Origin of the sequence: Mucilaginibacter panaciglaebae (genome assembly GCF_039539265.1) — a bacterium.
GTDB lineage: Bacteria > Bacteroidota > Bacteroidia > Sphingobacteriales > Sphingobacteriaceae > Mucilaginibacter > Mucilaginibacter panaciglaebae.
In genome coordinates this window covers 115,051-172,721 of the sequence record NZ_BAABCV010000008.1, presented here as the reverse complement: position 1 = coordinate 172,721, position 57,671 = coordinate 115,051, and the positions used below count along the sequence as shown (strand labels likewise).

45 protein-coding genes and 1 tRNA gene (2 of these 46 only partly in view) are annotated in these 57,671 nt (G+C 43.6%); 21 read left to right on the top strand and 25 right to left on the bottom strand.

Annotated features, from left to right (window positions below; all coding sequences use genetic code 11):
• From ABD772_RS12445 to ABD772_RS12435, 3 genes are all read left to right on the top strand, one after another.
• A protein-coding gene (locus ABD772_RS12445; RefSeq protein ID WP_345104794.1) for an outer membrane beta-barrel protein crosses the window boundary here: on the top strand, window positions 1–727 show its end. It extends 2,099 nt beyond the left edge of the window; 727 of the gene's 2,826 nt are visible here — the last part of the coding sequence; the start codon falls outside the window, past its left edge; it ends in the stop codon at window positions 725–727.
• A 352-nt stretch (window positions 728–1,079) separates the two neighbouring features.
• The gene (locus ABD772_RS12440; RefSeq protein ID WP_345104791.1) at window positions 1,080–3,614 is read left to right on the top strand and encodes an ATP-dependent Clp protease ATP-binding subunit; all 2,535 of its coding nucleotides are present in this window, start codon (window positions 1,080–1,082) and stop codon (window positions 3,612–3,614) included.
• Window positions 3,615–3,776: 162 nt separating this feature from the next.
• Window positions 3,777–4,184, top strand: coding sequence for a hypothetical protein (locus tag ABD772_RS12435; protein WP_345104788.1), 408 nt, complete (start codon window positions 3,777–3,779; stop codon window positions 4,182–4,184).
• Window positions 4,185–4,272: 88 nt separating this feature from the next.
• On the opposite strand, the gene ABD772_RS12430 is transcribed toward ABD772_RS12435, so the two are convergent.
• From ABD772_RS12430 to ABD772_RS12410, 5 genes are all read right to left on the bottom strand, one after another.
• Window positions 4,273–5,058 carry a DUF4249 domain-containing protein gene (locus ABD772_RS12430; protein ID WP_345104785.1) on the bottom strand — a complete coding sequence of 262 codons (786 nt, stop codon included), beginning with the start codon at window positions 5,056–5,058 and terminating at the stop codon, window positions 4,273–4,275.
• A gap of 8 nt (window positions 5,059–5,066) precedes the next feature.
• Window positions 5,067–7,400 carry a TonB-dependent receptor gene (locus ABD772_RS12425; RefSeq protein WP_345104782.1) on the bottom strand — a complete coding sequence of 778 codons (2,334 nt, stop codon included), beginning with the start codon at window positions 7,398–7,400 and terminating at the stop codon, window positions 5,067–5,069.
• Window positions 7,401–7,576: 176 nt separating this feature from the next.
• Entirely contained in the window at window positions 7,577–8,146 is a 570-nt protein-coding gene (locus ABD772_RS12420; RefSeq protein ID WP_345104779.1) for a dihydrofolate reductase family protein, read from the bottom strand.
• Window positions 8,147–8,167: 21 nt separating this feature from the next.
• Window positions 8,168–8,731: a dihydrofolate reductase family protein gene (locus ABD772_RS12415; RefSeq protein WP_345104776.1), complete on the bottom strand. Its 564-nt coding sequence runs from the start codon at window positions 8,729–8,731 to the stop codon at window positions 8,168–8,170.
• 23 nt (window positions 8,732–8,754) lie between these two features.
• On the bottom strand, window positions 8,755–9,138 hold the full coding sequence (locus ABD772_RS12410; protein WP_345104774.1) for a DoxX family protein: 384 nt from the start codon (window positions 9,136–9,138) through the stop codon (window positions 8,755–8,757).
• Between the two features lie 186 nt (window positions 9,139–9,324).
• Here ABD772_RS12410 and ABD772_RS12405 point away from each other — a divergent pair, with 186 nt between their 5' ends.
• A complete protein-coding gene (locus ABD772_RS12405) occupies window positions 9,325–10,302 on the top strand; it encodes a GlxA family transcriptional regulator (RefSeq protein ID WP_345104771.1) in 978 nt (325 codons plus the stop codon).
• A gap of 48 nt (window positions 10,303–10,350) precedes the next feature.
• On the opposite strand, the gene ABD772_RS12400 is transcribed toward ABD772_RS12405, so the two are convergent.
• From ABD772_RS12400 to ABD772_RS12390, 3 genes are all read right to left on the bottom strand, one after another.
• Window positions 10,351–11,016 (bottom strand): tetratricopeptide repeat protein, encoded by a 666-nt coding sequence (locus tag ABD772_RS12400; RefSeq protein WP_345104768.1) that lies wholly within the window; start codon window positions 11,014–11,016, stop codon window positions 10,351–10,353.
• Window positions 10,955–11,155: a hypothetical protein gene (locus ABD772_RS12395; protein WP_345104765.1), complete on the bottom strand. Its 201-nt coding sequence runs from the start codon at window positions 11,153–11,155 to the stop codon at window positions 10,955–10,957. The genes ABD772_RS12400 and ABD772_RS12395 overlap by 62 nt, the downstream gene beginning before the upstream one ends.
• An 88-nt stretch (window positions 11,156–11,243) precedes the next feature.
• On the bottom strand, window positions 11,244–12,083 hold the full coding sequence (locus ABD772_RS12390) for a tetratricopeptide repeat protein (protein WP_345104762.1): 840 nt from the start codon (window positions 12,081–12,083) through the stop codon (window positions 11,244–11,246).
• 136 nt (window positions 12,084–12,219) lie between these two features.
• Between ABD772_RS12390 and ABD772_RS12385 the strand changes: the two genes are divergently transcribed.
• The 3 genes from ABD772_RS12385 (at window position 12,220) to ABD772_RS12375 (ending at window position 17,863) form a co-directional block, all read left to right on the top strand.
• Window positions 12,220–12,681: a GNAT family N-acetyltransferase gene (locus ABD772_RS12385; RefSeq protein WP_345104759.1), complete on the top strand. Its 462-nt coding sequence runs from the start codon at window positions 12,220–12,222 to the stop codon at window positions 12,679–12,681.
• Between the two features lie 280 nt (window positions 12,682–12,961).
• Window positions 12,962–16,162 (top strand): glycoside hydrolase family 2 TIM barrel-domain containing protein, encoded by a 3,201-nt coding sequence (locus tag ABD772_RS12380; RefSeq protein ID WP_345104757.1) that lies wholly within the window; start codon window positions 12,962–12,964, stop codon window positions 16,160–16,162.
• 165 nt (window positions 16,163–16,327) lie between these two features.
• Complete coding sequence (locus ABD772_RS12375; protein ID WP_345104754.1) at window positions 16,328–17,863, top strand: glycoside hydrolase family 32 protein; 1,536 nt, start codon at window positions 16,328–16,330, stop codon at window positions 17,861–17,863.
• 48 nt (window positions 17,864–17,911) lie between these two features.
• On the opposite strand, the gene ABD772_RS12370 is transcribed toward ABD772_RS12375, so the two are convergent.
• Window positions 17,912–19,582 carry a hypothetical protein gene (locus ABD772_RS12370; RefSeq protein ID WP_345104752.1) on the bottom strand — a complete coding sequence of 557 codons (1,671 nt, stop codon included), beginning with the start codon at window positions 19,580–19,582 and terminating at the stop codon, window positions 17,912–17,914.
• Window positions 19,583–19,753: 171 nt separating this feature from the next.
• Between ABD772_RS12370 and ABD772_RS12365 the strand changes: the two genes are divergently transcribed.
• Window positions 19,754–20,839 carry a glycoside hydrolase 5 family protein gene (locus ABD772_RS12365; protein ID WP_345104749.1) on the top strand — a complete coding sequence of 362 codons (1,086 nt, stop codon included), beginning with the start codon at window positions 19,754–19,756 and terminating at the stop codon, window positions 20,837–20,839.
• 254 nt (window positions 20,840–21,093) lie between these two features.
• Here the strand turns inward: ABD772_RS12365 and ABD772_RS12360 are convergent, their stop codons facing one another.
• The 5 genes from ABD772_RS12360 to ABD772_RS12340 all read right to left on the bottom strand — a co-directional run bounded on the left by ABD772_RS12360 (window position 21,094) and on the right by ABD772_RS12340 (window position 29,986).
• Window positions 21,094–21,534 carry an SRPBCC family protein gene (locus tag ABD772_RS12360; protein WP_345104746.1) on the bottom strand — a complete coding sequence of 147 codons (441 nt, stop codon included), beginning with the start codon at window positions 21,532–21,534 and terminating at the stop codon, window positions 21,094–21,096.
• Between the two features lie 95 nt (window positions 21,535–21,629).
• Window positions 21,630–23,180, bottom strand: coding sequence for a sulfatase family protein (locus ABD772_RS12355; RefSeq protein WP_345104743.1), 1,551 nt, complete (start codon window positions 23,178–23,180; stop codon window positions 21,630–21,632).
• A gap of 15 nt (window positions 23,181–23,195) precedes the next feature.
• Window positions 23,196–24,845, bottom strand: a complete 1,650-nt coding sequence (locus ABD772_RS12350) for a DUF5060 domain-containing protein (RefSeq protein WP_345104740.1) — start codon at window positions 24,843–24,845, stop codon at window positions 23,196–23,198.
• A complete protein-coding gene (locus tag ABD772_RS12345; RefSeq protein ID WP_345104737.1) occupies window positions 24,842–26,524 on the bottom strand; it encodes a carboxylesterase/lipase family protein in 1,683 nt (560 codons plus the stop codon). Before ABD772_RS12345 ends, ABD772_RS12350 begins: the two co-directional genes overlap by 4 nt.
• A gap of 216 nt (window positions 26,525–26,740) precedes the next feature.
• On the bottom strand, window positions 26,741–29,986 hold the full coding sequence (locus ABD772_RS12340) for a glycosyl hydrolase (protein WP_345104734.1): 3,246 nt from the start codon (window positions 29,984–29,986) through the stop codon (window positions 26,741–26,743).
• A 584-nt stretch (window positions 29,987–30,570) separates the two neighbouring features.
• Between ABD772_RS12340 and ABD772_RS12335 the strand changes: the two genes are divergently transcribed.
• From ABD772_RS12335 to ABD772_RS12300, 8 genes are all read left to right on the top strand, one after another.
• Entirely contained in the window at window positions 30,571–31,038 is a 468-nt protein-coding gene (locus tag ABD772_RS12335; protein ID WP_345104731.1) for a RidA family protein, read from the top strand.
• Between the two features lie 3 nt (window positions 31,039–31,041).
• Entirely contained in the window at window positions 31,042–32,145 is a 1,104-nt protein-coding gene (locus ABD772_RS12330; RefSeq protein ID WP_345104728.1) for a D-TA family PLP-dependent enzyme, read from the top strand.
• A 3-nt stretch (window positions 32,146–32,148) separates the two neighbouring features.
• Complete coding sequence (locus tag ABD772_RS12325) at window positions 32,149–33,219, top strand: dipeptidase (RefSeq protein ID WP_345104725.1); 1,071 nt, start codon at window positions 32,149–32,151, stop codon at window positions 33,217–33,219.
• Window positions 33,220–33,504: 285 nt separating this feature from the next.
• The gene (locus tag ABD772_RS12320) at window positions 33,505–35,151 is read left to right on the top strand and encodes a PKD-like domain-containing protein (protein ID WP_345104722.1); all 1,647 of its coding nucleotides are present in this window, start codon (window positions 33,505–33,507) and stop codon (window positions 35,149–35,151) included.
• A 107-nt stretch (window positions 35,152–35,258) separates the two neighbouring features.
• Window positions 35,259–36,257 carry a T9SS type B sorting domain-containing protein gene (locus ABD772_RS12315; protein ID WP_345104720.1) on the top strand — a complete coding sequence of 333 codons (999 nt, stop codon included), beginning with the start codon at window positions 35,259–35,261 and terminating at the stop codon, window positions 36,255–36,257.
• Window positions 36,258–36,449: 192 nt separating this feature from the next.
• Window positions 36,450–38,726, top strand: a complete 2,277-nt coding sequence (katG, locus tag ABD772_RS12310) for a catalase/peroxidase HPI (protein ID WP_345104717.1) — start codon at window positions 36,450–36,452, stop codon at window positions 38,724–38,726.
• Between the two features lie 233 nt (window positions 38,727–38,959).
• Window positions 38,960–39,259 carry a hypothetical protein gene (locus ABD772_RS12305; protein WP_345104715.1) on the top strand — a complete coding sequence of 100 codons (300 nt, stop codon included), beginning with the start codon at window positions 38,960–38,962 and terminating at the stop codon, window positions 39,257–39,259.
• A gap of 42 nt (window positions 39,260–39,301) precedes the next feature.
• A complete protein-coding gene (locus ABD772_RS12300; protein WP_345104713.1) occupies window positions 39,302–39,820 on the top strand; it encodes a DUF4142 domain-containing protein in 519 nt (172 codons plus the stop codon).
• Here the strand turns inward: ABD772_RS12300 and ABD772_RS12295 are convergent.
• The 5 genes from ABD772_RS12295 to ABD772_RS12275 form a co-directional block, all read right to left on the bottom strand.
• Complete coding sequence (locus ABD772_RS12295) at window positions 39,817–40,284, bottom strand: hypothetical protein (protein ID WP_345104710.1); 468 nt, start codon at window positions 40,282–40,284, stop codon at window positions 39,817–39,819. The two genes, ABD772_RS12300 and ABD772_RS12295, sit on opposite strands and share 4 nt — an antisense overlap.
• 33 nt (window positions 40,285–40,317) lie before the next feature.
• Window positions 40,318–40,476 (bottom strand): hypothetical protein, encoded by a 159-nt coding sequence (locus ABD772_RS12290; protein WP_345104707.1) that lies wholly within the window; start codon window positions 40,474–40,476, stop codon window positions 40,318–40,320.
• Window positions 40,477–40,495: 19 nt separating this feature from the next.
• Window positions 40,496–42,709: a hypothetical protein gene (locus ABD772_RS12285; RefSeq protein ID WP_345104705.1), complete on the bottom strand. Its 2,214-nt coding sequence runs from the start codon at window positions 42,707–42,709 to the stop codon at window positions 40,496–40,498.
• 89 nt (window positions 42,710–42,798) lie between these two features.
• Window positions 42,799–43,278: a CinA family protein gene (locus ABD772_RS12280; protein ID WP_345104702.1), complete on the bottom strand. Its 480-nt coding sequence runs from the start codon at window positions 43,276–43,278 to the stop codon at window positions 42,799–42,801.
• A 332-nt stretch (window positions 43,279–43,610) separates the two neighbouring features.
• Window positions 43,611–43,826: a hypothetical protein gene (locus ABD772_RS12275; protein WP_345104699.1), complete on the bottom strand. Its 216-nt coding sequence runs from the start codon at window positions 43,824–43,826 to the stop codon at window positions 43,611–43,613.
• 81 nt (window positions 43,827–43,907) lie between these two features.
• Here ABD772_RS12275 and ABD772_RS12270 point away from each other — a divergent pair, with 81 nt between their 5' ends.
• The gene (locus ABD772_RS12270) at window positions 43,908–44,156 is read left to right on the top strand and encodes a hypothetical protein (RefSeq protein WP_345104697.1); all 249 of its coding nucleotides are present in this window, start codon (window positions 43,908–43,910) and stop codon (window positions 44,154–44,156) included.
• 65 nt (window positions 44,157–44,221) lie between these two features.
• Here ABD772_RS12270 and ABD772_RS12265 read toward each other — a convergent pair whose 3' ends face one another.
• The 5 genes from ABD772_RS12265 to ABD772_RS12245 all read right to left on the bottom strand — a co-directional run bounded on the left by ABD772_RS12265 (window position 44,222) and on the right by ABD772_RS12245 (window position 48,411).
• Entirely contained in the window at window positions 44,222–44,776 is a 555-nt protein-coding gene (locus ABD772_RS12265; protein WP_345104695.1) for a YciE/YciF ferroxidase family protein, read from the bottom strand.
• A 14-nt stretch (window positions 44,777–44,790) separates the two neighbouring features.
• A complete protein-coding gene (locus ABD772_RS12260) occupies window positions 44,791–46,323 on the bottom strand; it encodes an FAD-dependent oxidoreductase (RefSeq protein WP_345104693.1) in 1,533 nt (510 codons plus the stop codon).
• Between the two features lie 144 nt (window positions 46,324–46,467).
• On the bottom strand, window positions 46,468–47,634 hold the full coding sequence (locus tag ABD772_RS12255; protein ID WP_345104690.1) for an MFS transporter: 1,167 nt from the start codon (window positions 47,632–47,634) through the stop codon (window positions 46,468–46,470).
• A gap of 17 nt (window positions 47,635–47,651) precedes the next feature.
• Window positions 47,652–48,095, bottom strand: a complete 444-nt coding sequence (locus tag ABD772_RS12250) for a hypothetical protein (RefSeq protein WP_345104688.1) — start codon at window positions 48,093–48,095, stop codon at window positions 47,652–47,654.
• Between the two features lie 242 nt (window positions 48,096–48,337).
• A tRNA-Met gene (locus tag ABD772_RS12245) sits at window positions 48,338–48,411 on the bottom strand.
• Between the two features lie 98 nt (window positions 48,412–48,509).
• Here ABD772_RS12245 and ABD772_RS12240 point away from each other — a divergent pair.
• The 4 genes from ABD772_RS12240 to ABD772_RS12225 all read left to right on the top strand — a co-directional run bounded on the left by ABD772_RS12240 (window position 48,510) and on the right by ABD772_RS12225 (window position 53,334).
• A complete protein-coding gene (locus tag ABD772_RS12240) occupies window positions 48,510–48,890 on the top strand; it encodes an START-like domain-containing protein (RefSeq protein WP_345104685.1) in 381 nt (126 codons plus the stop codon).
• Between the two features lie 29 nt (window positions 48,891–48,919).
• The gene (locus ABD772_RS12235; protein WP_345104682.1) at window positions 48,920–50,359 is read left to right on the top strand and encodes an LptF/LptG family permease; all 1,440 of its coding nucleotides are present in this window, start codon (window positions 48,920–48,922) and stop codon (window positions 50,357–50,359) included.
• Window positions 50,360–50,373: 14 nt separating this feature from the next.
• Window positions 50,374–52,041, top strand: a complete 1,668-nt coding sequence (locus ABD772_RS12230; protein WP_345104679.1) for an ArnT family glycosyltransferase — start codon at window positions 50,374–50,376, stop codon at window positions 52,039–52,041.
• 90 nt (window positions 52,042–52,131) lie between these two features.
• Complete coding sequence (locus ABD772_RS12225; protein ID WP_345104675.1) at window positions 52,132–53,334, top strand: bifunctional 3,4-dihydroxy-2-butanone-4-phosphate synthase/GTP cyclohydrolase II; 1,203 nt, start codon at window positions 52,132–52,134, stop codon at window positions 53,332–53,334.
• Here ABD772_RS12225 and ABD772_RS12220 read toward each other — a convergent pair.
• Window positions 53,331–57,671, bottom strand: partial view of a translocation/assembly module TamB domain-containing protein gene (locus ABD772_RS12220; protein ID WP_345104672.1) — the 3' portion only. 132 nt of this gene lie beyond the right edge of the window; the window shows 4,341 of its 4,473 coding nt (coding positions 133–4,473); its start codon lies beyond the right edge, outside the window — the gene reads right to left on this strand; the stop codon is at window positions 53,331–53,333. The genes ABD772_RS12225 and ABD772_RS12220 overlap by 4 nt on opposite strands.

The following is a 57,671-nucleotide window of genomic DNA, read 5'->3' as shown; positions in this document are numbered from 1 at the left end:
CGATCAGAAAAAGAAAAATCCGATAAATTACAGAATAGAGCTTTCTGCAAATCTGATCAGAAACAATATAGCTGAGAGCACAAGATATGATGAGCTGGGCCGGTCGGTTCATCAATTCATTAATTTGGCCGAGAGTAAATCTGCCAACTATAATGGCTGGGTAAATAAGGCTTTCAATTTTAAAGATCATCAGTTCCAGCTTTCAGGAAACTCTGACTATAGATATTCAGAATACACCACCAATGTAAATGGTCGAGACTATCTGACCCGGGCAAATTCGTTTAGTGCATCTGCATCGTTGGTTTATACTTTCAAATCAATTTGGCGGGCCGATGTTGGAGAGGGTTTTGAAGGCTCAAAAACCAACCAGATAGGTTTGAGCCGGTATACTAACTATAACTGGGCAACTAATTTGGGTTTGAGCTTTGCATTCCCGAAAAGCTTGTTCTTTGACACCCGGGCAAACATCAACAATAATAAAACCTCGGCGTCAGACCATAATATTTATTACACTATCTGGAATGCTGATGTTGGTTACCGTTTCCTGAAAGGCTCAAATGGGGAGATCAAGTTTTCGGTGCTTGACATTCTGCATCAAAACAAATCGCTGGAGAACTATATTGGAGCAAACACCCTTACTACAACTACAGCCAACGTGCTGCAGCAATATTTCATGCTGACGCTGGCTTACTACCCGCGTCATTTCGGATTACATAAAAAGAAATAAAGCGTTTAGCACACTATACAATCTTGGCATGCCGTAATGTCACAGTTACCGGCAGCGGCTGCCTTTTTTTCCACAGTTGGACGGTTTACTCCTATATCGACTAAACTATTCTGGTTTTACTGTATCAAACCGGTAAATAAAGGCGTTATAACACGCAACCAGAGCTAAGTGCCATTTATTTTGGTAATAAACATTGCATAAAGTTTAACTTTTGATAGATTGCGCATCATAATATTGTCTGATTATTTATCCGAGTAAAATTTGGCAGTAATATTGTTGATAAATTACGAAAAACGAAGCGTCCTAACTATAGCAACTAATTGATATATTAGGACGTATAATAGGAGTATATATGGAAGCAAAATTTTCGCCACGGGTTAAGGATGTGATACAATATAGTAGGGAAGAGGCATTGCGCCTTGGACATGACTATATTGGTACCGAACATCTTTTGCTTGGCCTTATCCGTGATGGAGACGGCGTAGCTATAAAACTGCTGAGAGAATTGGCAGTAGATACAGCAAGGCTTCGCCGGTCTGTTGAAGACGCTGTTAAAGGAACTATAGGAACTAACGTACATATTGGCAGCATTCCGCTAACTAAACAAGCCGAAAAAGTATTGAAGATAACTTACCTTGAAGCAAAAATATTTAAAAGCGATGTAATAGGCACAGAACATTTACTGTTATCTATTTTGCGCGATGAAGATAATATTGCATCACAAATACTGATGCAATACAATGTTAATTATGAAGTGTTTAAGGGCGAAGTTGAAGCTCATAAAAACAACATAACTGACGAAATGCCGGGTTCGTCAACAGGTGGTGATGACGACTTTAAAGAAGAGGACGCCTTTAACCAGCCTAAGAAAGTATCTGACATCAAATCAAAAACGCCGGTATTAGACAATTTTGGCCGCGATTTAACCCGCGCTGCCGAAGATGGTAAACTTGACCCCATTGTTGGCCGTGAGAAAGAAATTGAACGAGTATCGCAAATTCTGTCACGTCGTAAAAAGAACAACCCAATTTTGATTGGTGAGCCGGGTGTTGGTAAATCTGCCATTGCCGAGGGTTTGGCATTGCGCATTGTCCAGCGAAAAGTATCGCGTGTCTTGTTTAACAAACGTGTAGTTACATTGGATCTGGCTTCGCTGGTTGCAGGTACAAAATACCGCGGCCAGTTTGAAGAGCGTATGAAAGCCGTAATGAACGAATTGGAGAAATCTCCGGATGTGATTCTGTTTATTGATGAGATCCATACTATTGTTGGTGCTGGTGGCGCCTCAGGTTCGTTAGATGCCTCGAACATGTTTAAACCTGCATTGGCTCGTGGAGAGATACAGTGCATTGGTGCAACTACATTAGATGAATATCGCCAGTTTATTGAGAAAGACGGCGCTTTAGACCGTCGTTTTCAAAAAGTAATGGTTGAGCCGGCTACGCCTGACGAAACCGTTGAGATATTAAATAGAATTAAAGAGAAATACGAAGAGCACCACGGTGTAACTTATACCGACGAAGCTATTGAGGCTTGTGTTACTTTAACTACAAGATACATTACAGATCGGTTCTTACCGGACAAAGCTATCGATGCTTTGGACGAATCGGGCTCGCGTGTTCACTTAACTAATATCCATGTCCCTCAGGATATTTTGGATATAGAGAATAAGATAGAACAGATAAAAGTTGAGAAAAACAAGGTTGTTCGAAGCCAGAAATACGAAGAGGCAGCCAAATTGCGCGATACTGAAAAGCATCTGCTTGAAGAACTGGAGCAAGCTAAATCTGCGTGGGAAGCTGAAACAAAATCAAAACGATATACTGTAACTGAAGATAATGTTGCCGAAGTAGTATCGATGATGACCGGTATACCGGTACAAAAAGTAGGGCAGACCGACAGCCAGAAACTGTTGAATATGTCTGGCACCATCGGTAACAAAATTATAGGCCAGGAGGATGCTATTAAGAAGCTGACCCGCGCTATACAACGTACCCGCGCAGGTTTGAAAGATCCTAAAAAACCAATTGGTTCTTTCATATTCTTAGGCCCTACCGGTGTTGGTAAAACCGAGTTGGCTAAAGAGCTGGCCCGCTTTATGTTTGATACCGAAGATGCGTTGATTCAGATAGACATGAGCGAGTATATGGAGAAATTTGCCGTATCGCGCTTAGTGGGGGCGCCTCCGGGCTATGTAGGTTATGAAGAAGGCGGACAGTTAACAGAAAAAGTGCGTCGCAAGCCATATGCTGTGATATTGTTGGATGAGATCGAGAAAGCACACCCTGATGTATTTAACATACTGTTACAGGTTTTAGATGAAGGTCAACTTACCGACTCATTGGGCCGCAAAGTTGATTTCAGAAATGCAATCATCATCATGACCTCAAACATTGGCGCACGCCAATTGAAAGACTTTGGTCAGGGTGTAGGCTTTAGCACCAACGCTAAAACTACGCAGGCCGAGCAACACTCAAGAGGTGTAATTGAGAACGCTTTGAAACGCGCTTTCGCTCCTGAGTTCCTGAACCGTATTGATGATGTAATTGTGTTTAACTCACTTGGTGAGGAAGAAATATTCAAGATCATCGATATCGAGTTAGCAGCTTTGTTTGGTCGCGTTAACAGCCTGGGATTCAAAATTGACCTTACGCAAGAAGCCAAAAAGTTCATTGCCGACAAAGGATATGATTCTCAGTTTGGTGCGCGTCCGTTAAAACGTGCCATCCAGAAATACCTGGAAGACCCAATTGCCGAAGAAATATTAAAAGGCGAGCTAAATGAAGGCGATACTATGATAGTCGATTACGATAAAGAAGCCGACGAGATCAAAATATCCCCCAAAAAAGCTTCGAATAAAAAACCTAAGCAGGAAGAACAGAATTAATATATTTTAATATATAAAAATACCCGTCCATTAAGGCGGGTATTTTTTTTGTATTATTGTGATATCTACCTGATTGTAAAATAAATCAAAAAAAAGTAAACTAAGCATTAAACCTTTGCGTTGTACAATTATCTTACTGTTGAAAACAAAAATATTATCGCTATGAGAAAACTCTTATCTATTGCTTGTGTGGCCCTTGTTGTGGCGGCTTTAGCTTCATGTAAAAAAACATATGTAACAAACACCCCTAATCAAACCTGGAGTGTTAAAATTCAACCTGCCGACTGGTCACAAACCACAGACGGTAAATCAGATTCTGTTGATAGAGTTGTACCAGGCGTGGGTAGCTTTTTTAATGATAATGGCGCTACTTTAGTTTATTTCTCCTTTGTATCAGGAGTCTACGAGCAAGTGCCTGAAGTTTATAACGGAACATCTTACAGTTATTTCCATTATACAGCAAATGATGGGCTGCATTTGGTGCTATATTCGCAACCGATTAATGGCAGTACACCGGTGAAACCAACCAGTGATATTAACGTAAAATTAGTCTTGCTTCCGTCTGAATAGGTATTAATTTGTTAGGTAAATGGCTTGCTATTTGGCAGGCCATTTTTGTTTAAAACTTAATCGTTCCAGCAGGATAAATTTTACTTGCCTACGGTATAATGATATTGCGATGCTCTGTAGTGTGTACGCTAAAATATCCTAATGGCTTGCTGCCAATAAAATTATTAGGAGGATTGGTGGGCGTAGCTGTTGTAAACCCGTTAGATTGTAATGAAAATGTATACCAATAGGTATAAATATCTTGTTCAATGCATTGCATTTCGATATCTACCCGGTCGCCACTTTTTAACTTAATGTCATCCTGGTATAAGTAAGCCTGCACCAAATGGCCGTCGTTAAACTGGTCATCGCGGGTAAATATGCGTTTTACCTGTGTCCCGTTTACAGATAATATAAAGCGGTAGTAATTAGCTAAGTTAGGTGTGTCCTGGTAAAAAATAATTATAGTTTTTTCGGCAGTGGTGCCAAATGTTTGTACAGACAGGGCAATAGAGTCAATAGGTACCTTAGGGGGCATAGTGGCTGCAGCCAAATAGGTTTTGCCATCAACCTGAACCCTTAACTGGTAAGTTTGATTGTAGCGCCCGGCAAATGAGGTTGAATAATAAGCACCGGGTGTACGTTGAATCAGACTGAACTCCTGCCCTTTAGCGTTAATCAGCTTAACTGCAGCGTTTGTTACCGGTGCGTATCTGTTAGGGCTGTCAAGCGAGGCCGAGCGGGTGATGATAATGCGCTGAGGCACCGTTTCGTCAGTTATATTACCTTCAATAACCAATTGGGGCTCGGTACTGCGCAGGTTAAGATCAATCACGTTTTTACATGCAACCCAGATCAGGCTAAATAACATTAAGAATATTAATCTGTACTTCATTGCCATTGCTAATACGTAAAGTTATAAGTTACAGACGGTATTCGGCCAAATAAACTGGTTTTTACAGCCTGTGTGCGCGAATGGTCGTGAGGGTCGTCCTGGAAGGTTATTGTATAAGCGTTTTTGCGGTTATAAGCATTGTACAGGCCAAAAGTCCAGCTTGAGTGAAAGCGTTTATGAGGTTTGCCCTCAAGTGTAGCACCTATATCCAGGCGGCTATACGCGGGCATACGGTCGGCATTACGGTCGGCGTAATAAAATGTTGTTAAGCCGCCTACCTGATATTTAGCGTGCGGATACGTTACCGCATTGCCGGTTGCATAAACAAATGTGCCTGAAAGCGTCCAGCGTTTGCTCAATTGATAAATGCCGACTATAGATATATCATGTGTCCTATCGTGCGTTGCAGCAAAATAATGGCCATCGTTCACATCGTCAAATCTGTTTTCGGTTTTTGACAGCGTGTAACCTATCCAGCCGTTTAATTTGCCATAATGTTTCTTAAAAAATAATTCCAATCCATAAGCCCGGCCATTACCATAAATCAGCTGCGATTCGACGTCCTGATTGGCTATAAGCTGCGCCCCATTTTTATAGTCGATTTGATTTTGCATGGCTTTATAATAAACTTCAGACGAAAACTCGTACTGGTTATTAGCCAGGTTTTTAAAATATCCCAATGCTACCTGGTCTGATAGGCCTGGTTTAATATTGTTACTGCTCATTACATACAGATCGCTGGGCGAAGCTGATGTTGAGTTAGATATTAAATGGATATTTTGTGTATTACGGTTATATGATGCCTTTACGGAGTTTTGATCATTCAACTTATAACTTACTGAAAAACGCGGTTCGAGATTTAGGTAGGTCTTTACAATATCGCCATGGCCATAGTTTTGGTAGTATAAGGGTACATCGGCAGGGCTGTACGTAGTAAATTTGCCGGGCCCCAGTAAAGAGAATGTCGAAAAGCGCATACCGTATAGTAACTCAACTTTATCGGTTACTTTCCAATCATCAGACAGATAAGCAGACGACTCCAGCCCATACCGTTGCTGTATTGTCTGCGGATTAACTTCGGATGTGGTGGATGAGGTTATATCTCCCGGTGAAATAGAATGGTATGTGCCGTTAACTCCAAAATAAAACGTATTGTTATCCGACAGGAAATATTGAAAGTCTTCCTTCAAACTAAAGTCACGTATTTTTGAGCGTACCTTAAAATCATTATCAGATAAAAAACTTTGGATCAGGAAATTGTAATTGCTATAGATAAACGACGAGTTCAGGAATAACTTGTTGTTGAAAATATGGGTAAAGCGTAATGTAGTGGTTTGGTTGCCCCAATTAGTGCCAAAGTTGTCTTTTAAACCCAGAACGTCTTTGCCAAAATATCCTGAAAGATAAATAGTGTTTTTATCATCAAAACGGTAATGGAATTTAGCATTCAGGTCATAAAAGTAAAGGCTCGCCCCCCGGGTGTTAGAGTCGGGCGATAGTTTCAGGAAGAGGTCGGCATAGGTACGTCTGGCACTGATCATAAATGAGCTTTTATTAGCTACGATAGGCCCTTCAACCTTGATGCGTGAAGCTATTAAACCAATACCGCCCTGTACATTAAGTCTCTTATCGTTACCATCAAGCATTTTGATGTCTAAAACCGATGACAGCCTGCCTCCGTACTGAGCAGGCATTCCACCTTTATAGAGGCTTACGTCTTTAATAGCGTCAGAATTGAAGGTTGAGAAGAAGCCAAAAAGATGGGACGCATTGTACACCACAGCTTCGTCAAGCAATACCAGGTTTTGATCTGAATTACCACCCCGCACATAAAAACCAGTATTGCCATCGCCGGTTGATTTTACTCCGGGCAGTAACTGTATAGTTTTGATAACATCCTTCTCGCCAAATATTACCGGTACGTTATTTATCTGGCTTAAATCCAGTCGGTTAACACCCATTTGTGGGTTGTCGATATTATCGCTTTTATGAGTTTTTCCGCTTATAGACACTTCTTGTAAAGTGTTATTGCTAATTAACCGAATATCGAGCTGCGAATTTTTATCAAGTTTAATGCGTTGTGTAATAGTCTCATAGCCAATATAGCTGACATTTAATAGGTAGTCGCCCTCGACGGCAGTTAATGAGAAAAAGCCATAACCGTTGGTTGTGGCGCCGCTATGTTTTAACTCTTGTAATCTAACAGTCGCGCCTATCAAAGTCTCACCGGTTGCGGCGTCTTTAACCGTGCCGTCAATGGTGTATTTTTTTTGTGCCTGTGCGGCAGTGACCAGGCAAAAAAGTATCAGCAAAAAAAATATATAACGAAAACGTTTATGCATATACGATCATCCGGCTATATAAATTGGTAATTATTTGATTGGTGTAGCCGGTTATATTGGTATAAACCCAAAGATATTATTCTTGGCGACATTTATAACGCAGAAAATCAGCAATTAGCATAAGTACGTTTAACTTTACTATGATACGGCTAAGTGTGCTGAGAAGTTGCCATAGGCTAATCCGGATGTATACTGTACTTAAGTACCGCTACTCCCGATGATAATATATGCGAGCCGACGAATCTTAATTTCTGTGGTTGATGAAAAAGCGCTATCCCACGCCCAATACTTACCGGATATAGCCAAAGCAGATATTCATCAATTAAGTTAAATTTACTAAGATAGCGCACCAGTTTATGGCTGCCATAAATAATGATATCCTTGCCGGGTTGTTGTTTAAGTTTTGAAATTTCGGTACGGATGTTAGAGGAAATAAGCCTGGAGTTGGCCCAGTACACACATTTTAAAGTAGTTGAACAAACTATTTTTTGATAGCTGTTGATCATAGTCGCATAAGCCAGATCGCTACGTGATAGCGAAAGGCCGGTACTTACAGCGGGCCAGTAACCGGCCATTGCGCTGTAAGTATTTCTGCCTAATAATATGGTGTCGGCGGTGCCGAGTTGTTGGGCAAGCAAATCGGCCATGTCAGTGGTCCAGTTTTGAAGGTGCCAGTCAAGCCCACCGTCAGGTGCGGCCATAAATCCGTCCACTGTGACATTCATGGATACTATTATTCGCCTCATTTCAACCCCGCTGTATATTAATTATGCCTGCATATAGTTCAGTGCTACTATGCCAACTTCAAACGGATGTGCTTTTACAAGTTTTAAACTGAGTTTGCCATCCAGCATTTTGAAGATCGGCATACCGTTGCCAATGGCTGCCGGATTGACAAACAAGTGGTAATCGTCAACCAAACCTGCCTTAATTAAGGCCGATGCAAAGCCTGCGCCACCATAGGTGACAATGTCACCGCCCCCGGCAGCCTTTAGCTTTTTAATCTCATTAACCAGGTCGCCGGTTGCAACAATTGTGTTATCCCACGTCGATTCGGTCAATGTTTTTGAAAATACTACTTTGGGCGTGTTTACCATTTTTTGGCTAAACTCGTCGTTGCCTTCGGGTGTTTGTACGGCAGCGGCCCAATGCGGTATAAAACCTTCGGCTAATTTTCGGCCCATAACTATGGTATCAACCCGCTCGTGTAAATCTTTAACATAAGCTTTTATATCGTCGCCCCATCCCCATGACATCCAATCCATTTCCCCATTGGGCCCTGCAACATATCCGTCAACAGATATCTGCATCTGTAACTTTAATTTTCTCATATTCTAATTGTTTTAAGCAGATATTATGCTTGTCTTTTTTGCAAATCCAATTTTTTGTGATAATAGATATAGGCTGCAGCTGCAAGGGCAATAAAAATTAGCATAAAGTACCATGGGCCGTCCGGATTTGGTATACTGTAAATAGAGTAAGTTGCACCTATCAGATCGAAAGTCAGGCCTGCGTAGGCCCATTCTTTCAGACGTGGAAAGCCCGGAACCAGGATGGCAATAACGCCCAGCATTTTTGCTACACCAATAAACGGAATAAAGTATAAAGGGTAGCCGAGTGCGCCATGCATTCCTTTCACAGCGTCAGGCGACGACATTACGTCCGGAATTGCAGAACCGAACATTACAAAGGCAAATAAAATGTTAAATACCCAGTATAAGATCTTTGTTGTTTTCATTGTGTTAAGTTTTGTTTTAAGTTTAGTGATTGTTTTAATTAACGATACAAATGTACACCACCATTTACACCTGCGTGACGTGAAGTTGAGACATTGTGAGGGGTGATTTGAGACATTAGGTTTTTTCTTTGATGGCTTTTATTAAATTTGATAAAGCACTTGTATTACAAGTTAATATAAAATAAGATGAAGCACGTATCTATTTTAGTCCCTTACGATTCTGTATTAGCCGCCATTTTTGATCCGCGGTATATACTGACTGCCGTAAACCAGTTTTTGATTGATGCCGGTAAAGACCCTGCATTTGATGTAAAGCTGGTAGGCATGGCGCCGCAGATACAATTAAGCGGTGGCGCTTTCTCTGTAAATACGGATAGCTTATGTGCAGATGTCGGGAAAACTGATCTGGTGATCATCCCTGCGTTAAGCGGTGATATGAAAACCAGTATTGAACGTAATAAAGACCTGGTGCCGTGGATAGTTGACCAATATAATAAAGGTGCGGAAGTAACATCATTATGTTTGGGTGCTTTTCTGCTTGCCGAAACCGGTTTGCTGGATGGTAAAGAATGCTCAACTCATTGGCTGTTTGCTAACGATTTCAGGGAGATGTTTCCGAATGTGATTTTGACGGATGGTAGCATTATTACCGAAACCGGTCATTTATATTCAAGCGGCGGCGCATCTTCTTATTGGAACTTGCTGCTTCACATTGTCGAGAAATATGTGGGCCGAGAAATGGCTATACGCGCGTCTAAATTTTTTGCTATCGAGATTGACCGCAAGAGCCAATCGCCGTTTATTATGTTTAACGGGCAGAAGAAACATGAAGACGAGCCTATTAAGAAAGCACAGGAATTTATTGAGCAAAACCTGACCGAAAGGATTTCGATTGAAGATCTGGCGACACGCTTTGCCATTGGTCGCCGGCATTTCATCCGCAGATTCAAAAAGGCCACCAACAATACACCTGCCGAATACATCCAACGGGTGAAGATAGAAGCCGCTAAAAAGCACCTGGAAAATACCCGGAAAAACATAAACGAGGTAATGTATGATGTTGGCTACACGGATGTTAAAGCTTTCAGAACCGTATTTAAAAAAATTACCGGCCTATCGCCTATAGATTATAAGCACCGTTACAATCGCGATAGCGCAGCCTGATAGCCTTAGATTATTTACCGATGGTTTGGCGCATGTTTTCAATTGCGTTTAAGCGTTGGTCGTTTGCTGGTATCCAGGTTTGTGCATTATCTGCCCAGTAGTTAAATTTTTCTTTATTTTTCTGCGTGAAATAGGAGGAATGATATTCATAATCATCTCGGTTTTGTCGCCAACGCTACACAAGAGAATTCCTTTTTTATAAGTTTCTTCTGCCTTATCCATTTTTCCTGACTTTATCTGCGCATACACCAATTCTTTGTATAAATGGCCGTTATTAGGGGTCTTTTTTAGCTCATCGTTGATTGCGACTTCGGCTTTATCAAATTGGTTAAGTGCATTGTAGGCGTAAATGAATTCAAACGCCAGACCACGATAATCGGGATTGGTGTTTTTTACGCGATTTAAATAATATAGCGCTTTGTCAATTTGGTTAGCGGCGTTGTAAGTGAAACCCAACCTGAATAAATAAGGTACAGAGGTGGTATCCGCTTTGTAAATTTTAAGCCAATCCGGTTCAACATCTTCCTGCATTTCTTTTATTTTATCATCAGGTATCCATGCAACCTTAACCCGTCCGTTATCTTGTAGCCTCTCGATACGTATTTGATTTGGCGGGTTTTTATGGCTGATAAATACACCATCCTTTTTAATTTTAAACAAACCACCCTGACGCACTGTCAAGCCCTGCGGTGACATCCATATAAATAAAGCCATAACCATATATGGTATCAACAGGGGTTTTAATGGCTACCCATTTGTCAAGACTTTCTATAAAGCCTTTGTTAAAATTTAGTTGAGTTTGCGCACTTACACGTAAAGAGAGACACGTCAATAAAATAAATAGGTATTTCATGGCAGATGCTTGTTTAGGTACTTGATCGGTCCGTTCTAAAATAGCAAAAGAAAGGCAATACCGCAAGCGCAGAAAAAATTGTTAATGATCAATTCATTGGGCTGCTCATCATACGCGTCAAAGTTTCCATCTGTTTTGTTCCCGGTACTACCCATTTTTTTGCTTCGGCGGCCCATTGGTTAAACTTAGGTTCGTTTTTTTGCTGAAAATAGATAAGACAAATATTGTACGACAGTTCAGCCTTTTGCTCTGTGTTGCTGTGTGGCAGCGCAAGTTGATATGTTTTTTCGGCCATAGCTAAGTTATTCGAAAATACCTCTTCATAAATAAGCTCCTTATAAACTCTGAAGTCATCCGGCCGTACCGCGAGCGACTTACGCAAAAGCGCTTCAGATTCATTAAACTGACGATTGGCATTGTAATAATACGCAAACTCGAAATCAAGCCCCGGATAGTTGGGGTCTATTTGTTTAACGCGCTCCAGATAAGGCAGGGCTTTGTTACTTTCATGCCCATCATTATAAGTGAAGGCCCATTTTAACAGATAAGCGGCTGATGCCGTGTCAATTTTCAAAGCGCTAAGCCAATCGGGGTTTGCTGTGATTTGCAGTTCAGGGAATCTATTTTCGGGTATCCAGGCTACTTTCGTTTTATTGTTTTGCAGCCTTAGCGTATTAATGGCGCCGAAAGGCCGCTTTGTTGGCACATAGGCGTTATTGCCTGTTATTTTAAAAGTGCCCTCGTTATGGACGGCAAGCCCCAGCTTTGGGTCCATATAAATATAGCCATAGTTATAAACGCTGTCTTTGCCCGTATAAAGAGCCGTCCAGTGGTTTACGCTTTCTACAAATCGTTTATCAAAGTTTAAGTCTTTTTGTGCAGTAGCTTGCAAGGCAATGCACGTAAAAATTACGAAGAAATATCTCATCACAGCGAAATACGCGGGTTATAAATTTGAGTTTTAACTTAACTAAGCAGGTAAAGATATACAAACCAGCCGTTAAAGCGCTATTTTTGGAGTTATGATTATCCGTCGGGCGGGTCTTGAAGACATTCCTCAAATAATGCAGTTAATTAACGAAGTGGTGCCGGTGATGAATGCAGCCGGCAACTACCAATGGGATAGCCTTTATCCTGATGCCAAAGTGTTTGAGGCCGATATTGCAAAAAAACAACTTTGGCTTGCGGAAAGTACCGAAAGTGTGGCTGGCGTTGTAGCCATTACCACAGATCAGGATCCTGAATATGCAGATGCAGGTTGGGATGTCAATGAAATTACTATCGTGGTGCATAGATTGGCTGTGAGCATACATTATCAGGGCAAGGGTATTGCCGCACAAATGATGCACCAGGCCGAAGTGGTAGCGCACCAACGCGGGTTAAGTAAAGTTAGGGTAGATACTAATGTAATAAACCAGGCAACCAATAAGCTGTTCCCCAGGCTTGGCTATATTTACGCCGGCGAAATATCCCTGGCCGGTCGCCCCGGTATGCGCTTTAACTGCTACGAAAAAGTATTGTCGTAATGTTCTCTTCTTTTTGTTTGGGGGCATACGGCTGGGCTTGCAAACGTTTGCGTAGAATATACCTGCCAATATTTGTCAAAATAAATACTTTAGCCCCGAAATGTCTGGTATAACCGATTATCAAACCATAATAAAATTATTACGAAACATACCCGATAAAAGGAGGCAAATTTCGTTGAAAAGCTATACTTTTAACACCGATACCATGAATAGGTTAAGTATGGTCGGTTTAGGTGGCCGTATAACAATTATACTCCCAAAACTAAAATTACACACAATTATGAATAGCAAAGTCTTACTTAAAAAAGAAGTTGTAATAATGTTGCTGATGCTTGTATTTGGCTTTAAAACAAGTAAAGCGCAGCAAGATGCAAGCAACTATTTGTCGGCCTCTGATACGGCGTCGGTTCCGAAAGAGATCGAGGATCCTGAAAATATCGGTATAAATAAAGAACCGTCCCATGCCACACTGATGCCTTACGCTAATTTGGCCGAAGCGTTAAAAGCGAATCGCCGCGCATCGTCGCTGGCTATAAACCTTAATGGCTTATGGAAGTTTAACTGGGTTGACTGGCCTCAAAAACGCCCGGTAAATTTCTATAAAACCAGTTATGATGTATCAAAATGGAAAGATATTAAAGTGCCCTCAAATTTCCAGGTTGAAGGTTACGGAACGCCATATTACAGCAACTTTACTTACATCTTCCAGAAAGATTTCCCGCATGTAATGACCGAGCCTAAAAATAAGAAATACACGGCTGTAAAAGAACGTAACCCGGTAGGCAGCTACCGCCGCGATTTTAACGTGCCTGCAAACTGGAGCGGCCGCCGTATATTTATCACTTTTGATGGAGTGGATGCCGGTTTCTTTATCTGGGTTAATGGCAAAAAAGTAGGTTACAGCGTAAACAGCCGTAACGCTGCCGAGTTTGATTTAACTAAATATGTCCATCCGGGTAAAAACATGCTGGCTGTTGAGGTATATCGATTTACTGTTGGCAGTTATTTGGAAGATCAGGATATGTGGCGCTTAAGCGGCATTTTCCGTAATGTAACTTTATGGAGCGCACCGCAGGAACACATCCGCGACTTTTTTATCCATACTAATCTGGATGCTCAATATAAGGACGCCGACCTGGTCGTATCGTCCAAAGTAAAAAACTATGGCAACGTTACTGTACCGGCACGCCAACTATTAGTAACCCTTTACAATGGTAACGTAAAAGTGCCTGGCGCTGCTGCTAAGAAAAATGTGCCTGCTTTAAAACCTGGTGAGGAAGTTATTGTTACAACCAGCTTTCACGTAAACAATCCGCAAAAATGGACTGCAGAGACACCAAAATTATATACCACGGTAATTAATCTAAATCAAGGTGCTAAAACTGTCGAGACCATATCTCAGCGTACAGGTTTCCGCTCAATTGAAATAAAAGGCCGCCTGTTCCTGGTTAACGGTGTGCCTATTAAATTAAAAGGCGTTAACCGCCACGAAAACTGGCCTGATGACGGTCATGCAATTACCGAGCAGCAAATGATCCGCGATATAGTGCTCATCAAACAAACCAATAGCAACCACGTACGTACCTGCCATTACTCTGACGACCCGCGCTGGTATGAGCTTTGCGACGAGTATGGTATCTACCTGGTAGCCGAAGCCAATTTAGAATGTCACGGCGCCTGGGATCAGTTTAATGAAGAGCCAAGAATAAAAGCGGCGTTGATTGATAGAAACGTTGCTAACGTAGAGAATTTTAAAAATCATCCCTCGGTAATTATTTGGTCGTTAGGAAACGAGTGCGGCAGTGGTGGAAGCAATTTCAGGGCCATATTAAAAGCAATAAAGGATATTGACCCGGCCCGGCCTACGCATTATCAGGGCTTCGGCATAGGCACTAAAAACCCTGCCGATATGGACAGCGAAATGTATACCAATGTCCGTGACCTGGAAAAACACGCAACCGATCCGAAATTAACCAAACCATTTTACCTGTGCGAGTATGCGCATGCTATGTTTAACTCAATGGGTTCGGTTGATATTTATAACGATTTATTTGATAAGTATCCAAGCCTGTTAGGCGGCGCAATATGGGAGTGGCAAGATCAGGGTATTTATAATAACCGCGATCCTAAACATCCTATCACGGCTTTTGGTGGCGGTTTTGGCGAATATCCTAACGACCGCTACTTTATCCATAAAGGTGTTGTTTTCTCTGACCGCAGGCCAAAACCGCATTTCCCGGAACTGAAACATGCTTACCAATGGATATCAATCAAAGCTAAAGACCTGAACAGAAAGGTCTTCACTATCAAAAATCGCTACCAGTTTATCAATCTCAATAACATGGATGCTAAATGGGAACTGAGTGAAAACGGCACCGTTATATCGTCAGGCAATGTTGCTTACGGTTTGATCAACCCCGGTCAGGACAAAGATGTGACCTTACCTTATGTTATTCCTAATAAACCGGGTGCCGAATATTTTTTACGTATATCATTCCAGTTAGGTGCTGACAAGCTTTGGGCTAAACGCGGCTTTGAAATTGCCGAACAGCAGTTTGAGTTAGGTACACCGGTACCTGCAATTGCAAATAAATTGCAAGGGCCTAACCTGAGCTTAAACGACGGCAGCAGCGATATCAAAGTAAAAGGTGCCGACTTTAACCTGGTGTTTGATAAAAACAAAGGCACATTTACTAAAATAGAAAAAGACGGCGATAACATTTTAAGAGATGGAGGCGGCCCGATGCTACACTTGTGGCGCGCGCCTCACCAAAAAGATGATATGTGGGCTTATGACGGCTGGGTTAAAAATGGCCTGCGCGAAATTAAATGGACCGCCAACGATGTTAAAGCCGTGCAACTGTCACCAAACGTAGTACAGATCAGCGCTAATTTAACCGGTGTAGGCCAGCAAGACTTTGTAGTGCGCCACAATGTGGTTTATACCATTAACGGTAAAGGCGAGATCAAATCTGAAAACAAGGTCAGCTTTAGCGACCCTAAACTGGTACTGGCCCGTATTGGTGTACGCTTGTTACTGAATAAAGACATGAACCAGTTTGATTATTTAGGCCGAGGCCCGATGGAAAACTATGCCGACCGCAAACAGGGCTCAGATATAGGCCATTATGCAAGCAGTGTACTTAACCAGATGACAGGCTATGAAAAACCAATGGAGCAAGGTAACCACGAAGATGTACGCTGGGCAAACCTTACTGCCGCAAATGGCCTTAGCCTGAATGTTAAACAGGTTGATTCGGTAATGCAGGTAAGCGCCCTGCCTTATAGCGATGAGGAAATGGAACCTGTTGAGTATAAAATAGATTTACCGAAAAGCAAGGGCACAGTGCTTTGTATAGACCATAAAACTTTAGGCGTGGGCTCAAACGGTTGCGGGCCGCGGCCATTAGAGCAGTTCCAGGTGCATGCCCAGCCAAGCAGCTTCAGTTACGAGCTTGACCTGTCTAAAAAGAAAAAATAAGCACAATTATTAGTTGTATATACAACGATAAACAGAAAAGGGCGCATTTTGCGCCCTTTTCTGTTTATCGTTGCTTCTGTTTTATATTTCAATGTACTATCTTTAAAAACTGAAGGTGTTATCACCTGCCAACAAACAACCTATTTACGTATTAACCAATAAACCATGCTGCGTAATAAACTGATCGCTATTTTATTTTTGTTGCCTGCAATAAAAGGGTATAGCCAAAAGCAAGCGGTACCCAGCCCGCAATGGCGTCCTAAATATCATTTCACACCTGATAAAAACTGGACAAATGATCCGAACGGTTTGCTGTTTTTGAATGGCGAATTTCAATTATACTATCAGCACAATCCATTTGAAAATAAATGGGGACATATGAGCTGGGGTCACGCTGCCAGTAAAGATCTGATATCGTGGAAGCACCTGCCGGTTGCCATACCTGAAATAGTAACCAAAGATACCACAACCTGGATATATTCAGGATCAGCAGTACTGGATAAAGACAACACCAGCGGGTTTGGTACGAAAAAAAACCCGCCGGTTGTAGCTGTTTTTACAGCCGACCAGCCTAAGCAGCATAAAGAGTCGCAGTTTATTGCCTATAGTAATGATAACGGCATGACCTTTAAGCAATACAGCAATAACCCGGTTATCGACTTAAACAAAAGCGATTTCAGAGACCCTAACGTGTTTTGGTATGAGCCCACCAAACAGTGGATCATGACCGTGTCAATGGTTAATGAGCATATGGTACGTATCTATGGTTCGTCAAACTTAAAGGAATGGACTAAATTGAGCGACTTTGGCCCTGCCGGCTATACCCGTAATGGTTGGGAGTGCCCGTCAATGTTACCATTGGTGGTCGATAATGATCCGAATAAAATCAAGTGGGTAATGTTTGTATCATCAGGCGGTGATCACGGCCCGCTGATTCAATATTTTGTGGGCGATTTTGACGGGCAAACTTTCAAGGACGATAACAACGGCAGCAAAGTATTGCCGGTTGATTATGGCGATTGCTTTTATGCGGCTATAGCCTGGCGTGATGCTCCGCAAAATAAAAAGATATTATTAGGCTGGCTGCAGGATGGCCGCCGCGAAACCTATCCGTGGAAAGGGCAGATGTCAATACCGCACGATCTTTCATTGAAAACCACTGAAGAAGGTTTAAGGTTAATACAGGAACCGTCATCCGTAGTAACTAAAGCAATGCGTAAATACGCTGATGAAAAGCCGCTGCTGAAGAAAAACCTGCGTATTAGTGATACTCGGATCAGTCTGAATAAAGAGCGCCCATATAGTGGCAATTCTTATTGGTTGAGCGCAGAGTTCGCAGTTACTAAAGACACTAAAAAAGTGGGCTTTAATATTGTAGAAAATCCTGATATCACCAAGAACGTAACTGTGGGCTATGATGCCGAAAACGGACAACTGTATATTGATTGTACTATATCAGAGATTGGCAATAAGTCACGCCGCAACTTAACTCAGTTAGCACCGATGAAGCCTATAAACGGCGTGGTAAAAATCCAGGTATTGGTAGATAATTCGTCTTTGGAAGCATTTGGCAATGACGGCGAAAAAGTAATCTCTACTATGATCTATCCCGATATCAATGCCACTAATCTGTCGGTATTTGCCGAAGGGAAGGCCATCATAAAAGCCTTGAAGATTTGGGATATAAACCAAAAGAAATAAAAACAAGCAAGGCGCGGATTCTGCGCCTTGCTTGTTTTTATTCATTAGCTATTTAATATCAGCCATATTCAACACAATGCTATTGCCATCGGGCGTCAACCTGAATATTGAACTATTGCCTGGTTTGCTAAACGTGCCCTTTGCAGTTTTCAACTTGTAGTCGGTATTCTCAAACTTGCAATCCAATTCTTTGCCGTCGATTTTTTCAAAAGGCAGTTTGTCTGTTGGTGGTGTGTTAAGTTCCAGGTACCAGTCAAGTTTAGTTTTGCCGATCAGGTTGATTTTGATCTGTCCTTCTGATAAATCAATCTCTAACGAACTTTTGGAAGTTGTTAATGGCCAGGAAATATGCAATGCGCCAGCTGCGGTTTTACTGAATTTAGGGTCTCTGCCTGCTAACAACACCACCTCGCCGGCATCAGTTTTGGCTTTAAAGCGCAAACCGGCCAGGTCATTGCGTTTGCTCCAGATGTAACCATCCACAATAGGCAGAGTAAAGAAAGTACACTCATTCGAAGTAACCGGTTCAGTTTCATAAACCGATGGGAACTCCTCATCAAATAGATGAATATCACGAATACGCAGGTTATTATGCTCCCACAATAAATTTATCCGGTAAAACCGGCTATCGTACCAGGCGGTCTTTAAATCACTTCCCTCGATATCTTTACTTACTGAAAATGAGGTAGGCGGTGTAACTTTATAATTCTTCTTAAACCAGGTGCCCGATTGTTCCATGGTTTCAACACGCAATTTATGCTGATCGCGGAGTTTGGCAATCAGTGGCATTTGTATCTCAAAGCCTTTTTTCATGGCGTCCCAGGTAAATGAGTTTTCCTGGCCAGCCTGGGTATAATTAAAGTTTACGGATTTATCATCTACCAAAGTTTTAAAGAACCAGTTAACCCAGGTTGAGTCGCCACCTCCAAAATGATAAACCGGCTCCAGTGTAATAACCCCCTGGCGGCTTGAGCTGATACCGGTATCATACTGGCGAACCGGATCACTGCCTAATAGTCTGAAAATAGGCACCGGGATTTGCTTATCGGCATGTTGTGCCGGCATGTAAGAGTTAATCTTACTCGGATAATATGCCTGGTTCCAGTAACCACCCCAAAGTGTATAACCATCGGTGCCATATTGATCCTTGCAATTGGCCGAGGCTACAATGTGGTATTTCTGGTACATATAGTTTAAACTGTAAGCATCAATAAACCATGAAGCGACTGTTTTAGGATAATAACCAAATATCTTTTTAAAGTCAGTAAAATAAGTATCAATAAGCTTTTCGCGTTCAGCAGGAGTGAAGCCGGTAGAGAAACCAATATTAGCACGCCAGTCCCACGGATAGCGGCCCCGCCATTTCATGCCTGAATTTTCGACCAGCGGCTGCGGAATTTCCCACCAGGCGCCAATTTCAAAAGTGCCTTTGGGTAACGACGATAATAACGTTTGATAGCGTTTATCCATCAAAGCGTCATACTGCAACAAAAACGTGCCGGACAGGTGATACTTCTTCAGCATTTCCACCTGTTTTACTACGGTTTGATATAAAACGTCTTCCGTTATCTTTGCATCGCGCGGCTCCAGCAGCCGAATGAAGTTGACAATGTTGACAATCTTTGGCGCAGGCTGCGCAGTTTTAGCACGTTGTGCTGACGCTGAAAGACTACTTAAACATAGCAGGCACGCTATCAGTTTGTTGCCGATGTTATTCATAAAGCTGACGTATTATAATTGGTTTAACAAACATAACACAAGTTGGATTATAAGCCATCCTCCACTGTCCTGATATTTTGCGATACTCAAAGATCAGCTTTAATAAATAAAGCTTTTACTTGGTGTACACTTAAACTATATTAGCAGACCATTTATAAACAGATACATATAATGAAAGCAATAAAAAATCTGGTATTAACCGGTGCCCTATGCGTATTAGGCGCGGTAACGGTAAACGCCCAATCGAAATCTGCGGTTAAAGAGAAAATATGGTCAGCCGCTAAAGCTAACCGATGGTACGCCCAGCATCGTTGGATTGCAGGGGCTAACTTTATACCAAGTAATGCCATTAACCAATTAGAAATGTGGCAGGCTGATACTTTCGATCCGAAAACTATAGACCGCGAACTGGGTTACGCCGAAGGTATTGGCTTTAATACGATGCGCGTATTCTTGCATAGCGTAGCTTATACACAAGATCCAAAAGGGTTTAAATCGCGTGTTAATCAATTTCTGACTATCGCCGACAAACACCACATTCAACCCATTTTTGTGTTTTTTGATGATTGCTGGAATAACGATCCTAAACCGGGCAGGCAGCCTGCCGTTAAAGTAGGTGTCCACAATTCGGGCTGGATGCAGGACCCAGGCGTGCCTGCACTTAAAAATCCGAAAGAAATGAGCATTTTAGAGCACTATGTAAAAGATGTGCTAACCACCTTTGCACACGACAAACGCATTTTACTTTGGGACTTATTTAACGAACCAGGTAACAGCGGTAAAAAAGATTCGTCTATGCCTTTGCTGGTTAATGTATTTAGCTGGGCGCATCAGGTTCGTCCGGACCAGCCGGTGTCGGCGGGTTTATGGGACTGGACTTTCGAGAAGCTGAATACTTACCAGGTACTAAACTCAGACGTGATCACTTATCATAATTACGACGAAGAGGCGGCTCATTTGCGCGTGGTACAACTGCTAAAAACGCACGGCAAACCGTTAATTTGTACTGAATATATGGCTCGTCCGCGTAACAGTACTTTTGGTACCGTTATGCCAATGCTCAAAAAAGAACATGTAGGCGCCATTAACTGGGGTTTTGTAGCAGGTAAAACCAACACTATTTACGCCTGGGATACGCCCATGCCGGGTGGCGAGGAGCCGAAATTGTGGTTCCATGACATCTTCCGTAAGGATGGCACACCCTATAAAACTGATGAAGTGGAGCTGATCAGGAAATTAACTTCAGAAAAGAATTAAGAGCCCTTTTGACTTACCAATAGAAAGCGCCGCTGCAGTTTGTAGCGGCGCTTTTGCTTTCTATATGTCTATACTGACAGCTCATCCCTCCTCGCAATGTGCGTCGAAGGGGAAACTTGCATTGGAAATTCCGTCATGCTTCCCTTGTTTCAGCATGACGCACGCTAAGTAACCTTGCTTATCCTGTCGTGCCGGCATGACAGGTAAATAATATGGCTATGTTCCTGGGTCTCTCGCAGACCGTGCGGAGACGATTATTTATTCATCCCTTCTGCTCTCTTCTTCAAATTCTCCAGCCAGGTACGTAAGGTTTTGTCAAGTCCCTCCTGGTAAAAATCTACCTGTTCGTTTACCGGGTCGCCGTCTAATGATTCGGCAGTGCTTACCAGTACGCCGTCGCCCATATCGCGAAACAGCCAGACGTGTATGCCCAATACACCATTAATGGTGCCCGACCACGAGATCTTTTGGCCGGGGATCAGTTCGCTGATAGTAGATACGATGTCCATACCACCGATGGTCCAGCTAAAGGTTTTGCCGATGGTCGTCGGTGCGTCAATTTTTGAGGCCGATATATCCGGGTGCCAATCGCTCCAGCTGTTAATATCAGTGTGGATGTTCCAAACATCAATTAGCGGCGCATTGATTATGATGTCCTCGTTGGTAATAACAGGGGCTTTTGGGTTGATGTTCATAAGTGTGTTATTGATAATTGATATAAATGCAAATATCCTACCATGACAACACCTGCCCGGTCGAAATGTTGTGGACAAGACGGCTGGAACCGATGTTATTTTTTCTTTAAGAAATCCTTTTCCTCATCGCCATATTTTACCTGCAGTGCGGTTAAATGTTTTTTGAGGTAGACAATGGTTTGCTTATACTCCGGCTCAAAATAAACATTCGTCATTTCGTGCGGGTCATTTTGCAGATCATACAATTCCCAGCCGTCAACCGGGTTATAAAAATGCATCAGGGCATACCGTTTGGTGCGGATACCATAATGAGCCGTGAGGTTAAATGACAATTCGTAATAATGGTAATATATTTCGTCGCGCCATTTTTTGACCAGCGGCTGGCGAGTTAACAGTGGTTTCATAGATTCGCCCTGCATATCGGTGGGCGGTTTAATGCCGGCCATGTCTAACAATGTTGGCGCAACGTCTAAATTCAGGACAAACTGATCTAATTTCAAACCCGGTTTTATTTTGGCCGGATACCGTATCATCATCGGCGTTCTGAACGATTCTTCGTACATAAAACGCTTGTCATATAAGCCATGTTCGCCCAGGTAAAACCCCTGATCAGACATGTAAACCACAATGGTGTTCTTTGCCAGGCCGGTACTATCCAGATATTTCAATACGCGTCCTACGTTATCGTCCAGCGACATCACACAACGCAAATAATCTTCCATATAACGTTGATATTGAAAGCGGCTGATCTCTGACTTGGTATGCAGCGTTTTAAATATCTCATATTTTTTTTGATAGGCAGTATCCCATATCTTCCGCTCGGCGGGTGTTAAGCCAGATAGCTCCTTTTGATACTCGCCCGGTGCCCAGGCGTTTATTTTAGTTACTTCGCAGGTATCGCAAGGGATCTTGCTGTCATAACGGATATCCAGATCATTTTTTACTGTAATGGTTTGGCGCTGCAGGCCGGGTTTGTTTGCATAATCGTCATAAAAACTATATGGAAGCGGGAACTGTACATTATTAAACTTGTCCAGGTATTTAATAGGCGGCATGGCATTACGATGTGGTGCCTTATGATGCAGCATCAGAAAAAAAGGTTTGTTTTTATTTGCCTCAACCCAGTTCAGTGCCAAATTGGTAATAATATCTGTTACATAACCATTGTACATCGTATCCTTACCCATATTGATGAATCTGGGATGATAGTAATTACCCTGGTCGGGCAGAATATCCCAATAATCAAAGCCGGTTGGTGTACTGAACAGGTGCCATTTGCCGACAATAGCGGTTTGGTAGCCATATTGCTTAAAAATCTTGGGTAAGGTCTGTTGGGCACCATTAAAGTAAGTGCCGTTGTCTTTCATGCCGTTTAGGTGAGAATATCTGCCGGTCAGGATAACCGCCCGGCTGGGGCTGCAAACCGAGTTGGTCACAAAAGCCGACCGCATTAAAGCGCCCTGGCGCGCAATCTTGTCTATATTAGGCGTCTTAATAAATTTTGAGCCATAAGCGCTGATAGCCTGGTACGCGTGGTCGTCAGCCAGAATAAAAATGATGTTGGGACGATTTGGCTTTTGCTGACAAAAGCAGTTGAATTTAAATGCCGTAATAAAAAGAACTAACAGACTGATTTTCCTTTTCATCTTACAATCAAATTACTATTTGCCACTTATTAATACCACATCTTGTTTTGCTTTAAGTAGGATACTTTTTGGAACCATCACCTTTTTAGTTGCTCCGCTTTCACAATCAAAAAGCTCGGCAGAGCCACCACTGCCTTTGAAAGTCAAACTAATATTTTTTACTGCGGATGTTGGATTATAAGCATAAACAAAAGTTTTACCGCCGCATTTTACGGCATAAGTGATCACTGTTGAGTCGGACGCATGTATTTCAATTTTTTCAAATGAGCCTTTGCCCGTTGCCAGCATTTGGTCTGATACCAGGCGTACCTTTTTCATATACTCGTCGGTTTTGCGGCTGTCGAAATATTCCCACCACCAGCTCATAGGTAAAATAGGCGTAGGCGTAAATAAGCCGTACCACAATCCGCGCTTGTAATCGCTATCCATCTCGTCAGCAAAGTCATCAAAGTTTTTCGACCAGTCCCACTCATAACTATACTCACCAATAACATAAGGTTTTTTAAAATCACGCTCATAACGAACAATAGCCGCCGGTATTGAGGTCGTATTTTTGTAGATGTGTTTTTGATTAAAATCCATATGCCGGAGTTCGTCCATGCCTTTTAAATCACGGTGCGAAATGCTCGTAGTAACCAGGTGATTATATGGGTCGATGCCTTTCAGATACTTACTCATCTCATCATGCCAGGCTACAATTGAATCTGCACTAATAGGTTTATTTTTATTACCGAACTGCACATTATCTACTTCGTTGAAAAACTCCCAGGCGCCTACACTGGTGCTGTAACCCCAGCGTGCTACAAAATAGCGCAGCCGGTTTTTATACCGCGCTTTTGATTTTGGATTAACAAAAAAATCGGCCGCCGAGGGTGAAAAACCGCCATCGCGCGGACTGTAATTACCCGGCCCTAAAGTCAGCATCACATATAAACCCAATGAATCACACAGGTTAAACAGGCGGTCGGTTTTGCGGATGGCGCTTGGATTATAATAAGCATCTGATTCCTCATAACGGGTGCTGTTAAAGTTGCGATGCCAGTCGAGAGGCAAATTAAACGAACAGACCCACGTGCGGAAAAAATTGCCGCCATGATGCGCCAGTGCAGGTAGCATATATTCGTAATCGTACTTGGGTTTTTGCTGCAGTTCGCGGAAAAATTTGGAGTCATCGCTCTTACGCGATTCCCAGCCTATGTTCTCCCCGATACCGCGAAAAGGCTTGCCATTGTCAAATTGAAACTCCCAGTTGTTTTTTGGATGGAGGAACCCACTTTTATCAGACGCCGCAGCGATGAACGTCGCATCCTTTGATCTTGCAACTACACTGCCAGCTTTGCTCAATTCAAAAGCATACTCGTATTTGCCTTTTTCCTGCGGAGCAAAGCGAGCCTTCCAAAGCGATTGTTTGCCGCTTTCGCCTTCCTCATAAAAACAAGGCAATACCAGCCGCTTACCTGACGGCGTGTACATCACCATATCCAGCGCCACATCTTCCTGCAGGTAAGGGTTTTGCCAGTCGGCCGTAAGGCGGATGTCAAACTCGGTTTTAGTGTATAGTGTGGGATTGGTATTAAGCTGCTTAAAGCTCTGGATGCTTTGTGCCCAAAGCGATATTGTCGACAGCCATAAAACTCCGCTTAAGCCGTAGAACTTTTTACTCATACTTCTTTATTATAAAATATCCTGGTTAACATTTTCCGCGACTCACCGTCCGGGTCATGCTGTACCTCGCAGGTATTATTAAATATCATCATGGAGCCATTGTCGTCTGTGAACGCAGGCCATTGGGGCAAGCTGTCATGGTTAGGGTCGCCGTGCCGGGCAAAGTTTATCCAGGCCTTAGCAACTTTATCCGCTAACTGTCTTGCTTCATCGCTCGAGCCGGTATAATTTTCGGCTTTATCTGTATTAGCAAAGGCAAATGGTATTTCGCTGCAATGGAATGCCCGCGGCCTGCCATCCAACTGTGGGGTATGCCATGCAAACATGTAAAGAAATACCGGAGCAGCTTTTTGCGCGGCTTTACGACTGGCTTGCAAATAGGCCATTGGGTTTTGTGCGCTTATGTAGCTTAGCAGTTCAACCGCTTTGTCGTTAGGGTGCGAGCGTCGCAGGGTTTGTACCATACCGTTGGCTTTAGCTCCGTATTTCTCTGCCAATAGTTTCACCAGGCCCTGGTCGTCCAGCCTTTCTAAAGGCGCATTATTAATGCTGTACGATGCCTCATTGCGGCAGGTGCCCACCATAAACGGTATGCTGGCGCTTAGCGTTGGTGCGGTAGGGTCAAAAGGGTGTACGGGCAATATTTTACCATCAACCACAGGCTGCAAACCTGCGCGGCCAACATCAGCAGGTACTTTATTGCCTAATTTGTTATTGGCTGCATCAAGCGCGTCTTGCAGGCGGTCGTTTTTTATCTTATGCAAATCGGTGATGTTATCTTTTGAAATACTCAGATATTCTAAAACCAATTCAGTAACTTGTTTGGCATAAGCCGGTGTCGACATCTGCACAATAGAATTACTTTGCGAAATAGCCCGGTGAAACAAACCCCTCGCCGAAGGCATGGCCATCAGCGTGATCACTTTACTGCCACCGCCACTTTGGCCGAATATGGTGATATTATTTTTGTCGCCTCCAAAATTGCTGATGTTATCGCGTACCCATTGTAAGGCAAACACAATATCGAGCATTCCAACATTCCCTGACGACGCATACTTGCTGCCATAATCAGACAAATCCAAAAAGCCATAAGCATTTAGCCGATGGTTAATTGATACCACCACTACATCGCCCAATTTTGCCAGGTTCTCGCCATCATACGAGGGATGTTCCTGACCCGATCCGCTGGAAAAACCACCTCCGTGGATCCAGAACATCACCGGGCGTTTCTTATTATCGAGTGCAGGGGTCCAAATATTAAGGCGCAGGCAATCTTCATCCTGCATGCCGTCTATCCATTGGTATAAAAAGCCATATTCCTGCTGGAGCCAGCCGGTATCAGGTTTCTGCGGGCAGATAGGGCCATATACCAAACAGTCACGTACGTCCTTCCACTTCTTTGGTTTCTGAGGTAGCATAAAGCGATTGTCGCCGCCGGTTGGTGCTCCATAAGGTATTCCCTTAAAAGTTAAAATGTTGTTGCGGGTGTAGCCGCGCACTTTGCCGTAACGCGTATCCGCCACCGCATTATTGGCCGAGGCAAACACTTTGCCGCCTTCGCCTGCCGGTTCCGGCTTGCGGGCCGGGTTTGCAGCAGCCGGGGCCACATAGCTTAGTCCGGCAGCGGTGGTCAGCAATCCGGCTTTTTGCAGAAATTGCCTGCGGCTGTTTTTGGTCATTCAGATTTATTTTTGGTGATGATCGTTTAAACGCTCCAATACGCAAGGTAAAGCAAAATATTGGGCAATCAAATTACGCACAAAACGGGCCGGAACCAATTAATACCGATGCCATTTCGAACGATAGTGAGAAATCTATACCTTATACATACCGGCCAAGCGTGGCCGTGTATAGATCTCTCCCTATGGCCGGGACGACATACCAGACCGCGCTGGTTAATATTTAACCACCGAAACTTTAACCGGCCCTAATAAACCCGACGACTCCAGGCCTTTGCTCATATTCGGCATAACAATGGCTTCTACGCTGCGCTCAGCCTTTGGCAATTTGCTATCGCCAATTAAACGGTTAACCCAGGTATTCACTACCTTTACCTCAATTTTATTAACGCCGTGTTTTAAAGCCCGCGTAATATCTAATTGGTACGGCGGCGTCCATACACCGCCAACATCAACACCGTTAATTTTAACTTTAGCAATGGCCCGGGCCAATCCCAGGTCGAGTATATAATTGGTTCCTTTTGCTAAAGTAACAATATTGAAATTATTGTGGTAATAGGCCGTTCCCGAATAATATTTAATGCTGTCGTTATCACTTTTTGACCAATCGGTTAATTCTTTAAAAATAACCGGTTTTGACGGCCCGCGCATTTTGCTATCAAAGTTTACCGTCCAGGGTTTGTTTATGACGATGCTTTGTGTGGCATACGGATAATTTGATCTGCTGGTGTCTTTTTTCATCCCAGGTTTGCGGAACACAATGAAAGCGCTTTCATAAGGTGCCAGTTTAAGCGGAACCGTAGTTGTACCATTTGATTGATAGTATGACGGTAAGGAACGTCTGTCGCCGGTAATGGCGTCCCATAATTCGGGCTGTTTGCCAATAATGCGGAAAGCGGGCGAAATGTTTACTGTACTTGTTTTTTGGTTAGATATAAAATAGATCGAGCCTTCTTTCAATTGTCGATGGATGAACAGAACAGAATCGCTTTGCGTAATCTTACAATCCGGAATAACTTTTACCAGATCTAAAGCCTGCTGCATGTCCAAGCCGGACAATACCAGCCCCTTGCCGTAATGATTTATCTTAACAGTGGTGCCATCTATCTTGCCCCAAAGCTCATCAGCCAAAGCTTGTACCTTTTTATCTGCTTGCGGATAGTCTGTTAAACTGGGCGACCGTTTTGGTTTTGGCCCTAAAATTACAGCGCCTTGCGAAACCAACTCTTTCAGTTTAGCTAATAGCTCAGGGCGCATAGTTTCCAATTTTGGCAGCACCAGGATGCTGTAATTAATGCCGTTTGGTAACGTTAGTTTACCATTCTTAACGGTAAGGCGCGATTTAATTACTTCGCCATTGATGTAATCGAATGAGTAACCTTGCGGTAGCGCGGGGTCGGTAACACCGGTCATCTTTGGTGCGTCCTCGCCAATGAAATAAGCTACATCGGCCGTATAAACACCTTGCTGCAGCATCATGTTACAACGCTTGCTATATTTTAGAAATATATCCATGTCATAAAACCATGTATTGTGGCGGTTAAACTCTACACCAAACCAGGTATCCAGTCCGGGTAGTTTTTCGTCGGGTTGTTCTATGTACACATGCAGCAGCGTATTGTTGATACCTTCGGTAAAGAAGCGGTCGCCACGTTTTTTAAACATGGCCGGGTAGCGCCAAAAGGCATCGCCCGAAGCGGTGAACGATTCGGCAGAAACTTTGGTTTTGCCATAAATATGTGCCGATGACGAAGCTGCCTTGTTCTCGATATCACCCAGATCGCCCTCGCTCCAAAACTCGCCACCTATTTCGTCACTCTGGCCGCCGTATTGTAAAAACTCACCCGGATAGCCCCAGTGTCCATAGTTTTCAAGCCAGGTAGTCAGGCCATATTTATGGCTGATGTCGCGCAAGCCGCCCACATATTTATAGGATACGTCATCGGCTATCAGGCGGCGCAGATCCCACAGAAAACGATCCGACTGATCAGCGCTGCCGACCACTTTACCTTGCATTACCGGGATGTATGGCACCGGGTCATAATGATACGCCTGCTTAAATTCGTTGATCAGCTGGTCAGTCCAGTTTTGGCCCCCGGTTTCATAACTATCCTCTACAGCAACTTTCCAGCTCTTGCGGTCCTCTGCCGGGATGCGGCGCATAATTTCGCCTAAAAAAGCATCAAAGTGCGATTCGATGTGTTTAATGCTCATCTTATCGGCCTCTAAACCGGTGCCTTCCGGGGTAGCCGGCGAATTTTTAACGCCCGTAGGTGTCATGCCTGTACGCTCAATGATCCAGTTACCTGGCGGTACATCCCATTTCAGCGTACCATCAGCAGCCATATATTTGCTGATATCGATAACTTTTGTCGGGTCGACGATGTAATTGCTATTGTCAATAACCGGCTGCTGCGGCCATTGATAAGCCTCCCAGAATGGGTGCGGTGTGGGCCACATTTTAGCCTCGGTTTTTTCAATATAATTTTCAACTACCGGGGTGGCTGATAGTTTTATTTCGGCAATCTTGCAATTGTTGGATACATGAGTGAAAACAATCCTAAAATCGGTGGTGGTAGTTGCCGGAATAGATACAGCAACCGGCCCGAATGGTGCAAAGCCTACGTTAAGTGCAGTGTTGCCCCGGTCGATAGAAAAATGTTTTATGGAAGTGTAAGCACCGTTAATTTTGGCCTGAATGTCTCCCGAGAAACTGAAGCCCTCATGACCCGGAACGATGGTTATACTACGCGTTGTAAATCGCTGCGATGCGGCTATACTGAAAGAAAACGGCTGACCACGTGGGATAGTTATTGTAGAGGCCTCGTTGTTATCAATTAAACGAGTAAGGCCGTCAACTTGCGGAGTTGACGAAAGGGTGGGTTTCAAATCAGCAATAGAAGCATTATATTCGGCCGCCACCGGGTAAGCAATCACCCTGACATCCTGAAAAACATCAATAGGCTTTGGCAATACCTGGCCAAAAACCTGTGGCCCCCTAACCGTAGTTTGCGATGAAGTTAAATAACGCATGGCCTGCTCCGGCTTAACCCAGGGCCCACCCGACTGGCTCCAACCGGGGCTGTTAAACAAACCAATGTCGATGTTTAAACGGGTGGCAGTTTTCAAGGCGGTGTGCAAGATATCCCACCACTCGGGTGTAAAGATCTTTACTTTACCAAAAGGCATATTGTCAATACCAATATTGCCGATAAAGGCGCGGTTAATGCCCACGCGTTTCATAGCCTCGAGATCCTTTACCACGCCTTCCTTCGAGATATTGTCTGACAGCCAGTACCAGTATACGCTGGTCTGGATATTATCGGGTACGGTTATGAAACCGGTTTCAATAGATTTAAAATTGGGCAGCGAAGCGTCGGGCACAGGTATAACCTGCGCAGCAGCGTCAAATATCACAACGCCCGATAAAAACAGGGCGGCAAAGAAGCATTTCAAGCTCATTGTTGTATGAAGTAGGATTTATGTATAGCCGCTGTGCGCAGCATTGGTTTTAACAAACATAGTGTTACTGAAGCGTAAATCCATCCTGTACTGTCTTGGTACACTGAATTTGACAGGTTATCTGAATTGCATCCTTGTCATTTTTTCCACTGGTCGAAGTTTAGCAAAGCGTAACTTCGTTCCAAAATGTATTAAGCTTCCAGCTTAAGCAACAAGCAGAAAACCTGCTTTGAAAATGTCAATCAGAAAAAGCCTTGGGAACTGATCCAAAAAACATGACTTAAAAGTCATAAAAATTGATCCAAATTGATCCAAATTTCAGTATTAAGATTGTTAATCATCTTATTTACAAGTAGTTGTTATTTTAACTGATCCAAAGTGATACACATTCACGTGGATCACGTAGCCGTACCGGTCATCGCTTTGTTCGGCCCTCTTCTCTGCTGCGCAAAGACCGGTTCTTTAATTTCATTGCCGTTGGCTTTAAGCCAAGCGGATAACAAATAAACCGATCCGGCTTTAGCCAAAATAACTAACTTCGCGTTGCTGCCAATAAAGCGGCAAACAATGAAACATCAACAAATATGAATACAGCTGACGAGAACTTTGCGAAAACCGGATTGAGCCTGCCACCGGCACCTGCACCGGTAGGGGTTTACAAACCGTACCTGATAGACGGAAAATATTTGTACGTATCCGGGCACGGAACGGTGCAGGACGATAAAAGTCTGATCATTGGTCGTATTGGCGCCGACATTGATATGGAGCAAGGTAAACTGGCCGCAAGGCAGGTTGGTCTGGCTATCCTGTCCACCATCAAAACCAACTTAGGTAGCCTGAATAAAGTAAAACGCGTAATCAAGGTATTAGGCATGGTTAACTGCACGCCCGGGTTTGAAAAGCACCCATATATTATCAACGGGTGCAGCGAATTGTTTGCACAGGTTTGGGGCACCGAGAATGGCATAGGCGTACGCAGCGCAGTGGGTTTTGGTTCACTCCCCGACAATATCCCGGTAGAGATTGAAGCCATGTTTGAACTGGAAGAATAATATATGGCCGCCTGGTTCGATATAACTGACATCAACGAGCTTGACACCCCGGCGCTGGTTGTTTATCCCGATAGGGTAAAGAAAAACATTGCCACGCTGGTAACTGCCATTGATAGTACCGACCGGCTGCGGCCGCATGTAAAAACGCATAAATGCAAAGAGGTTACGCAGTTATGCATGGACGCGGGTATCCGAAAGTTTAAATGCGCTACTATTGCAGAGGCCGAAATGCTGGCCCGCTGCAAAGCCCCGGATGTGCTGTTGGCCTACCAACCCATCGGCCCTAAAATAAAACGGCTGGTGGCGCTCATCAAACAATATCCAGATACCAAATTTAGTTGCCTGGCAGATAATTATGAAGCCGCCAGCCAAATAGATCAGATTGCTTTGGCCGGGCAGGTAACATTGAACGTCTTTATTGACCTGAACGTCGGCATGAATCGCTCGGGCATCGCTCCGCAAGAGGCTTTTGTGTTGTACGGGCGATGTGAACTATTGGAAGCGGTAAAAGTTAGTGGGCTGCATGTTTATGACGGCCATATTCATCATAATGACCTGAACATCCGCAAGCAACAATGCGATGCCGCGTTTAAGCCCGTAAATGAATTAATGGCTGAGTTCCAGGCTTCGGGTATTAACCCTGTTGTAATAGCCGGCGGCTCGCCCACTTTCCCGATACATGCTAAACGTAAAGGCGTAGAATGCAGCCCGGGTACATTTGTTTATTGGGATAGCGGTTATGGTGAAGCATTTGACGAGCAGCAATTTTTACCCGCGGCTCTGGTTGTAGCAAGGGTAGTTTCACTGCCCGGCGAAACTAAAATTTGTATCGATTTAGGACATAAATCTATCGCCTCCGAAAATGTATTGGACAAGCGGGTGACGTTTCTTAATGCAAGCCAACTGAAGCCGATAAGTCATAGCGAAGAACATTTGGTACTCGAAGCCGGCGCCAATCATCATTACAAAGTGGGCGATGTGTTGTATGGCGTGCCGCACCATATTTGCCCTACGGTTGCGCTTTATGAGCGTGCCATCACTATCCAAAATAATCAAATAAGCGGCGAGTGGCTTAATATAGCCCGCGACCGCAAGATCAATATCTAAATTATGTTTATCATCGACGCCCACCTGGACCTAAGTATGAACGCGCTGGAATGGAACCGTGATCTGACCCAGCCGGTTGCTGCGATTAATGACCGCGAGGTTGGCCTCAATGATAAACCCGACCGTGCCAGGGCTGTAGTGTCACTGCCTGATTTGCGTCGCGGCAACATAGGTTTGGTGGTGGCTACGCAAATAGCCCGTTATGTGGCACCCGGCAACCCGCTGCCAGGCTGGCATTCGCCAGAGCAAGCCTGGGCGCAAACGCAGGGGCAACGGGCCTGGTACAAGGCTATGGAAGATGCCGGCGAGATGACACAGGTTCATGATTTGCACACCCTTGAAAATCATTTAAAGGTTTGGGGCGATGACGGTGACAACACCCACAAACCTATAGGCTATATTTTGAGTTTAGAAGGTGCCGATTCGCTGGTTACTATAGGGCATTTAGAGCGGGCGTACCAGTCTGGCCTGCGCGCTGTTGGCCCGGCCCACTATGGGCCGGGCCGATACGCGCAAGGGACGGACGCCACCGGCTTTATGGGCCTCCAAGGGCACGCGCTTTTAAAGGAAATGGAGCGGCTGAATATCATTTTGGATGCCACCCACTTATGCGATGACAGCTTTTGGGAAGCCCTTGACCACTTCAATGGTAACGTTTGGGCAAGCCACAATAATTGCCGTGCATTGGTAAATCATAACCGCCAATACAGCGATGAGCAGATCAAAGCGCTGATAGACCGCGGCGCCGTGATTGGTGCCGCTTTAGATGCCTGGATGATGGTACCCGGTTGGGTGCGCGGGGTATCAACGCCCGAAGGTATGAACTGTAATTTAGAGGTGATGATTGATCATATCGACCATATTTGTCAGCTAGCCGGCAATACCCTTCACATAGGTATAGGCTCTGATTTAGATGGAGCCTTCGGGCGCGAGCAATGCCCTTACGATCTGGAAACTATTGCCGATCTGCATAACATACCTGCATTATTAGCCAAACGCGGCCATACTAATTACGACATAGAAAATATGATGCATGGCAATTGGCTGCGCTTTCTGCGCAATGCCTGGGCTTAGTTATCTGTTAAAAGTTTTCATTCAGCAGTCAATCGTTTGATATCGAAGGCCAGGAAGAAGATGGAAAACCATTGCCGTACTACCGCTTTGCACTTTGCTGGGCAATTTTTTGATTTTGGGTTTGTTAACGCATTTTATTTGTTGCGCACCATTTATTGTAGTTGGCGGTATCGTCTATGCGATGGTAAAGCTTTTAAAGAATAAAAACAAACTGAGACACTACTATCTATTAGATAATTGGCGGATATGGTTATATTAGTAGCCTGATTTACCATTAGTTACTGCATGAAGCGCCTCCTAATCCTTATTGTATTTATGGCATTTGCCGGTATTATCAAAGGGCAGGGAGCTAATGCGATTACAGCAGGCACAGTTACCGGCATCATTATTACCTGTGCAGGCACCGCATCTGCCGACCCAAATATCGAGCAATTTACGGTTACCGCAAGCAGTTTGACAAATACGCTTACGGCAACCGCCCCTGCGGGTTTCGAAATATCTCTTGATCCGGTTTTCGGTTATACAACTACGTTTGGTGTGCCGTCAACTCCGGGCTTGCCGGGCAGCGCTTCGGCAATTATATATGTCAGAGCTGCAGCAAACGCTGCGCCGGGCAATATTACAGGCAATGTAACATTAAGTTCTCCGGGCGCTGCAACGCAAAACGTAGCGGTTTCGGGTACGGTTAAAGCAACCCCTACGGTCAATCAAATGGGTAACATATCTTACTCTCCGGGTCAGGTGGTTCCCGCTATTACATTTACGGGCACCGCCAATTCCTATAACTGGGTAATTGATAACCCAGCAATCGGGACGGTGCCCTCAGGTACTAACACTATTGCGCAATTTACTGCTATTAATAACGGTAGTACGCCCATTATAACACATATTACCGTTACCCCTGTAAATGCTAACGGCTGTAATGGTGCAGCTATGCATTTTAACATTGCAGTAGCACCGGCAGGGGCTGCGACACCTTCTATTCTGCTTGGCACGGCCACCGGCGCTATAACCGCTTGCATGGGTGTAGCATCGGTCGGCCCCGATATTCAGCAATTTACTATTTCGGGAACTAATTTAACAAACGATGTTGTTTTAACGCCGACTTCTAATTTTTTCGAAATATCATTAGCGTCAGGTACCGGCTACAGCAATAGCATAACCATAACACCCGTAGGGGGCGCGATAAATACAATTATTTATGTGCGTTCGGCAGCCACTGCGCCAGGTGGGCCATTAAATGGTACGGTGCGTGTTCAATCGGGTTCATACATCCAAAATGAAGCAGTTAACGGAACTATATTTATTCCCGGCAATGTTAATTCTGTTCCTAATAAAACATTTGTTGCCGGTATACCAACCAGCCCTATAAACTTTGCCGGTACCGCTACTGCTGTTACCTGGACAAACGACAATACAGCTATTGGCTTACCGGCCGGCGGATCGGGTGATATAGCTTCATTTTCACCAGTAAATAATACTGCTAACGACCTTGTTTCAACCATAACGGTTACTCCCGCCAATCCCACCGGTTGTAATGGGGTACCAATTCATTTTACGATCAGGGTGCCGGCAGCGTCAACGGGCCCGGCATTTAACATTAGCATCCCAACCGGCAGTATAAATGCATGTATGGGTGTGGCATCAGTGAGCCCCAATATTCAGCAATTTATCCTATCCGGCGCCCATTTAACTAATGACATCGTTATTCAACCCGGCCCTCATCTGGAAGTTTCACTTACGGCGGCAAACGGCTATAGCAACAGTTTAGTACTTGGGCAGGCTGCCGGAACAGTACCCAATACCGCTATTTATATACGTTCTGCAGCTACCGCATCCGCAGGCCCGATATCCGAAGGTGTACGTATTTCATCAGGCTCTTTTGTCCGGACGATAGCAGCTTTCGGAACAATAAATCTCCCGACAATTTAAATTCCATCGCTAATAAAATCTTTGTTGCAGGCGAAACCACCCCTTCTATAAACTTTGCCGGCACAGCCACGACGGTCAATTGGACAAATAGTAATCCGGCTATAGGGTTGCCTGCCGGAGGCTCGGGTACCATACCTGCATTTATTGCCACAAACAACGGGACTACCCCGCTCACTGCAACTATAACCGCAACGCCGGCCAACCCCACCGGTTGTAACGGCTTGCCTGTTATTTTTACTATAACGATTATGCCCGCTTTGCCGGGTGTTATTAATGTTTCTGGCAATTTACCACAATTGAGTACCGTTTATGGCACACCTTCCACATCAGGCACGTTTACAATTTCGGGCGATAACTTGAAGGCGGGTATAACGGTAAGCCCTCCTTCAGGCTTTGAAGTAAGCGCCAACAATACAACATTCAGTAAGATAGCCACCATCGGGTCGGCCGGAACTATCCCGCCAACCACGATTTACATCCGGCTAGAAAAAATCACGCCCGCAGGCACTTATGCCGGCGAGGTTATATTGAGCAGCACCGGAAGCAATGATAGCAAGATCAGCGTCGACAACAATAACATTGTATCGCCTGCTCCGTTAACCATAACCGCCGTAAATAAAAGCAAGATAACCGGTACACCAAACCCTTCGCTTACCGTTAATTACAATGGTTTTGTAAATGATGAAGCATCGTCGGCACTGACAACCCAACCGACTATAAGCACTACTGCTGTTTTAGAGTCGCCGCCGGGTCAGTACCCCATAACTGTTACCGGCGCGCTATCAGCTAATTATGTCATTAGTTATGTAGATGGGGTAATGACCGTTAAACCTCAGCCCATAAGCATTGCCATGAGCAATACTTTCACACCTAATGGCGACGGTCTGAATGACACTTGGGTCGTCAAAAATATCGAAGGCTTTCCAAATAGCGTGGTGCAAGTTTACAGTCGATATGGAGCTTCTGTTTTTTATTCGGTCAGTTACGCTGTACCCTGGGACGGTAAACTTAACGGTGCTGACTTGCCGGACGGTACCTACTATTACATTATCGATCTTAAAAATGGCGAAACGCCAATTACGGGGTGGGTAGCTATCGTCAGATAAACTCTTTGTGCTATAATCTCCAATAATTCAAGTTAATGTAATTTAATAGCTCTATATAAATGGTCAACATATATAGTTTTTGCCTATTGGTTATAGAACTAAATGATTATGAACTGCTTGGCGGATGTCTTAACTTTATATTGATGTGCCATTAAGGCGCCGGTAAACCAATCAATTTATAAACTTAAGACTATGGAAAACGATTCAAATGATATCAGCAAATGCCCGTTTCATAACGGCAGTATGAAACATAACACAGGCGGTGGCGGTGCCCGCAATCGCGACTGGTGGCCAAACCAATTGAAGTTAAATATTCTGCGTCAACACTCGCCATTATCAAACCCAATGGAGCCGGGTTTCAACTATGCCGAAGAATTTAAAAGCCTTGACCTTGAAGGCCTGAAAAGCGATTTGCATGCGCTTATGACCGATTCGCAGGATTGGTGGCCGGCAGATTTTGGCCATTATGGCGGCTTGTTTATCCGTATGGCCTGGCATAGCGCGGGCACCTACAGGATAACCGATGGGCGCGGCGGCGGCGGGCAAGGTTTGCAGCGCTTTGCGCCATTAAACAGCTGGCCAGACAACGTTAGCCTGGATAAAGCCCGCAGGCTGCTCTGGCCTGTCAAGCAAAAATATGGTCGTAAAATTTCATGGGCCGATTTACTGATTTTGGCAGGCAACGTAGCGCTTGAATCAATGGGCTTTAAGACCTTTGGCTTTGCCGGCGGACGCGAAGATGCCTGGGAAGCTGATGAGTCGGTTTACTGGGGCGCAGAAACCACCTGGTTAGGCGGCGATCTGCGTTATGCGCATGGTTCGCCCGGTGTGGTTGAAGGCCATGGTGTTTTGGTATCAGACGACGATGCCGACGGTGATATCCACACGCGTAACTTAGAAAAACCGTTGGCCGCTGTTCAGATGGGTTTGATCTATGTAAACCCGGAAGGGCCGGATGGTAACCCTGACCCGATAATGGCCGCTAAGGATATCCGCGATACCTTTGGCCGTATGGCAATGGATGATGAAGAAACTGTAGCACTTATAGCCGGTGGTCACAGCTTTGGCAAAACCCACGGTGCCGCCACTGCCGACCACGTAGGCAAGGAACCGGAGGCATCTGACCTAAGTGCACAGGGCTTTGGCTGGCACAATAAATATGGCTCAGGCAAAGGTGCCGATACTATTACCAGCGGGTTGGAAGTGATTTGGTCAAAAACACCAACCCAATGGAGCAATAGTTTTTTTGAGAACTTATTTGGTTTTGAGTGGGAATTGACCAAAAGTCCGGGCGGCGCTCATCAATGGGTGGCTAAAGATGCACCAGAATCCATCCCCGACGCTTTTGACGGCGCCAGGAAACATAAGCCGCGTATGCTAACCACCGATCTTGCTTTAAGGTTGGACCCGGTATATGAAAAAATTTCCAGGCGCTTTTTAAATGATCAGGATGCCTTTGCGGATGCTTTTGCCCGTGCCTGGTTTAAATTAACCCATCGTGATATGGGCCCGCGGGCCCGCTATCTGGGAGCTGACGTCCCCGCCGAGGTAATGGTATGGCAGGATCCGATCCCTGAGCTTGATCATGAAGTTATAAGTGAAGGGGATGCCCAAAGCCTGAAGTCAAAAATCCTGGCCTCCGGTCTGAGTGTAACAGAACTGGTTTCAACAGCGTGGGCATCGGCCTCAACTTTCCGCGGTTCAGATAAACGCGGTGGTGCCAATGGGGCACGTATCCGGTTGGCTCCGCAGCGATATTGGCAGGTTAATAATCCAGCGCAACTGCAAAGTGTATTAAGTGTGCTTGAGGATATTCAAAAGGAGTTTAACGGTACACATGGGGGTAATAAGCGGGTGTCATTGGCAGATTTGATCGTGCTTGCCGGAAATGCCGGTATTGAAAAAGCCGCCAGAGACGCCGGTCACCCCGTGACGGTTCCTTTTGCCCCAGGCCGGATGGATGCTTCGCAGGAGGAGACCGATGTAGAATCATTTGGTTACCTGGAGCCTATTGCCGACGGTTTCCGTAACTACCGGAGATCAAAAGTTCCGGTATCTACCGAAGAGTTGCTGATTGACAAGGCTAACCTGCTTACGCTTACTCCGCCTGAGCTTACTGTATTGATAGGCGGCTTGCGTGTGCTAAATACTAATTTCGACGGTTCAAAACACGGTGTGTTTACCTCACGCCCCGGAGAACTGACTAATGATTTCTTTGTAAATTTGTTAGACATGAGCACAGCATGGAAAGCCATTGGAGACGATCGCGAACTTTATCAGGGTATCGATCGCACTACCGGTCAGCTAAAATGGACCGCTACCCGAGCCGACCTGGTATTGGGCTCAAACGCCGAACTAAGAGCTATAGCCGAAGTATACGGAAGTGCGGACTCTCAGGATAAATTTGTAAATGACTTCGTTACCGCGTGGGCTAAAGTTATGGAGTTAGATAGGTTTGATTTGAAGTAAAGAAAGGCAAGTCGAACTGTTGACTTTTCATGTTAAAGCCAGGTAGATCTTCGTCTGCCTGGCCTTTGCTTTTAGTCGGTTTTTTACAAGCAGTTCTGCAGATGTCGCTTAACGTATAAATACGTGATTCGCAGCAAAAGATTGATATATGTTCACTGACGATGTGTAAAACACCTGTTTTTGTTTTGTAATAAACTTTTGTAATTGCCATATGTGTTGTAATAAACATAACCATGGAACAAGATCAACAAAAGACACCTCAACAAGCACAGAGCAATATTTTGCCGGTCGATGAGATCATCGCGGGTGCATATAGTCAAAATCAACTTGACAAAATAGAAAAGAACGTAAAAGTGGGTGAACAGCGAGCTGATGAGACCCCGCAAGGTACATCTTCGGGCGACGGTATAAATACAAATGCAGCAGACCGAGCGGAACAACAAACATCTGATAATAACGCCGGCGAAGAGCTTGGTGGTATTACTAATCTTTCATTAGACAAGTTGAAAAAAGAAGGCGATAATGATAACTGATCTTATAATCAATCTTTGTTTAACCATTAATCTCATTAAATTATGAAAAAGGGAATTATTTTATTAGCTATGATTGGTTCTTTGAATGTACCTGACATATTTGCCCAGGTGGACAAGCCTACAATGGCAGACAGCGGTACCGTAAATTTTGTAAGTAAGGCGGCCCGTGGCGGCCAAATGGAAGTAGCGGCTGGAAAGTTGGCTGTAAGTAAAGCCCAAAGAGCAGATGTGAAAGCTTTTGGTGCAAGAATGATCGCAGATCACTCTAAAGCCAACGCTAAACTGAAGAATATAATACGATCTAAGAGTATACCGTCTATTGTACCAACACCCATGAACGATGATATGCTTACCAATGCGAGCGGCGCAACTTTTGATCACAATTATGTACAAATGATGGTGAAAGACCATGAAGAGGATGTAGCCTTATTTGAGAAAGCGTCGACTACCATTCCGGATAAAGACGTTAGGATGTTTGCCAGCCAAACGCTACCGATATTAAAAGACCACCTTCAAAGAATCAAAGCTATCGCAGCCAAAATGCATATCAGTGCCCATTAATTAATGCTTTGTTTGCTTGCTTTGGCGCCGTTTAATAAGCGGTAACCCAAAGCAGCAAACAAGGCAAAAACAACATGAGCCGGAACCAGTTGCAGGTAATATTTATTAAAGCTAAGCATAGGCGGTAGTGGGTGCATTTTAAAAGTTGTTTTCCAGATGGCTACTGCCAGGATGCCACTGACGCCGCCTAACAGCAGGGTTTGACCAAGGGTGGGTTTAATTTTTCCCCTGGTCCAAAGTTCTACATAAGCCAATGCGAACAGCATACCTACCATATAATGAGCGGTCCAGCCGGTTGTTAGTTTTTCTTCTTTGTTCAACAGGGGTAATAGCCGCTTAGCCAACTGGCCCAAGCGTTCAGGTTCGCTGAAATTTTCGCCATCCAGTTCAGAAACCAGGTAGCTAAAAGCCGTCATAAATGTGGTGCCGGTTATCCCCGCAACTAAAACATCTTTTGCTTTCATAGGTTTATTTGTCATTTAGCCCTGATCTGAGTCTTAGCCCTGATCTGAGTCATCTTCAATTTGATCTGAAAGATAAGTTGTTAATTGGCCTGAGTTTAGCTTGACCATTATTTTGTCGCCAATTATATCTTCAATCAATCCCTCACCATCGGGGGTTAACACTTTTTGGCCTTTTTGAAAGTTTGTGTTCATATGGTTATTTGTTAGCTATTTACCATTCAATCGTTAATTCTGCATCGCCTGGCACCAGATACTCCTGATTGCCATCTTTAACAGTTTTCCCTTTGAGCGCTTGTTCTTGCCCTTTACATGATATTTTTAAAGGCGGCAGCTTATGCGCGCTGTCTTTTACCACCATCAAACGACTGGTTAAACGACCATCACCTGCAAGTTTAAATTTAACAGGCTTTTGTTTTACAGGTTCAAAATTATATATAGGATAGTCAGTGTATACTAAAAAATGAGCTTCGGGCACCCGCATATAATGTCTTGGCAGAATCCCAAAAGCATTACCTGCCCCATAAACCTCCTGGCCTACCTGGCCAGATTTTTCCCAGCCGTCATGTAAATCCTCTAACGCTATCCAAAGATTTGGGTCAATTTCGCCGGTTTTAGGATCTTCCTGTAACATTTCCTTCGGTAGCATTGGGGGGTAATAATATGGCGCTCTGTCTACCAGATATCTTATATATTCGGTCATCAGCAGGCGAACCGGTTCAAAAAGCTCGATATGCTGCGCATTGTGAAGATAGTCATGAAAAGCGCAGAACACTTCCTGTTCCTCATAAACAGCGGCATACGGCGCATTGTCAAGCGGGAAAAGGGTAAAGAAAGACGGGAAGTTTTTTCCATAACCGTAATTGCAATCCCATAGCTGTACATTCTTGAAAATGTTTGCCAGGCATAAGTAACTCAGCTCCAGGTATACGTTTTTTTTGGTGATCTTGTATAGTCTTAATAAAGCACCGGCAGAAAATGCAGTGTTATTAGCCTGATAAAGCAACTCAAAGCCTTTGCCTTGAAGGTGTTGTGCTGCTTTTTCAGCTTCAGTCAGGTAACGTTTGTTGCCCGTTAGTTCCCAGGCCTGAAGCATTATCAACGCATACAAGCCGGGTACATCTTTCTCTCCACCTGCGCCGGGCTCTGTTTCTGCTTTAACAACTTCCAGTGTATCGATCTTGTAAAATACCGGCCATTCATAGTTAAAATGATGAGCCACCTTGATGGAGAACTCAATAGAATCCAAAAAAAGTTTTTCAGCAACCTTGTCGCCCTTTAAAGCAAGTCGCGATAAATTGTGCAGCGGGTGATGCAGGTACCAGGAGTCCATTACCATAGGTTTCTTTTGCTCTTCATCAGCCTCCATATCCTCGACCAATTTTGGATGCCAACGCATAAGAGTGCCCAACTTTTTGTCATAAAAAACCGGGATGCCTTTTTTTACACGATCTATAACATCCAGCGTTTTGCCGCTCCATTCTGCATAGTCTATCAGCGGTAATATGATGGCTAATTGCACCATAATTTCGGGCGGTGTCACGTAATCGCATACATAAGCGTTAAAATAATGATTGCCGCCAACCTGCGCCCAACAGCCAGGGCTGTCAATAAGGTCTTTCAGTCCCTTTTCTAAAATATCAGGCCAGTGTGTATAGTTCGTATCAGGTTTTGGCAACTGTAAATAGAGCGTGCTTAAAAAATTCAAATATTGTCGCACAGTCTCTGCCTCGTCTGCAGGTACATTGGGATCAAAAGCTACAAACGCATCTGATATAACTACCGCCTGATTTGCCTTTAACGGTGTGCCCTTTGTGGTAGGTGGTAAGGCCATACCTAACTCCGGCCATTCTCCGCCAACCACATTTGCAGCCGAGGTTTGCGTCTGCTCACAATAGTCGGCCAATGCGGTTAAATTTTGCAGATAAAACACAGCCCCGGCTTTTGGTCTTGTCATGTGAAAATAGAGCTGACCCGAGCGCGTGCCAACTTGCTTGACAATTACTTGTCCGGCGGTATTTTCAATGTTACCGGTCGTGCCCGTCGCTATGATATCCCGTGGCCAAAAGGGAATTAGCAAATCGTAGGCAGGTGTAAGGGTGGTTTTATAATTTAGTAAGACAGTATCATTTTCGGGTAGGTTGATTTCAAGGTCATATTTTCCGATAGCCGAATTTAGTACGATGTGAATTTGGTTATTATTGATATTTTTTTGACTGCCAATTTCTAAATCATAAGCCGGAGCAAAAACAGGCCGGAAGGCAAGTTGCCCGCCGCCGCTCCAGGTGGCCTTTATAAAAAAAGAATCTTCACTAAGGTGGCCGGTAAATGTATAGCCCTGCCGCTCAAACCGGAATATTTCCGGTTGGTCTTTATACTCAAAATATGAGCCTGTAGCGGCTGCCCATGGCGATATTGCATTTGACATTTTAGGTTGTATTAGTTTGATTAAATATTTATATAGATAAAAATGATTGATTTTTGATGTGCGACAAGCTAATGTGCTTCTATTGTTTGTCAGCCTGATGACGTTTCTTGTATCAGCAATTCGGCTGCAGCAATAATAGCCTTCTTGATGATTTCTTCGCATGACCCGTCGAAAACATATCGCTTTGATACCAGCCGCTCCTTTATAATTGCCGAAACGAACATAGTACCAACCGGTTTTTCCGGGGTTTCGCTTCCGCCGGGTGTGGTAAGCCCGGTTACTGCAACGTATATATCTGCGGGAATCAATTTCCCTAAACGTTGGGCAAGTTCATTAGTAACTTGTTTGGACTCGGGCGTAAATTGCTCAATTATTTTATGCGGAACGCCCAGCAAGCTTTCTTTAAGTGAAGCATCATAACAGGTAATTCCGCCTTTCAATATCTGACCAGATTCATCGGTAAGCGCGAATTCAGAACATAGCCAGCCGGCGGTGGCACTTTCTACAAATGCTATAGTTAGTTTATGGTCTGCCAGCACACGGGCGCAATCGGCTATTCTTTGTTCCATCTATATGATTTTGTAAAGGCTTTGTTTTCCTGTATAAACAAAGCAGGAATGGTTTAGATTGAATAAATACCAAAAAACAGTATTTATTTAAGCGGTTTTGCGGTAAACCGCAGGTTTGATGGTGGAATTAGCTGTCCGGTATTTTAAAAACTACTTAATTGGTATCAGAAGCGTGGTAGCCATATTTCATGCGGTCAAAAACATAAGCTGTCGCGGTAAAAGTGCTCCTGCTTCAAGTTCTAGCAAACGTAGCACAACTAGCGGAATATTCCCCCGCAGATTGTCTGTACAAAACTCTACGGTAAATTTTCACCTACGCCTTAGAGGCAACTTTATTTATTTCTACCGCTTGGATCAGCGTTTTGATTAGTTTTTGAAGCCGTATTACGACTTGTGGAATCATTGGTGCTGTTGCCACCATGCAATGCCGAGGTATCTGTACGTACCGTATCAGGCCCACTTGATTTGGCTTTATCACTGTTGCCTGACGTACATGCTCCTAATGTGTAAACAATTACAGCCGGAAGAATAATTTTATATAGTTTCATAAAGTTTAATTTAATATTGTTAATATCATCAAATAAAGAACAACTGACAGGCCGGACTGTTTTTAATGTAAACGCAGTATTATGAAACTCGGCCCGCAGTTAATAACTCTACTTAATAAGAGATACGAACCTTCGTCGACAATTGAAACTGTATTTAATAAATATGACCTTACATTTAAAACCGACGATCAAGGCAGGCCGATATTGGCATTTATTGGTAATAAAGGTCCCAATGGCATTATTAAAGGCGAGCGATTTGCACGGCGGATAGTAACAGACCAAACCGGGCAGGTTATTAAAGACCATTGGGATAACAAGGGAAAGTCCTGATCACCGCGATGCCTGGAAAATAAAAAAGCCGCTTAATTAAGCGGCTCTCCTGTTAATCAAACTAACTATTCAACTTCAGTAGCGGCCAATTCATTGATCGTATCGGCAGCTACACTTAACAATTTATCAGCATTCTTTTCTTCATCCAGCGTTTGTTGCAGTAAACCTTGCGCTTCTTCATAACCTAATGTGCCCGCCAATGTGCGTAGGGTGCCATAAGATGCGATCTCATAGTGTTCTACTTTTTGTGCGGCAGAAATAATAGCTACGTCGCGTACTTCGGTACCTTTGTCGGTTTCTTTCAATAGTTCATCGGCTTCTTTGAGTAAGCCTTCCATGGCTTCGCATTTTACGGCTTTAGCTTTTTCGCCCAGAGATTCAAAAACCTGTTCCAGGCGTGTAACATGGCCCTCAGTTTCAGTTAAATGTTGCTGGATCGTATTTTTTAGCTCATCAGACGTAGCGCCCTTAATCATTTTAGGCAGCGCTTTTACCAGGTGCTGTTCGGCCCAATAAATGTCTTTCAGTTCGTCCATAAATAGTTCTTTCAATGCGCTTTCCGCCTCGGGAGAGCGATTGGACGCTGTCTTAGCAGCTGTTTTGTTTTTCGTTGTAGGCATGATAGAATTTGTTTTTAATTTATTTGGATTTGTTGTAAAGCTTTAGTAGGTGGCCCGGTAATTACCGAGCCGTCAGTGTTATAACGCCCGCCGTGACAAGGGCAATCCCAGGTTTTCTCGCTGGTATTAAAGTTTACGATACAGCCGGCATGGGTACACACAGGGCTTAATGCCTGAATGTTGCCTTGCTCATCTCGATATACAGCCAGTTTTTTCCCATCATACTCCAGCACTTTACCAGTGCCTGGGACAAGTCGTTCCAACGAATCAGTTTCCGGAATGCCAAAACGATCTGCGACCAAATGGTAGGCTACATCAGCGTTTTCTTTGACAAATTCGGTAAAGCCATCAATCGGTTTTATTCGGCTGGTTGAAAATATCTCGCTGTAACGGTTTGCAACGCCTATTGCCTGATCGGCCAAAATTTTTGCTGATATAGTGCCCAGCATCATGCCGTTCCCGTTAAATCCGGTTGCGGTCAAAATACCGTCAGCCATAAAAGGGATTTGGCCGATATAAGGGAAGCCATCGGCAGGAACGTAATATTGGGATGACCAACGATACTTAACCGATGATACATTATAAAACTTGCGGGTATATTCTTCAAGATCCGAAAAGGCTTTTGCGGGGTCGTCATGGCCGGTTTTATGATCATTACCGCCTACCAATAACAATGGCTCGCCATTTATCACATGCGTACGTACATAATGATAGGGTTCCTGCAAGTCATAAACGACGGCGTCAGGATATTTGTCGTCCTTTAGTTTAACAGCTAAAACATAACTACGGTAGGGCGCACAGCGGAAGCTGAATACATTGATACCAGGTGGCATATGCGTAGCATAGATCACCCTTTTGGCAGATATCCGTTTATCATTTATAAGCACCGAATGAATATTACCCTCGCTTTCCAATTTGTCGATCAAGGTGTTTTCTGACAACATACCACCAGCTTTAAAGAAAGCATCTCTTAGAGCCATTAAATATTTGATGGGGTGAAATTGCGCCTGCCCTGTTATTTCAAGAACTTTTTTGAAAGGTACAGGTATTGGGGCTTCTTCGTTATAAACGGCGGGTATGCCAACTTTTAGCATACCCTGATAAATATCATCCAGTTGCTTTACCTCCTGGTCTGTTTCGGCATAGATGTAACCGGTTTTGTATTCGTAATCGCAATCTATTCCAAGGCGGTCTACGTTGGTTTTGATTAATGCGGCACCTTCTTGTATTGCATCGGCAAATAGTTGCGCCCCCTTCTCTCCAAAGGCACTTTCGGCCTCGGCATAGGTAGTATCGGCGAAATTATTAATATGAGCGCTTGTGCCGCCAGTTGTACCGAAGCCAACAGTGCGCAGGTCGGCTATAATTACGCGTTTTCCAGCTTGTTGCAATATTAAACCTGCCGTCAGCCCGGTAATCCCAGCACCAACAATGAGGCAATCATAAACTTGATCTGTAAGCACACCTGACGATACTCCATTTCCGGCTTGCTGCCAGGGGCTTTCCAATAAGCCGTCTCGTTTAGTTTCTTCTTTTGTGGTGCGCATAGTTTAGTTATAACTCGAAATACCACCTATAGGTTTGAAATTTTTACAAATAAGAAATTAATTAAGACTTAAGAAATATTTAGAACCCAATGGTTGTGCCAGATTGGTTAGCTGTAATTTCAAACGGAGCATGTAGATACGATTTTAAGATGGCGATTCCTGCCGTTTAAGCCGGGTACACATTGCAAACGCTATCAGGATAAGTAACCCTGCAAGGTAAAACGCGGCATGTAATGAAACCGCCGCCGCCAAACCAGCTATCGCCGGGCCCACCGCCTGCCCAATAGATACATAAGATTGATTAATACCCATGATCTCGCCTTGCTTAGACTCCTCACTATGGTCGGCTATGATTGCATTTAGCATTGGGTTACGCAGGCCATTGAATAATCCATACACACCTATGCCAATAGCGAAAGGAATAATAGTGCCTGCAAAGCCGGAAAAGATCATAGCCCCTAAACAAATTGCTGTAGAAATAAGTAACACTACAGATCTCGAAGAGATTACTTTGTTGATAAGCGGTATAGCTAATTGCATCAATATTCCGGTAATGCCGAAGCCGGCATAAAATAAGCCTACTTGCGTCGGCGATAATTTTAGCGCATCTGTACAGTAGGTTTGGAAGCCAATCAGCATAACGAACTGGGCAGTAGTCAGCAGAAAGCCCGTAAACACCGCCGAACCAATTACCGGCCATTTTAGTACATCGATTAACGAGCGATAAGTAAATGTTTTTTTCCTGGCCTGTTTCCTCTTTTTATTGTTGGTTTCTTTCAGGAAAATAAGACTCAGAACGGCAGCCGTTAGCGATAACCCGGCAGCAACAAAAAATGGAACAGTCATACCAAAACGGCTTAGTAAACCACCGGCTGCGGGCCCTATCACATAACCCAAACCAAAGGCCGAGCCAAGTAATCCAAAATATTTCGAACGGTTTTCTGAGGATGACATATCGGTTACCATAGCTTGGGCAACTGATATATCGCCGCCCGTAATCCCGTCCATTATTCGGGCAGTAAAAAGCATAATCAAGCTACCTGCCAGGCCAAACAGGGCAAACGACAGTGCCGTACCGAAAAGGCAAATCACCAATAATAATTTACGTCCATACTTATCAGACAACGCTCCTAAAACCGGGGTGGCAAAAAACTGCGCGACAGAAAATGAAGCCGTTAGCCAGCCAAGACTCTGTTTGGTCAAGCCAAACTGTTTTCCATAGCTATAAATTAGCGGAATCATCATCCCGAAACCCATCGAGTCGATGATGCAAACAAAAATTAATATCCATAATACGCGGTTTATCTTCATTGCTATTAATCAGACAGCTAAACCTTTTTACGTAGGCCGTTAATCACCCATGCTGTCACCAGGCCGCCGAAAGCGTAATACGCTATAGTAAGTAACTGTGTTTTCTGTGTCCGGGTAACAGGTACATCATTTAAACCAAGGGGTTCGGTTAGTTTCAGCGCGCCAATGCCCGCTGCCACACCATAAGCAAGACCGCGGGCCACCAGATATTTCCTTTTTCCGGCGCCTATCATGCTATAGTAAAAGGCATTGCTGAGCAAGTCGCCGGCCAATGTAGCAGTATACAAAGCATTGCCGGTTAGCGGTTCTATACCGAGCGTTTCTAAGCCTTTACTTAGTGCTTCTTCACCAACCAAATCAACCCGGGGTGTTTCCGGGTCAAGGCGTCTGGCGGTTTCATGTAGTAAATTTAGAGCGGCTGCACCTGCCAGTCCGCCTATAATGTTTTTCAGTAGTTTCATGGCTGACATTGTACAATAGCCATGCCTAACCAATTTGTTTATTAGCTGGCAAGCTTTCATTCACAGGCAACCTTTGCAGATAGCGTGTGTAGTTGTCGTCAGTTTAAATTTCGTGGGAGTATGCCTGTCCCCGGGGTTTGTGTAACAAGTTATCCCTATAGTTTGAATATCCCTTTCAATGAGTCTGCAATTCTATAACAAAAAAGCCCCAAGTCTTTCAACTTGAGGCTTTTGATTCCATGTAGCGGGGAGCAGGATCGAACTGCCGACCTTAGGGTTATGAATCCTACGCTCTAACCATCTGAGCTACCCCGCCGTAATAGGTGTCCTTAAAAAAGGTTTGCAAATATAGGATTAATTCGTTTCCTTTAGAAAAAATGTTAACATTGTGGCTTAAGCCTGAATTATAACCCCATGTCCGAGAAAAAGAAGTTTACTATTGAGTATGAAATAAAATCGTCGCCTCGCATATTATACACGTTTTTAAATGAACCTAACGGGTTGTCGCAGTGGTTTGCTGATGACGTAAGTATTCGCGATCAGATTTACACCTTTACCTGGGACGACGAGCAGCAAAAAGCCAAATTGATTGCCGCAAAAGAAAATAAACTGGTTAGATTTAAATGGGTTGACGACGAGCCGCAGTGTTATTTTGAAATGGAAATTCTGCAGGATGAACTTACCAATGACGTGGCCCTGGGCATTACCGACTTTGCAACTGAAGACGCCGTTGGCGAGCGCAGACTGATCTGGGACAATCAAATCCAATACCTTATTAGCGTGCTTGGCGCATAAAGCGTCGATTTTTTCGTTAATTTTGTATTGTGAAGAAACTGCACCTTTTATTGCTTAAATCATTTATCAGGCCATTCATCGTCACCTTTTTGATCGTGATGTTTGTGTTGTTAATGCTGTTTCTCTGGAAATATATTGACGACCTGATAGGCAAAGGTTTTGAGTGGTACGTTATTGCCGAACTGATGTTATATGCGTCGGCCACCAACGTGGCTATGGCGCTACCTTTGTCGGTGCTTCTTTCATCCATCATGACTTACGGCAGCCTTGGCGAAAATTATGAGCTGGTGGCTATTAAGTCGGCAGGTATTTCATTAACCCGGGCCGTAGCGCCTATGCTTTTGGTGGTAATTACCTTAAGTATTGCAGCATTTTTCTTTTCTGACAATATGCTACCGCGCGCTTATCTTAAATATTACTCATTGCTGTACGATGCGCGTCAGCAAAAGTCGGCCAACTTTTTACCTGAGGGCGTATTCAGCAACAGTTTTCCGGATTATACCATCCGGGTAGATAAAAAGGATAAGGATGGGCAAACCCTGCATGGCATTACTCTTTATGCCAAAGCCATTGCCAATAACCCGTCTTATGTAATGAAAGCTAAATCAGGCCGAATGTATCGCTCAAACGATAACCGTTACCTGATCATTGAGCTTGAAGATGGTGTACGTTATTCTGAAACACCCAGCACCGGATCAAACTTTAACCCTAATCCTCGCCAGATATTTACCCGTTTCCGCTTTAAATCGGCCCAAAATAAACTTGATCTGAAAGGGTTAGCGTTTACCCGTACCGACGAGAAGGAGTTTAGTGGAGCTTTCCCCATGATGGACAGACGGCAACTGAAAGATTACATGGCGCACACCGACAAATCGATAGATAGTGCCGGCCGTGCTAACCTGCCATTAGTTGCAGCCTATATTAAATATTTTTCTCTTCCTTTAAAATCTGATAACTTTAAAACCTATCAAAAATATCAACTTGGAGTAATGGCCTATGGCGATAATGTAGCCAAGTCAAATTATATCACTATAGCTTTAGGCGAGGCTCGTTCCATTCATGATCTGTTAAAGGTTCGCGGCGACCGCATGAATGAACTAGTTAAAAACTTTAGAAGTGCATTTGCACAGTACCAGGTTAAGTTTACATTGTCGGTGTCTTGTATCGCATTGTTTTTAATTGGCGCGCCAATGGGCGCTATCATTCGCAAGGGTGGGTTGGGTTTACCGGTGGTTATTTCGGTAATTTTTTTCCTGATCTTCTATATTGTCAAAACTATAGGCGAAAAAGCCGCGCACGAAGGTAGTATGTCGGGCTTATTCGGCGCCTGGATATCAATTATCGTAATAACACCGGTTGGCCTTTTTCTTTCCTATAAGGCTGCTACCGATTCGGCACTGTTTGACATGGAAATCTATAGAAGGTTCTTTGAAAACATAGCCAATAAGTTTAAAAAAAGTAAAGCTTAATTGCACCAAAGCACATGCTCGCTAATCACATAAAAAAACCGTTTTTGGTTAATAAATTTATGTGGTTGCTGGGTTGTATTTTGGTTGTAAACATTGTTCAGGCCTGCTCCTCAGCATTGCTGAATGATGAACCTTATTATTGGATTTATGCCAAATATCTAAGCTGGGGGTATTTTGATCATCCGCCGATGATTGCATTTTTGATCAAGCTTGGTAGTACAATTGTCGGTGGCGAGATTGGTGTCAGATTATTCCCGCTGTTACTGGGCAGCGGCACTTTCTACCTGATCTGTAAAATTATAGCCGGCGAAGCCGAAATAAATTTTAAGTTGCTGGCACTGCTCTTGTTTTCGTCGTTATTTCTTAATCTGTATTCTTTCCTGGCTATTCCCGATACGCCCTTGCTTTTCTTCGGGACATTATTTCTCTATTTGTATCGCAGATATTTAGACCGGGATAATATAGCTAATGCTGCCTTGTTGGGTTTGATTACGGCTTTACTGTTATACGCCAAATATCATGGTATATTAATAGTATTATTCACGGTGATGTCAAACCCGCAATTGCTACGCAGGCGTTCGTTTTATTTAATAGCGATAATTGCATTGGTGTTGTACGCACCGCATATTTACTGGGAGATGCAGCATGATTACCCCACTATCAGGTTTCAATTTGCAGGGCGGACGGAAGCATTAGGCATTCAGCACACCTTGAGTTACCTGGGCGAGCAGGCGGCAGTTACCGGTCCGGTGATTTTGTTGCTGTTCAGTATTTTATACCGGCCTAAAAACCAGTTTCAAAAAACTTTGAAGTATAATGTGATCGGGGTTTTTATTTTTTTCCTGATATCATCTGTTAAGGCAATGGTAAATGTGCACTGGACAGCTATTGCCTGGCCGCCAATGTTATGTTTGAGTTACTTGTATATAGACAAGCTTACAACTGTTACCAAATTGGTTTACGGTCTACTGGTCATTAACCTGGTAGCGGTAATTGTACTCAGACTTAACCTGAGTTTGGATTGGTTCCGAATACCTAATTTTAATGATAAAAACCCGAAGATGATGGCCTCGATATTAAAGGGGGAAGCTAATGGCCGCCCCCTGGTTTTTGACAATACTTATAACGAGCCGTCATATTATGCCTTTTATACCGGTCAGGAGTGCTTTGCTGTAAACGATATATGGTATAAAAAGACGCAGTATAATTATCTGCCCGGCTTAGAACAGAAATTTCAAGATAAGACAGTAGCTTATGTTTCAGACGGTGCGGTAGATAAAACCAGCCGTCCGATCGTAATTCCCAGGGAAAAAAAATATTACCTGACGTTTATCAACCATTTTACTTCATTTACCGGCGTGAATGTGCGCATATTAAATACGGTAAGCGATTTAAAGAGTAATGAAAAAGCCACGTTCCATGTGTCGATCGATGCTTCTCAACCTGAGATAGAGCGATTAAAATCAACAGAGGCCTTTCTAATATTAACATTCACAAATAACAAAACTCAAGTGCCTGCTTATTACACATATCCACTATTAGAGCCCATAAATGGCAAGCCTTTTAAATTAACTTTCAAAGCACCGCCGCCCGGCAGTTATCGATATCAGTTCTCTGTTGTAGCCAAACAGCATATCGGCGTCGGCTTTAATAGTAATATCTATCACTGTAAGGTTAATTAAACATTACAGTGTACAGACCGGAATATTTTTGTTATGAGTTAACTTTGTTGTTAAAAGGTACGTTATATTAATAAGCCACCAGGAAATAAAATGCTAAACACCATACCAGAAGCTATTGAAGCAATAAAAGCCGGCAAAATAATTATTGTGGTTGATGATGAGGATAGGGAAAATGAAGGCGACTTTTTAGTCGCGGCACGATATGCCACGCCCGGGGCTGTAAACTTCATGGTACGTCATGGCCGTGGTTTGGTTTGTGCTCCCATTACTCAACAACGCGCATCTGAGCTGGAACTGGAGCCAATGGTAAGTAACAATACTACCTCTTACGAAACCAATTTTACCGTTTCAATTGATTTACTGGAAGGATGTACTACCGGGATATCTGCTACCGACCGTTCAAAGACTATACTGGCACTTATTGATCCGGCCACCAAGCCTGAGGATTTGGGCCGTCCGGGACATATCTTTCCGCTGATAGCCAAAAATGGCGGCGTATTGCGTAGGGCAGGACATACCGAAGCTACAGTTGACTTGGCTGTATTAGCTGGATTGGAGCCCGCAGGTGTGATTTGCGAGATCATGACCGAAAATGGCGATATGGCTCGTTTACCTGACCTTTTACAGATGGCCAGGGATTTTGATTTAAAAATTGTATCAATAAAAGATTTGATAGCCTATCGTTTGGATACCGAGACACTAGTAAAAAAAGAAGTATCTGTTAAACTGCCAACAGAGTGGGGCGATTTTGAAATGACAGCTTATACCCAACTCAATACTGGCGAAAACCACATTGCACTGGTAAAAGGAACCTGGGAGCCGGGCGAGCCTATATTGGTACGCGTACACAGCTCATGCGTCACCGGTGACATTTTTGGCTCATGCCGTTGCGATTGCGGCCCTCAGTTACATAGGGCTATGGAGATGATTGAGAAAGAAGGTAAGGGCGTAATTGTGTATATGAACCAGGAAGGTAGAGGCATTGGGCTGGTAAACAAGCTGAAAGCTTATAACCTGCAGGAAAACGGCTTTGATACGGTAGAGGCTAATTTGAAATTAGGTTTTAAAATGGATCAGCGCGATTATGGTATTGGTGCTCAGATATTGCGTAATCTGGGGGTTACCAAAATGCGGTTAATGAGTAATAATCCTAAAAAACGTGCGGGTTTAATTGGCTATGGGCTTGAAGTGGTCGAGAATATTCCAATTGAAATTGCAGCTAATCCGCATAACGAGGCGTACCTGAAAACCAAGCGCGACAAGATGGATCATACCATTATGCGCAATCATTAATATTCTTCTTCTTCATCCTTCTTTGCCGGCTGCACTGTAGTAGGCGGAGGCGGAGTATTGCCATTTGATAACGGCGTGGTTATCGGTGTTGCCATTGGTGCTACCTGATTATTGGGAAGTGCGCGGCGACGTGTGAAAATATATCGTAAAAACTCGCCGAAGGTGTCAAAATCGCGCTGGTAAACCAGGCCCAGGCCATTTACATACTGTATTGAGTTTTGATCAATGGCACCCAAAGTTGTATTCAAGGCGCGGTATGAATAGCGACCGCTCAGCGAACCATCTTTTTTAATCAGGTAAGATGCCTGAAAATCTTTGGTGAGGGCGTTGAAGTTTGAATTAAATAATGTGCTGTTAAGAGATAATGAACTACTGCCTGTAGTGTTAAACAAGCTTCCGTCAAGTATTATCCTTTCATGGGCCAGTTTTAATGATGCACTTACGTCGTTGAACGAGCGTATATTCAAATCCAGATTTTTCACCACATGAGATTGTGCTATCAGGTTATTTAGTTTATTAAACGCAAACTCTAAGGCTGCGCTTTTTGCGGTTCCTGCCACCTGGTCTGTAAGGTTGTTGGTACCTGCACCGGAAGCGAAACTTCTGGTAACAATAACGCTCAGCGCCTGCCGGTTGCGGTTGTTATTGTCGGCCAGGTAAGTGGCCAGTTCGTCCTTAATTGATGGGTCGGTAGGAAAGTTAAAGTCAAAATTGATGTCCGGCTGAATCAGTGAATTAGTGATCAGCAACTCAGCTTGTACCAATTCAGGGTTGGAGCCCTTCGGGCTTGGATAACCTGCGGCGTCATATAGGGGTTTAACCTCGGCCCGTACCTCATAAATAGCGCTAAGATTAATTTGAGCATTGCTTGGATTACCTGTCCAGCGAATGGTACCGCCCTGATTTACCGTAAAGTTTTTACTAATGAAATTCTTGGCTGTAAAATCAAACTTACCCGATGTAATGGTAAACTCGCCAAACATATCAAAATCGCCCAGGCTATTTATGCGCAAGCTCAGGTTTCTGGCTTGTCCGCTGCCTTGAAGCACACCATAGTCTGTCGTTATTTTTACAACGGTTTTCTCATCAACATTGAGGTTAAAATTTAGTGTAACCCCGTTAAAAGCTTTCGTTTTGTCAAACCTGGCCGTCGCTGTATCTTTATGGCTTACAAAGTTGATAAAGTCGTAATCGCTTGCCGTAGTCGATGTATTTAATGGGATATTAAATACAGTGCCCGCCTGGGTTGACGCATTGATATTAATATTCATATTATCAATTGGCCCAACAAAGCTAAAATCGCCGGTGGCATAAGCGGTACCAAAATACAGGTGATTATCTTTAAAGTTGGTGTTCAGCGCCAAAAGGTTGGTGGCGTGTAACGATATGTCGATTGTAGGGTCTGACAGATTATTAAGATCTACCTTACCATTAGCTATACCTGTGCCGCCTCTGCTATCTTTCAATATCATATTGTTGATATTGATGATGCTGTTTTTTACACTCAGCTTATTGCTAACCGTATATGGAGTTTTCAGATAGTTTACTGTAAGGCCGGTATTATCCAGTGTAATATTGCCGTTTAGCTCGGGCTTGGCCAGTGAGCCGGTAAGTTTAAGATCTGTCGATACAGTTCCTTTTAAATCAGATACCAGGTTTTTAATAAATGGCTCGAAAATGACAGCCTCCGTTTGGGTCATCTTTACATCAAAATCAAGTTTATCATCAGTGCCTTTACCCAGGTAGTAAGCCCCGGCAATGTTTAATGTTTCAAGTCCCTTGTTAAGGATATTGACTTTCATGTTGGCCCGGCTTCTTTTATTGTCAAGGCTTGATACCACCTTTATATTACCGACCTCCGTATTATTCATTTTGAATGAATCTATAGCCAATTGTGCGTCAACACCCGGCGATTTCAGGATAGAACTTAAAACTACATCGCCATTCATGGTGCCATTCATCTGGATATCGGCAGCTTTAGTCAATTCGTTGAGCGTCGACATTCTGAATTTGTTGAACGATACCTTTAATTGATCTGCGGCGTTTTCAGAAATAAAACCATTGATGCGGGCCACCTGCTCACCGTTTGAAAGCTCAAAGCCTGAAATTTGTGTTTTTCCATCAAGCAACCTGATTCGTACCTGTTCCCTCAAGCGCCACTTTTGATGCTCTATAATAATATCCGATGGAAGCAATTTTAGTTTGGCTGTAGTATCGCGGCCAAACTCAACCAGGCCATAAAGGTCTAACTGGTTAGTCGCATCTTTATCGGCTAGCTTGACGTTAAATTTAAGGCTATCGTTATTAACAAAGTTGGTAATTCCAATATTCTTAATTAATAAGTCCTTACTCAGGTCGATTTGCCTTAAAGATACGTTCAAACTCAGGTTATTGTCGTTGGTGCTTTCGTCCAAAATAAAATCATGGAAAATGATTTTTTTATAATTGATGGTCTTAATATAGCCGTTGATGGTAGCCGTTTTTTCGACCGAATTAAATGTGCCGATAAAAGTACCCTGCTCGGGTATTTTTAAATCCGGAAGAAAAATAGCAGTTAACGGATCCAGGTTTTTGATTTTTAAATTCAGCTCAAAATTTTGCGGCTTAGGCGGCGTAATATCTAATTGTAAAGACGGAATGTACTTTTTGGCTATGGTCTTAAAGTACGATGGTAACGTAGCCAGGTCGTAACTGCCTTTAAGTGTGCCATCCAAAGCATCAGAGCGTAGCGTAATACTCCTTGAACTGCCTTTGCCGCTGGCCGAAAAATAAACCGAATCTAAAAGGTAATTATTGCGTGGGTCGACAATACGTATGGGCGATAGCATCACCCTGCCTTCCAGATTTTTCAGATTATTACCAGAAAATGTAGTATTAAGCTGTGCACTAATGGTAATTGTATCCCGCATCAATTTTAACTTATTCAGGTTAGCATCATGCAGGTTTGCTACAAACGAATAAACTGGTAAAGCAGGGTTAAGGTCGACGCGCCCATTACCATCAAACTTAATATTTTTATCGTTGATGGTTAGTTTGGCGTTTATCTTCTTACCCGCGTAGTTGCCGTTTACAGCGATGTTTTTATAGTTGTAACCTTTCAGGTCAAAATAAGCGATGTTGGCGCTAATATTGGCATTCAGGTTTTTAAGCTCGTTGCCGCTGCCATTAATATTTGCTTTAAATGAGGTACGGCCGAAGGTGTTGTCACCTAATAAACTCCCTAAATCAAAATTATAGGCGTCTAAAGTGCCGCTATAGGCAGGCATTCCTGCCCGGTTTGTTTTAAGTTTTATATTGGGGTCAAAACGGCCTAATCGGGTTTTAAAAATGCCTGCTACAGTAAAGTCGTTTTGCAAACCTTTAAAAGTGCCGGTAAAGTTTACGTTGCCAAAATTACTTACAACTTCAGGGATGGCAGCTTTTGGTTGGCCTGTAAAATGGGCATATAAAAAGTCGAGGTCTTTTTTGTTGGTAGCTATTTGTTCAAAGTTAAGGTCAAGATAGGTATGGTCCCAATGTGGCAGGCCCTTTATGCTGAAATTACCTTTCATAAAAGTTGCCTGTCCGGCTGTAACCGTTAAATCAGTAGCTTTTAAGTTATTTACAAGGCCTTGTATACGGCCGTTAACGCCAAGTTCGAAATTGATTTTTTCAAGTCCACTTGTAAAATAGGCGATATCTGTTGATGATATATGCGATTCGCGGAAATGGCCGTCCATATTAATCTTACCGGTAAAATCATTGAAATCAGCGAACGCATTAAAGCGCATATTCAAATAATTACGTAGCAATGAATGCGGCGTTTGGATAAACAAATGCCTGGCCAATATACGGTTGCTGTCAATAGTAGTTAACGCGGAATAATTTTTTAAATAAAAACCACCCTTTTCTTTCAGGGTAAGATGCTGCACATTGCCGGCGAAGGTGTGATGTATTAAATCGATATTGTTAACAGTAACACTCAGGTTATAAACGTCGAGGTCGTCAAAGTTTATACCGTTAACTACCTCATGCTTTTTCAGGTTTTTATATCGGAAATGAAAATTATTAATCACCGATTTTTCAAAAGTCATGATCCAGGGCTTGCCTGGAACGGTTTTGCTGGTATCTTTTGATTTTAGGCTATCAATAACAAACTGCATGTTGGTAATACCATTAGTTTGTTTTTTCAGGTAAACCGAGCCGTTGTCCAATTGTATCAGCTTAAAGTTAAGTTTATGTTGCTGGATACTATGGAATATGGAAAACCCGCTCAGCTCGACAGTTAACCTGGGCGTGCGCACCAGTGTGTCGCGCACTTTGTCTAAAACATAAAAATCTTCTAAAACTACTGAGGT

What these genes read in the sequence shown, in the direction of transcription:
- ABD772_RS12440 (WP_345104791.1), top strand. Translation starts at nt 1,080, where the DNA reads ATGGAAGCAAAATTTTCGCCACGGGTTAAGGATGTGATACAATATAGT.
- ABD772_RS12435 (WP_345104788.1), top strand. Translation starts at nt 3,777, where the DNA reads ATGAGAAAACTCTTATCTATTGCTTGTGTGGCCCTTGTTGTGGCGGCT.
- ABD772_RS12430 (WP_345104785.1), bottom strand. Translation starts at nt 5,058, where the DNA reads ATGAAGTACAGATTAATATTCTTAATGTTATTTAGCCTGATCTGGGTT.
- ABD772_RS12425 (WP_345104782.1), bottom strand. Translation starts at nt 7,400, where the DNA reads ATGCATAAACGTTTTCGTTATATATTTTTTTTGCTGATACTTTTTTGC.
- ABD772_RS12420 (WP_345104779.1), bottom strand. Translation starts at nt 8,146, where the DNA reads ATGAGGCGAATAATAGTATCCATGAATGTCACAGTGGACGGATTTATG.
- ABD772_RS12415 (WP_345104776.1), bottom strand. Translation starts at nt 8,731, where the DNA reads ATGAGAAAATTAAAGTTACAGATGCAGATATCTGTTGACGGATATGTT.
- ABD772_RS12410 (WP_345104774.1), bottom strand. Translation starts at nt 9,138, where the DNA reads ATGAAAACAACAAAGATCTTATACTGGGTATTTAACATTTTATTTGCC.
- ABD772_RS12405 (WP_345104771.1), top strand. Translation starts at nt 9,325, where the DNA reads ATGAAGCACGTATCTATTTTAGTCCCTTACGATTCTGTATTAGCCGCC.
- ABD772_RS12400 (WP_345104768.1), bottom strand. Translation starts at nt 11,016, where the DNA reads ATGGCTTTATTTATATGGATGTCACCGCAGGGCTTGACAGTGCGTCAG.
- ABD772_RS12395 (WP_345104765.1), bottom strand. Translation starts at nt 11,155, where the DNA reads ATGAAATACCTATTTATTTTATTGACGTGTCTCTCTTTACGTGTAAGT.
- ABD772_RS12390 (WP_345104762.1), bottom strand. Translation starts at nt 12,083, where the DNA reads ATGAGATATTTCTTCGTAATTTTTACGTGCATTGCCTTGCAAGCTACT.
- ABD772_RS12385 (WP_345104759.1), top strand. Translation starts at nt 12,220, where the DNA reads ATGCAGTTAATTAACGAAGTGGTGCCGGTGATGAATGCAGCCGGCAAC.
- ABD772_RS12380 (WP_345104757.1), top strand. Translation starts at nt 12,962, where the DNA reads ATGAATAGCAAAGTCTTACTTAAAAAAGAAGTTGTAATAATGTTGCTG.
- ABD772_RS12375 (WP_345104754.1), top strand. Translation starts at nt 16,328, where the DNA reads ATGCTGCGTAATAAACTGATCGCTATTTTATTTTTGTTGCCTGCAATA.
- ABD772_RS12370 (WP_345104752.1), bottom strand. Translation starts at nt 19,582, where the DNA reads ATGAATAACATCGGCAACAAACTGATAGCGTGCCTGCTATGTTTAAGT.
- ABD772_RS12365 (WP_345104749.1), top strand. Translation starts at nt 19,754, where the DNA reads ATGAAAGCAATAAAAAATCTGGTATTAACCGGTGCCCTATGCGTATTA.
- ABD772_RS12360 (WP_345104746.1), bottom strand. Translation starts at nt 21,534, where the DNA reads ATGAACATCAACCCAAAAGCCCCTGTTATTACCAACGAGGACATCATA.
- ABD772_RS12355 (WP_345104743.1), bottom strand. Translation starts at nt 23,180, where the DNA reads ATGAAAAGGAAAATCAGTCTGTTAGTTCTTTTTATTACGGCATTTAAA.
- ABD772_RS12350 (WP_345104740.1), bottom strand. Translation starts at nt 24,845, where the DNA reads ATGAGTAAAAAGTTCTACGGCTTAAGCGGAGTTTTATGGCTGTCGACA.
- ABD772_RS12345 (WP_345104737.1), bottom strand. Translation starts at nt 26,524, where the DNA reads ATGACCAAAAACAGCCGCAGGCAATTTCTGCAAAAAGCCGGATTGCTG.
- ABD772_RS12340 (WP_345104734.1), bottom strand. Translation starts at nt 29,986, where the DNA reads ATGAGCTTGAAATGCTTCTTTGCCGCCCTGTTTTTATCGGGCGTTGTG.
- ABD772_RS12335 (WP_345104731.1), top strand. Translation starts at nt 30,571, where the DNA reads ATGAATACAGCTGACGAGAACTTTGCGAAAACCGGATTGAGCCTGCCA.
- ABD772_RS12330 (WP_345104728.1), top strand. Translation starts at nt 31,042, where the DNA reads ATGGCCGCCTGGTTCGATATAACTGACATCAACGAGCTTGACACCCCG.
- ABD772_RS12325 (WP_345104725.1), top strand. Translation starts at nt 32,149, where the DNA reads ATGTTTATCATCGACGCCCACCTGGACCTAAGTATGAACGCGCTGGAA.
- ABD772_RS12320 (WP_345104722.1), top strand. Translation starts at nt 33,505, where the DNA reads ATGAAGCGCCTCCTAATCCTTATTGTATTTATGGCATTTGCCGGTATT.
- katG (WP_345104717.1), top strand. Translation starts at nt 36,450, where the DNA reads ATGGAAAACGATTCAAATGATATCAGCAAATGCCCGTTTCATAACGGC.
- ABD772_RS12305 (WP_345104715.1), top strand. Translation starts at nt 38,960, where the DNA reads ATGGAACAAGATCAACAAAAGACACCTCAACAAGCACAGAGCAATATT.
- ABD772_RS12300 (WP_345104713.1), top strand. Translation starts at nt 39,302, where the DNA reads ATGAAAAAGGGAATTATTTTATTAGCTATGATTGGTTCTTTGAATGTA.
- ABD772_RS12295 (WP_345104710.1), bottom strand. Translation starts at nt 40,284, where the DNA reads ATGAAAGCAAAAGATGTTTTAGTTGCGGGGATAACCGGCACCACATTT.
- ABD772_RS12290 (WP_345104707.1), bottom strand. Translation starts at nt 40,476, where the DNA reads ATGAACACAAACTTTCAAAAAGGCCAAAAAGTGTTAACCCCCGATGGT.
- ABD772_RS12285 (WP_345104705.1), bottom strand. Translation starts at nt 42,709, where the DNA reads ATGTCAAATGCAATATCGCCATGGGCAGCCGCTACAGGCTCATATTTT.
- ABD772_RS12280 (WP_345104702.1), bottom strand. Translation starts at nt 43,278, where the DNA reads ATGGAACAAAGAATAGCCGATTGCGCCCGTGTGCTGGCAGACCATAAA.
- ABD772_RS12275 (WP_345104699.1), bottom strand. Translation starts at nt 43,826, where the DNA reads ATGAAACTATATAAAATTATTCTTCCGGCTGTAATTGTTTACACATTA.
- ABD772_RS12270 (WP_345104697.1), top strand. Translation starts at nt 43,908, where the DNA reads ATGAAACTCGGCCCGCAGTTAATAACTCTACTTAATAAGAGATACGAA.
- ABD772_RS12265 (WP_345104695.1), bottom strand. Translation starts at nt 44,776, where the DNA reads ATGCCTACAACGAAAAACAAAACAGCTGCTAAGACAGCGTCCAATCGC.
- ABD772_RS12260 (WP_345104693.1), bottom strand. Translation starts at nt 46,323, where the DNA reads ATGCGCACCACAAAAGAAGAAACTAAACGAGACGGCTTATTGGAAAGC.
- ABD772_RS12255 (WP_345104690.1), bottom strand. Translation starts at nt 47,634, where the DNA reads ATGAAGATAAACCGCGTATTATGGATATTAATTTTTGTTTGCATCATC.
- ABD772_RS12250 (WP_345104688.1), bottom strand. Translation starts at nt 48,095, where the DNA reads ATGAAACTACTGAAAAACATTATAGGCGGACTGGCAGGTGCAGCCGCT.
- ABD772_RS12240 (WP_345104685.1), top strand. Translation starts at nt 48,510, where the DNA reads ATGTCCGAGAAAAAGAAGTTTACTATTGAGTATGAAATAAAATCGTCG.
- ABD772_RS12230 (WP_345104679.1), top strand. Translation starts at nt 50,374, where the DNA reads ATGCTCGCTAATCACATAAAAAAACCGTTTTTGGTTAATAAATTTATG.
- ABD772_RS12225 (WP_345104675.1), top strand. Translation starts at nt 52,132, where the DNA reads ATGCTAAACACCATACCAGAAGCTATTGAAGCAATAAAAGCCGGCAAA.